The organism is Pseudoalteromonas sp. NFXS39 (genome assembly GCF_040148775.1).
GTDB classification, from domain to species: domain Bacteria; phylum Pseudomonadota; class Gammaproteobacteria; order Enterobacterales; family Alteromonadaceae; genus Pseudoalteromonas; species Pseudoalteromonas apostichopi.
Genome location: NZ_JAGDEC010000003.1, coordinates 1 through 56734 on the forward strand (window position 1 = coordinate 1; position 56734 = coordinate 56734).

The window sequence follows — 56734 nt, forward strand, 5'->3', positions numbered from 1 at the left end:
GGTGATAACATCAAGATGACTGTAGAACTAATCTGCCCAATCGCGATGGACGAAGGTTTACGCTTCGCTATCCGTGAAGGTGGCCGTACAGTTGGTGCTGGTGTTGTTGCAACTATCGTTGAGTAATATCAACAGATAGAGCTTCACAGCTTATAAAAAGGTCGCCTAGGCGGCCTTTTTTAATATCTGTAGAAAAGCTATCAGCTGTAAGTTTTAAGCAGTTTAGAGTGAAAGACTAATCTGCCGCCTTCAAACTCCCAATGGACGAAGGTTTACGCTTCGCTATCCGTGAAGGTGGCCGTACAGTTGGTGCTGGTGTTGTTGCAACTATCGTTGAGTAATCAACTATAGTAATGCATCAAGCGTTAAGAAAAACCCGAGCTTAGTCTCGGTTTTTTTTATGGGTGAAGAAAAGCTATCAGCTTTAAGTTTTAAGCAGTTTAGAGTGAAAGACTAATCTGCCGCCTTCAAACTCCCAATGGACGAAGGTTTACGCTTCGCTATACGTGAAGGCTGAAAGCGGGGAATTCGGGAGTGAAACTCCCGCAGCTTGAAGGCAAAGAGCTCTGCGATGAGCCGGAGGCCGTACAGTTGGTGCTGGTGTTGTTGCAACTATCGTTGAATAATCAACTATAGTAATGCATCAAGCATTAAGAAAAACCCGAGCTTAATCTCGGGTTTTTTTATGGGTGAAAAAGCTATCAGCTGTATGCTTTAAGCCGCTTTTTCATTTCCCTAACGCTTTGTCTAGCTCTTCTCTTAAGCGTGGGCTTTTTAGATTTTCAGCCATAATTTCGGCAACTTTTGCATTACTGCTATTTTCAAGAGTAGTTATTCGTTCTGCTAAATCGGTGGCGAAACTATTATTTCCGTCTCGCATTGCACGGAAAAATTGTCCAATCAGTGCAGTGGCAGAAATATTGCGAACATAATTATTATCGTCCGTTTGTAGTAACTTCTGAAAATACTCAGCGAGTTTTGGCGAAACGTTTGTTTGCCGAGATAAACTCTCTAGGGCACTAACTCGGATCTTGGCATCATTAGTGTATTCACTGATGCTTATCATGGCATCGATTACTGCATTTGCTTGGCTTTCATCTAGGTCGCGCCTGAGCATGCTTAAGGTCATTTTTAGTTGGCCGTATGCTGCTAAACGCTCATTTTCTGATTTGCTTAAATTAAGCAATGTTGCGAGTGCTTCATTTATCGAAGAGTCAGCATATTGTGGGTCTGCTTTAATGCGTTCGCGGTAGTCGTCAGGTAAATTACTTAGCCAACCAAGAGCTGGGTTTCTCTTTTCAATCTCGGCGCGTCGCTCACTTTCTTGTTGTTCGATTGCTTGCTTTACCAATGAGGCAAGTAGCTCAGGAGCAATGGTTGGAGTTTGATGCTCAAGCTCGTGAATGCGTGTTTCTAGGTCTAAAATATAGCCATGTAAAGCAATGAGATTTTCTCGGTCTTGCTCAGGAATAGCTAACTCTTTTAAGCTAGATTTTGCTGGTTGAATTAGAAAAGGTTTGTCAGTAGAAGTTGATTTTGTTTGGCTATAAATTGATAAGCCCAGTGCAATGCTTGCAAAAACCAACGCAATATTCCCTTGCCAAGTCGACATATCACATCACCCAAATTGCTTTGTAATACTAGCAGATTAAAACAGGCTATTTGTATTATCAATTACTTATATTGATAAAAAAGCGCAGCTAGTTAGCTGCGCTTTTAAATAGAGTTAAAGCTGATTAATGGGCTTTTGCGTATGCTTCGGCTTGTTGCCATACGCGTAGCATATTGCCACTTAAAATCTTTTTGATGTCTTTATCGCTATAGCCACGGTCCATTAGACCTTGCACTAGGTTCGGATAGCTAGACACATCTTTTAAGCCAGTAGGTAGAGAGTCGCCTACACCATCGTAATCTGAGCCAATACCCACATAATCGATGCCAATTAGTTCAACTACATGGTCAATGTGATCAAGTACTTGCTCTAAGCTTGCAAATGGGAATGGGTTTTTAGCACGATAAGCTGCGTCAAAATCTTTGCTTAGTTTAGTACCGTCTTTTTTCTTATCGGCTTTTGCAGATTTTAGTTGATCGTACCAAGAGCCAGCTTTTGCTGTAACAAAGCTTGAGCCGAAGTTAATTTGAATAACCCCACCATTCTTTTTCAGCGCCAATAGCATGTCATCATTCATATTACGCTCAAAACCAGGCGTATACTTACGAAGTGACGAGTGTGAAGCAATCACTGGTACTTTTGAAATTTCCATTACTTGGTAAAACGCATCATCAGAAATATGCGAAACATCAACTAGCATACCAATGTTGTTCATTTCTTTTACTAGTTCTTTACCAAATGGGCTCAGGCCTTTCCACTTACGACGAATATCATAAGATGAATCAGAAATATGGTTGCTTTGTGAGTGAGCTAGAGTGATGTAACGTACGCCACGCTCATAAAAATGCTTAAGGTTTTTAATGTCGCCTTCGATAGGCGAGCCGTTTTCCATACCCATAGCAATCGACATTTTGCCTTGTTTAAATTGCTCTTTAATATCGGCAGTAGAGTCTGCAATAGCGAACTTATTTGGCGCGCGTTGCACAATGGCTTCCATAGAATCGATCAGCTGATTTGCTAATTGATAGCTCTTACCTTTGCCTTCAAACTCTAGGTTTGCAGGAATGTAAATTGACATGAAAGGGGCATTCAAACCACCTTGCACTGCACGTGGATAATCAAAGTCTCCGTCGCTTGTGGCTTTTGTTACATCTGCCCATTTGTTATGAATACGGTAAGGCACATCGATATGGGTATCGATTAAAATAGTGTCTTTTGCCAGCTTAATGGCTTTATCTGATGCAGTAACCTGATCTGCGTTTGCTTGACCAATCAGGGCCAAAGAAACCGCAGCAACCAGTGAGCTTAGTTTTTTCATTTTTAATGGCTCTTTAAGTTAAAAAGTCATTGTGAAGGGTTACTGTATAACTTACAAGTTTAGTCGTTAAACGACGCTTGGTACTCTGGATCGGCTTGCAAAGCGATGAATTCAGCTTTAGAGATAATCGTAACTGACTCATGTAACTCAGAAAAAAACACCATAGCTTCACCACTTTTAAGTTGTTGGTGAACCTGCGCGACCTTGCTTTCAATACTAAACTCTTGTTCGCCGTAATCAGTACCTTCACGTAAAACATAGCTTTCGATTAAATTATGTAGGGTTTCTTTATCAAGGCGGTCGTGAGGAATGATCATAGCTGCTCTTTCTTAATTAATTGTTGAAAATACTCTGGAACAATACTTTCAAGCCAATACTTGGGTTTAAAAGGGTTTTTGCCGCTAATAAAGCCAACATGACCACCTTGTTCAGAGATGCGCAGCGTAACATGTTCACTCACATCTAAGCTATCTGGCACAGCTTTTATTGATAACATAGGGTCATCTTTGGCGTGCACAATAAGCGTAGGCGTTGCAATGCTTTTCAAAAATGGTTTTGCGCTAGCTTGTTGATAATAATCTTCAGCGCCAGCAAAGCCATGTAGTGGTGCTGTGAGCATGTTATCGAATTGCCATAAGTCATCAATCGCCATTAGTTTTTCAGGTGTTAAGTTAATTTGCTGTTCGATTTGTGGCAGCTTTCTTTGCATTGATTTTTTCATACGGTCGAGCAAATACTTTTGATATATTTTGCCCAAGCTTTTGCGAATAACTTCACAAGACGATGACAAGTCAAATGGCGCAGACACAACTGCTGCGCCTGTTAAGTTCGATTTAGCACCTTGCTCACCTAAATATTTTGCAAGCACATTACCACCTAATGAAAAGCCCACAGCAAAAAGCGGGCGTTTTGGAAATTTGCTCTTAAGGTGGCTGATGAAAAAGCGTAGGTCCTCTGTTTCTCCACTGTGATAAGCGCGTGCTAAACGGTTAACTTCGCGTGAGCAGTTTCGAAAATGCATTAACACCACTGCAAAGCCTTGCTGCTTTAGTTTTTTCATCATGCCTTTAGCATAAAAACTATTTATGTTGCCTTCTAAACCATGCAATACAATGGCGAGTGGGGCTTGTTCGTTATGAGGGATTGCCCAAGCTAGTTCTAAAAAGTCACCATCAGGGGTATCGATTGTCGATAAGTCGTAGCGGGTATTATGAAAAGGGCGAAAAAAGCGCGGCATTATGGTTTGTAAATGGCGATTGCGCATCCACCACGCAGGCTTAAACTCAGGTAACATAGCTGACACTTTCGAAACAAAATAAGCGCCTATTGTAGCAAGTTTTTGCTTTTTGAGAACCGCTGCGAGATTTTAGCTATATACAAATAAAAAGCCCCTAAACAATAAATTGAATAGGGGCTTTGTGCGTCGTGCTTAATTCTTACTTAGGAACTTCTGCGTCGTGAACTTTTTTAATAAAGTAACCAACATAGAAAAGGCATAAAACGATAACAACTGCCAAAATGCCGAATGACATAAATAAAACTGGGTCGCTAAAAAAATCTCTGAAGAATACGTTCATGGTTGTGCCTCCTAATGTCTATGAGTTAATCATAGGCTGGCTTGAGAACGGCTGATATGATCCAGATCAAGCAATTTTCCTGATGCTAACTAAGGCGATTTAATAGTTGATTTGGATCAAGTTTAATGGGGGCGTTGAGAGTTAAGCAGAGCGATTGGATGGTCTTTTAATGTTGTTAGCTTGATTTTTAATTAAATGGTAGGAGAAATTTTATCGCTTATCGCTTATCGCTTATCGCTTATATATAGCATTATATTGTTAGTATTAGGACACCGAGAGAGTGCCATGCTATTTAATGTGTTTATAAGTAATTGTTGTTGCTGTTTTTCGAGCTTGAGTTCTGCGCTGAGTAACTCTTTGCGAATAGTGGGGTAGTCTGGAAGCTCGGTTTGTATAGTTTTAAGGTAGGCGCGTGTTGCACGTAAGGGTTGTAAAGCGTGCTGGTCAAACTCGGCTATGCATGACTCAAGCTCACTTAGTTGAGGTGGGGTTACAGCAAGCTCTAATGAGTCCAGATAATAAAGCAGTAGGCAAAGGTTCACATTTTTGCCTTGCTGGTTTTGATAGTCTAGTAGCTTTGTTTGCATGCCATCTTTGCTGTAAAGCTGACATGCAAACTGCCAAAATTCCTCGCTGTTAAGCGTTTTCATCGGCAAAGGCCTGCTCTTTTTCTTCAAGCTCTTCAAGTGCCATGAGTAGCTCTTCTTCAACGTCATTTAGCTTCGGGGTTAAGTTTGCTTGTTTACTAAGCAGCTCTGTCAGTTTGGCTTTATTTTCATCATTGTATAAGTCATTGTCAGCAAGTGCATTTTCGATTTCTCCAAGCTCTGTAGAATACTTATCAAGTAGCTTTTCAAGCTTTTCGATTTGCTTTTTCAACGGCTGTACTGACTTTCTAAATTCTGCCTCTAAGCGCTTTTGCTCTTTACGGTTAACGCTTGAATGTGCTTTAGAGGCATTGTCTTCAGTGCTTTTAGCAGCTTCTTTGTTAGCATTGAGTAGCCATTGGTAATAGGCATCAAGGTCATAACCAAATTGTGTTACTTCGCCGTTATCAACGAGGTAATACTCATCAGCGGTATTTTTTAGCATATGACGGTCGTGCGATACGGTAACCATAGCGCCTTCAAAGCCTTGCAGCGCCATAACTAAAGCATGGCGCATTTCTAAATCTAGGTGGTTAGTTGGCTCATCCAGTAACAGAAGGTTTGGCTTTTGATATACCAGCATGGCTAATACTAAACGGGCTTTTTCACCGCCAGAAAATGGCGCAACTGGCTCAAGTGCTTTATCACCAAAAAAAGCAAAGCCACCTAAAAAGTCACGCAGTGATTGCTCTGGAGCTTGCGGGTTTAAACGTTGTAAATGGGTCACAGCACTGGCTTTTAAATCAAGTGACTCAAGCTGATGCTGAGCAAAGTAACCAATATTTAAGCCTTGATGCTGAAATACTTCACCAGCTTGAGGCTGTAAATCGCCAGCTAATAATTTAATGAGTGTTGACTTACCCGCGCCATTACGGCCAAGCAGGGCGATGCGACTACCGGGAACAAGATTTAGCTTGATGCTATGTAAAATGGTGATGTCGCCATAACCTGCTTTGGCTTGGTCGAGTGTCATTAATGGATTTGGCAGGGCCGTTGGCTCAGCAAACTCAAAATCAAAGGGTGAGTCAACATGGGCTGGGGCCAATTTTTCCATACGCTCTAGCGCTTTTACGCGGCTTTGTGCTTGCTTAGCTTTACTGGCTTTTGCTTTAAAGCGAGTAATAAACTTTTCAAGGTGAGCAATCTGTTCTTGTTGTTTTTCGAACATCGCTTGTTGTTGTAATAAGCGCTCTGCTTTTTGACGTTCGAATTGCGAGTAGTTGCCTTTATAAACGTTTATTTTTTGTGAGTCTATGTGCCAAATTTGGTCAACCACGGCATCGAGGAACTCTCTGTCATGGGAAATGAGCACCAGAGTGCCTGTGTAGGCCCGTAAAAAACGTTCTAACCAATACACGGCATCTAGGTCTAAGTGGTTGGTTGGCTCATCCAGCAGCAATAAATCGGCATCACGTATAAGCGCTTGCGCCAAGTTTAAGCGCATACGCCAACCACCCGAAAAGGCGCTCACCGGGTTGTCTATTTGCTCATTACTAAAACCTAAACCGTGTAACAGTTCGCCGGCTTTTGCTTCAATGCTGTAGCCTTGAATATGTTCTAGGCCAATATGTGCTTTAGCTTGCGCATCGCCATCATTATTTTGCTCAGCTTCGCGTAGTGCAATTCTTAGCGCATAATATTCAGGATGGCCTTGTAATACATAATCGAGGGCACTGATTTCGAGCGCGGGTGTTTCTTGCTTTACAGAGGCTATTGACCAGTCTTTAGGAATTTGGCATTCACCGGCATCGAGTTGCAATTCAGACTTTAATAGCGCGAACAGCGTTGATTTACCACAGCCATTAGCGCCAACAAGGCCGACTTTATGCTCTGGGAATAAGGTTGCAGAGGCACCTTTTAATAAGGCGTTACCACCACGTAGAAGTTCGATGTCTGAAATTTGGATCATGAAAGTTTACTTGCACAGCACTAATTAAATTGCCGCTATCATAACACGGATCACATTAGGCTTCGCAATCGTATCAAACAGAGAGTTATTAGGCTAAAATAGCCACCTACATGCCACGGGAGATCATCTATGAGACAAAAGAAACGCTTTATTGCTGGCGCATCATGCCCTGAGTGTAAGGCTATGGACACCATGATGCTTTATAAAGAACATGATGTGGAAAAAGTGGAGTGCGTACAGTGTGGCCACAAAATGACGCAACCAGAACAGGCTGTGCAAGCCTCAACACGCCAATTTGAGCAAGTGATTGGTGTATTTAAGCCGGGCGATTAATTCCCGGCTCTATCCTACCTAATTAATAGTGCGGCGGTGGCGGCTCTTGCATTTGCGACATCAAAGAAGGCTGTTGTGATTCTTTGATCTTCTCTGCAAGTAACTCAGTCTGGCGTTTCATTTTTGCCAACTGCTGTTGGTGCGCTTTAAGCTCATCATTCAATATTTCAATTGTTTCATCTTGAAAAGCGACTTTCGCTTCAAGTTCCATTAGACGATTTTCAATTGTATTCATTTGATTCTCTTAGATTAAAACTTTCAGCGAATCCGCTGGAGCTTTCGGTTAATAACGCTTGGTTGTTATCAGTAAACGCAACATCTAACACCACGGCTGATTTCGGGCGGCTTCCTTCACGAGGAATAACTTGCCACGTTTGTAATTTTTTACCAGACTCAAGCTGCCATAAATCGACTAATCGATTGGGTGAACCGGTGGCAATTAAAGTGCCTTCATCGTTAAAACGGACGGCGGTAAAAATTTTCTGACGCGCAATATACGCCAGTTTGCTAACAAGATCACCTGTAGTCAGCCGCCATACATTTGCTTGCTTCATACTGTCTGCGGTAAATGCGTAACGACCTTGTGGATCAAGGGCGACTTGAGTAACGCGACTTGGATGATTAAAGCGATGGATCACCTGCCCTGTACGAGTATCCCAAAAGTAAGCAACGTAGTCATTTGAACCACTGATGGCGTAGTGGCCGTTAGGTGATAGGTCAACAACATTAACTTTTTCTTGATGACCAAGGAACTCTATGCGCCTTCCACTTTCTAAGTCGAGGTAAACGACTACACCGTCGGCGCGGCCGTATAATACGCTGCGCCCTTGGTTACTTATCGCGATATCTCTAATGGTTGAGGCGTGAATTTTGTAATAACCTGTGTTGTCTCCCGTAGCAATGTCCCACACTGCGAATGTGGACTTCTCGGCGGTAACAGCATGGCTATTGTCGTAAGAAAGAGCTACGGTGTGAACGAGGCTATCTTGAGCTTGTTGTTGGAACCATTGGTATTTTAACACTTGCTGTTGATTATCCCACAGTGCAACCCCATGGTGTATTGATGAGATTAGGCTGTATTTGCCATCGTGCGAAAGCGCGGAAGCAAATGCTCCTCTAGCCGCATGCTCATAGCGTGCAGTAGATTGCTCATGTTGCTCAGAGCAGCCTGCAACTAAGCAAAGGCTGAGCAGATACAAAAAAGTACGAAATATCGACATATTACGAGTATTTCCCCTTAACTCTTAGTGATTGAGAGGTTAGACTAGGTCTCGTTGAAGGCCTAGGTTGTTAGTCTAATCGCTGATCATGCAATTGCATGACGTTAGTTATTAGACAAGCAGCCTACCATGTAGGTCGTTAATCTTTAACTAGTAATAATACAATAATTGACAACTGCAAAGTGTGTCGGAGATATAAAATGAGAAAGACGATTAAATTGTCATTGATTGCAGCGTCAGTTTTAGCGCTAACAGCTTGTAATCAGGAAGCAAAAAAAGAACAGCAAGTTGAAGTTAAACTAGAGACTGAAGCTCAACAACAAGCATACGGTATTGGTGCGTCGGTTGGTAACTTCCTAAACCAAGATCTTGCAGATAAAAAAGCACTGGGTGTTGAACTAGACGAAGCACTTCTTAAGCGTGGTTTTGAAGACGCACTAGCAGGTAACGCTAAACTTGATGACGAAAAAATTCGTGAAGTATTAACGGCGCTTGATCAAAGCATTCGTACCAAGCAAGAAGAAAAAGCGAAAGTAGAAGCTGAAAAGAGCAAAGCTGAAGGCGAGAAATTCCTAGCTGAAAACGCGAAGAAAGAAGGCGTTACTGTAACTGAGTCTGGCTTACAGTACGAAGTAATCACTGAAGGTGAAGGCGAAAAGCCAGTAGCAACTGACGTTGTTAAAGTACATTACAAAGGTACTTTAATTGACGGTACTGAATTTGATAGCTCTTACTCACGCAACGAACCAACAACGTTCCCACTTAATCGTGTGATCCCTGGTTGGACTGAAGGTTTACAATTAATGCCAGTTGGCTCTAAGTACAAGTTCACGATTCCATCTGATCTTGCATACGGTGAGCGTGATCTTGGTAAGATCCCAGCAAATTCAACGCTTGTTTTCGAAGTAGAATTACTTGAAATCCAAAGCGATGATAAAGCTGTTCCAGCTGAGTAATATTTAACTCACTAGAAAAGGGCCTATAGGCCCTTTTTTTACGCGTGAAGTTTATTAACTAAATGCCGCTTCTTTCATTTTTAATGTGCCGTTATTTGCATCAAGCTCAACCAAAGTGCCAACAGGTAAAATAAATTGGCGTTTAATATGGCCAATCATGGCTCCACGATAAGCAGGAATTCCCAGCGGTTTTATATGATCTGCAAAAATATCGTCAAGGGTTAATGAGCCATAACCTCGGCCAGGCCTACAGTCATTACAATCACCAAATACAAAGCCTGCAATCTTATCAAGTGCGCCCATGAGTTTTAGTGTACTCATCATTCTGTCAATTCGATACGGCGCTTCATCGATATCTTCTAAAAATAAAATTGCGCCATTAAAGTCAGGTAAATAGTCCGAACCTGCAAGGGCAGTCAGCACCGTTAAGTTGCCACCTATTAATTGTCCAGTAGCTTTACCTGGAGTAATCGTTTGGGTCAAATATTGTGTGTTAACTAACTCATCTTCGGCTTTTGGTAAGTTTTGGAAATACATCAGCTTACGCGCTTCGAACATGTTCTTAAATTGCGCTACATGAAAAGGGTTCCAGTCACTTGATGCATTTGGGCCATGAAAGCTGATTAATCCAGCTTGAGAGAGTAACGCGTTGTGCAGAGCAGTAATATCCGAATACCCCATCAGTGGTTTTGGATTGTTACGGATCATCGCGTAGTCAAGCAAAGGTAAAATACGGGCGGCCCCTGAACCTCCACGTAAGCACAAAATGGCATCAACTTCTTTATCACTGAATAAGCTATTCAAATCGCCAGCTCGCATTGCATCTGTGCCAGCTAAGTGCCCTCGTCTTGCCAGAATGTTTGGTGCAAGCTTAGCCTTGTAGCCTAATGCTTCTATAACGCCCTTTGCTAGTACGATATCAGCCTGCTGCGCGGTGGCTGCTGATGGACTGCACACACCTATAGTGCCTCCCTTTGCCAGTATTTTTGGTTTTATTAATGTTTGGGTACTGCTATTTTGTGCAGCCATTAAGGGAGTTGATGTTAGACTTGCGCCTGCTGCAAGGATTGAGAGTGACTTTAAAAATGACCGTTTATTCATAGCGAGCCTCATGTTTTTATAGTATGAGTATCGCATTGAAAAAAATATTTCAAATATTTGTTACGAAATGGAATAGATGATTCTTTCGGAGATGGCAAAAAGAAACTTTCAGCAGAGAGTATTTCTCTGCTGTGTAACTGATGTTAGCTGGTGTGATTTGAATATAAGTTGTCGATTAACTCATCTTCTAATTCAAAGCGTAATTCAAGGGCTTCACCTAACGTTGATAAGTCTTTATCAAACTCATCAAGCAGGTCGTCTTGCTCTACTTCTGCGTATTTGTCGTTAAAATCGAGTGCTACATCTGTGGTTTCAGAAATGCGAGGATATAAGGTATTAGCCAACTTTTGGCTATCAGGGCCTTTTTCTTCACACGCTTTGGCAATGTCGTCGTAAATTTCGAAATGGCCAGCAGAAAGGTAATCCATCAGAATTTGGCAAAAGTTTTGAATTTGCAGTTGATCAGGAAGGGCGTGATCTTTCTTTTCATACGGTGAAAAGCCTGCAATACGGCAGAACAACACAAGCAGCTCTTGACGTTCTGTAAGCCATTTGTCGATTACAGAGTGACTACCGCCCCACTTTTGTTGAGCTTTTTCCAAACGCGTCAGCATATTTCATCTCCTCGCTGAGTAGGTTTTCCTTTGTATATATAAAAAGGAAATATGACACAAAGATCAACTAAATTCTTAGTGTCTAATTGCAACAGATTGTAAAAGTCATCCTAAAGGCATATTTTTTAGCATTGAATAGGCTAAGAAGCACCCTTGTTTTTTAGAGTGGACTTTTTTTTCTCTAATTGCAGTGTATGGGAATTGATTCAAAACTACTAGTATTAATTTTGCAATTTTTATCTAAGGAATGGGTGTGTAAATTACTGATTTAGAAAAGAAAAAACCACCAAAATTGGTGGTTTAATTCTTTTTCTAAGACTTGTTAAACAAGCGTTCTTATTATTATGGGAAGATTGTTGTTCTTATTGTTATAAGATTTTTATTATTGTTTTTGTTAACGCGGGGTAAGTTATACCAAGCTTTTTTGGATGTTGCAAATTTATTAATGAAAAGTTTTAAATTTATTTTGTTTTTGTGCAAAAAACGCACGGTAGGCTTAGACTGGCTTAAAAAACATGATCTATATCTAGCCTTGATTATCTATCCATAGTGAGACGCGCAATATGGTGATACAATCTGCTCAATTTCATTCAGTTCTAGGATTCTATACGCATGAGCGAATTAAAAAACGATCGTTATTTACGTGCACTACAAAAGCAACCTGTTGATGTCACACCGGTATGGATGATGCGCCAAGCTGGCCGCTATTTACCTGAATACCGTGCTACACGTGCCCAAGCAGGCGACTTTATGAGTTTATGTAAAAACGCTGAACTTGCTTGTGAAGTAACGTTACAGCCATTACGTCGTTATCCGCTTGATGCTGCAATTCTATTCAGTGATATTTTAACTATTCCTGATGCTATGGGCTTAGGTCTTTACTTCGAAACAGGTGAAGGTCCGAAATTTGAACGTCCGATTTCTTCATTAGCAGATGTTAAAAAAATCCCAAATATCGATCCAACTGATGAGCTTGGTTATGTGATGAATGCGGTAAGTACGATTCGCCGCGAATTAAAAGGTGAAGTACCGCTAATTGGTTTCTCTGGTTCACCTTGGACACTTGCTACTTACATGGTTGAAGGTGGTAGCAGCAAAACATTCGGTAAAATCAAGAAAATGGCCTTTGCAGAGCCGCAAACCCTGCACCTATTACTTGATAAATTAGCTGACTCAGTGATTGACTACTTAAACGCGCAAGTTAAAGCGGGTGCGCAATCGTTAATGGTATTTGACTCATGGGGCGGTGTATTAAGCCCACGTGACTACAACGAGTTTTCATTACAATACATGCACAAGATTGTTGATGGCTTAATTCGTGAATACGATGGCCGTAAAGTGCCAGTGACGTTATTTACTAAAAATGGCGGTCAGTGGATTGAAGCAATTGCAGCAACTGGCTGTGATGCAGTAGGCCTAGACTGGACAATTAACATCGGTGATGCAAAACGTCGTGTTGGCGATAAAGTAGCGCTACAAGGTAACATGGACCCAGCCATGCTGCATGGCACGCCTGAGCGAATTCGCCAAGAAGTTGCGACTATCCTAGAAGACTTTGGTACAGGCTCTGGCCATGTATTTAACCTAGGTCATGGCATTACACCAGATGTAGACCCAGAAAACGCAGGTGTATTTATCAACGCCGTTCATGAATTCAGTGGTAAATACCACAAATAAGCAAAAGCTAGTCATAAAAAAGCCCGCATTAAGCGGGCTTTTTCGTTACTTAAACAAACGATTTAAACCATTTAATGCGGCTACACGATAGGCTTCTGCCATGGTCGGGTAGTTGAACGTGGTATTTACAAAGTAATCAATGTTATTACCGCCGTTCTTTTGTTCCATAATTGCTTGGCCGATGTGAACGATTTCAGAGGCACGCTCACCGAAGCAGTGCACGCCAAGTACTTCTTTGGTATCAACATGGAATAAAATCTTTAAGCTACCTACCTCAGTGCCCGCAATTTGCGCACGCGCTAAATGCTTGAATTGAGCACGACCTACCTCGTAAGGGACTTTTGCTGCTGTTAACTCTTGCTCTGTTTTACCGACTGAGCTCATTTCAGGAATTGTATAAATACCTGCTGGAATATCAATGATCAGCTTCTCATCACAGTTACCACATGCAATCGCATCGGCTGCAATACGGCCTTGGTCAAATGCCGCACTGGCAAGACTTGGGTAACCAATTACATCACCGACAGCATAAATGTTGTCGACTTCTGTTTGGTATGTTTCATTCACTCTAAGCTGGCCACGACCATCCGCTTTTAGGCCAACAGCTTCAAGATTGAGTGTGTCTGTGTTACCAGTACGACCATTGGCAAATAAAATACAGTCAGCTTTTACGCGCTTACCTGATTTTAAGTGCATTACCACACAATCATCGCGAGTTTCTACGCGATCAAACTCTTCATTATGACGAATAACAATACCGCTATTCCAAAAGTGATAGCTTAGAGCATCTGAAATTTCTGCATCCATAAAGGCCAGTAGGCGGTCGCGGGTATTCACCAGGTCAACCTTGGCACCTAAGCCTTTAAAAATAGAGGCGTATTCACAACCAATCACACCGGCACCATAAATCAGCACACGATGAGGGTCATCTTCAAGGCCTAAAATCGTATCGCTGTCGTATATACGTGGGTGTTTAAAGTCTACACCCGGTGGACGGTAAGGGCGCGAGCCAGTAGCAATAACAATCGTTTGTGCAGTAAGAGTTTCAAACGAACCGTCTAGGTGCGTCACTTTGATAGTGTGTTTATCAATAAACTCAGCATCACCTTGATACATATGAATGCGGTTTCGCTCATAAAAGCTGCTACGTAAATTAGATTGCTTTGAAATGACGTTACTTGCGTGGCGCAAAATATCTGGGAAAGTTAAGCGGTTAGGGCGCTCACTAATATTAAAAAGCGGGTTTGCTTTATATTCAATATAACGGCTCACAGAATGACGTAATGCTTTTGACGGGATAGTACCCCAGTGAACACAACCGCCGCCTACTGCTTCTTGACGCTCAATAACAGCGACTTTTTTGTTGCTTTTAGATAGGTTCATGGCGGTACCTTCACCGCCAGGACCTGTACCTATGATGATCGCATCATATTGATAAGATGGAGTATCTTTTTGCTTTACTTGTTGTTTGGCCACAGCCGCTCCTATGTTAACTAAAAGAGGCTTTTAACAACCTCGCATTTAGTGCAAGCCAAGCCTGCTTTTGGTTTTCCCAAGCGGCTTCAAGCTCATGATATTGTGTCATTAATGCTGATTTTTCGCACTGCTTCATCATTTTATTTCGTTTGATTTCTAACACGCGTTTTTGCAGGGCACAGAAGTGTTGCAGTCTTTTCAGCAGTAAATCGTACTCAGATTGTAATAATGTAAGCTTATCTTGCGCTAAAGGCAATTTTGCGAGGCGACCTTGGGTCTTATTCATCAAGGTTTCTGCTTTGGCTTTTTCAATTCGCTCAATAGGTGTGCGCTTTAATTTTGAAGCAAGGCCAATTGCAGCTAAAGAGCGGATCATCCACTTCGTTGGATCATAGTGATACCACTTAATGCCGTTACGGTAGTCGCTTGCAAAAATGTGGTGGAAGTTATGATAGCCTTCACCGTAAGTGAATAGCGCTAAAAAACCATTATCACGCGCCGTGTTCTTTTCTGTATAAGGACGTGAGCCCCAGATGTGTGCAAGTGAGTTGATAAAAAACGTAAAATGCTGGCTTAATACTAAGCGCAGTAAACCAACCAGTAATAACATCCCCCATACATCACCAAGCATTAAACCTAGCAATAAAGGAATACCAAAATTAGTCGCGACGACTAATTTCATATAATGGCGGTGTTGCCACATAACAACTTTATTTTTTTGTAAGTCGCGACAGTTACTATAGTTCCCGTATTGCTCGCCTTGATAATCACGTAACATCCAACCTATGTGGCTATACCAAAAACCATTTGTGGCGGCATATGGGTCTTTAATTGGATCATCGACTTGACCATGATGAATACGGTGATCGCTACTCCAGTGCAACGCACTATTTTGCAGAGCAAAAGCACCGCCTAAAGCAAAAAATACTTCAATAACAGGGTGCACATCATAGGCTTTGTGTGCCCATAAACGGTGATAACCAGCAGTAATAGAAAGTCCGGCGTAGAACATACAGCCAACGAAGGCTATCCACTGTGTACTGGTGTATCCGTAGCTAAAGCCATACCAAGGAACAAGGGTGATCGCGGCCAAAAATGTAAGGCTAAAAAATAGCACATTGGTCCAAATAATCGGTGGTTTTTTCATCTGAATAAATCTCGGCGTACAGTTGTACGCTAAAATAGTGTTTCATTCTCTCCGCGTCAAGTATTAGACTGTCTCATTAACCGAAAAAATTATTAAAAGTTCACTCTGGGAGTTTCCATGTCGGGTGTTAGAGCGCAACAGAAACAAAAAACACGACAAGCACTGATCGAAGCAGCATTCAATCAATTGAGTGCTGATCATAGTTTTTCTAATTTAAGCTTGCGTGAAGTTGCCCGTGAAGCAGGGATTGCACCAACTTCTTTTTACCGTCACTTTAAAGACATGAATGAGCTCGGATTGACCATGGTTGATGAAGCTGGTTTAACACTTCGCCAACTTATGCGCCAAGCTCGCCGTCGTATTGAGAGTGGCGGCAGTGTGATCACCACATCAATCGTTACCTTTATGGAATTTATAGATAACTCGAGCAACCAATTTAGATTGTTATTGCGAGAGCGCTCAGGGACTTCAAAAGCATTTCGTGCCGCGGTTGCTCGTGAGATTAAACATTTCATTTTAGAACTAGCACATTATCTTGAAAGCGAAACACCATGCGATCCAACTCATGCATATATCCAAGCTGAAGCTATGGTGACTTTGGTATTTAACGCCGGTGCCGAGGCCCTCGATATTGAAGGGGCGCAGCGCGAAGAGCTGGTTGAACGCCTGATCTGGCAATTACGTTACATTGCGCGCGGTGCCACTTTATATGTACGTGATAGTAATCAATCTCAAAAGTTAATCTAAGCAATAGAAGCTTTACCGTCCGAAATTTTAAACGTTCAATACATTTAAGTTGGGTTAATTAACCTGTTAATTGCTTTATTGTGGATTTTTATTTCTAAAATTGGGATTTGAAAATCGATTTTGTGGAAGAATTATGCTTGCAAGCTGGTTTTTTGAATGTTAAAAATACAGCCACTGAACACACATTTAGTAAATTAAGATGCAAATTACACATTCAATTACATTAAAACTAAACCTCTTACTGATTAAATCAGTGAGCGGGGCTTAGTGTATTTGCATTTGTAGAACATTAAAAAACCCCGCAACCGCGGGGTTTTTTTTATCTCGCTAATGGGTCATTGGGAACGAGGACAGTTTATGAAAGATAAGGTTTGGATTTTTGACACAACGTTACGTGATGGTGAGCAAGCATTAAAAGCAAGCCTAACCGAAGACGACAAAATTCAACTTGCGCATACCATTAGCCGCTTAAATGTGGATGTAATGGAAGTAGGTTTTCCGGTATCTAGCCCGGCAGATTTTCGCTCTGTACAGCGAATTGCGACTGAAGTGAAAGGGCCAATTATCTGTGGCTTAGCACGTGCTGTAGCAAAAGATATTGAAGCATGTGGTGAAGCACTTCGCCCGGCAGAGCAGGGCCGTATTCATACTTTTATCGCAACCAGCCCATTACATCTTGAGCACAAATTACGTATGAGTTTAGACGATGCAACGGCAATGGCTGTTAAGTCGATTAAACTTGCTCGTAACTACACGGATGACGTTGAATTTTCATGTGAAGATGCTGGCCGCACGTCACACTGGGATTTATGCCGCATCGTTGAGAGTGCCATTGATGCGGGTGCATCAACCATCAACTTACCTGATACCGTAGGCTATGTAACACCTGACGAATATGCAGCGATGATTCATCACTTAATGAACAATGTACCAAACATCGACAAGGCGCGTTTAAGTGTGCATTGCCATAATGATTTAGGTTTAGCGGTTGCTAACTCAATTGCTGCGGTACAAGCCGGTGCGCGTCAAATCGAATGTACTATTAATGGTATTGGTGAACGTGCAGGTAACTGTTCGCTTGAAGAAGTGGCGATGATCATGAAGATGCGTGAAGACCACTTAAAAGTGCATACCGATATTCGCAGTGAAGAAATTTATCGTGCTTCGCGCCAAGTCGCGAAGATTTGTAATATGCCTGTGCAACCAAACAAAGCAATTGTTGGCGAAAATGCCTTTGCACACAGTTCAGGAATTCACCAAGACGGCGTATTAAAAGCGCAAAACACGTACGAAATTATGTCGCCAGAAAGTGTCGGTGTACCTAATAACCAATTAAACATGACTTCGCGTTCAGGTCGTCATGTTATTGAGCATCGTTTAGAAGAGTTAGGCTATCAAAAATCTGATTACGATATGGATAGCTTATACACTAGCTTCTTAGCATTAGCAGACCAAAAAGGCACTGTGTATGACTACGACTTAGAAGCGATGATTTACTTCAATCAAATCAAAGATAAAGACGAGAAGTATCAACTTGAATTTGTTAACTCTACGTCTAACTCACAATCAGTAGCGAGCTCAACAATCGGTATGACAATTGATGGCGAGTCTAAGCAAGAGGCGGCAACAGGTAATGGCCCTGTTGAAGCATCATTCTTAGCAATTGAGCGCTTAACGGGTATGTCGGTCGAAATGATTGAATACAACCTAGAAGCAACAGGCCAAGGCGCCAGCTCGCTTGGGCAAGTGAACATTATTGCTAAATACGATGGTCGCCCTTATCACGGTGCGGGCATTGCAGCGGATGTGGTTGAAGCGTCAGTACGCGCCATGATCCGTGTTTATAACTTAATTTATCGTGCACAAAAAGTGTCTGATTTAAAACAACAGAGGAAAGCAGGATGAGTCAATCGAATTACAGTATCGCAGTATTAGCAGGCGACGGGATTGGTCCAGAAGTTATGGCTGCAGCAGAAACCGTCTTGGATGCTGTAAGCGAAAAATTTGGTTTTACTTTGACTCGTCATCACCACGCGATTGGTGGTGCTGCCATCGATGAGTTTGGTCAGGCACTGCCGCAAAGCACATTGAGCGCATGCGAAAATGCTGATGCGATTTTATTTGGTTCGGTAGGCGGCCCTAAGTGGGAAAACTTACCACCGAACGAGCAACCAGAGCGCGCGTCACTGCTGCCACTGCGTAAGCATTTTGGTTTGTTCTGTAATTTACGCCCAGCACAATTATTACCAGCACTAAGTGCTGCGTCACCGCTCCGTGCAGATATCAGTGCACAAGGCTTTGATATCTTATGTGTGCGTGAGTTAACCGGCGGTATTTATTTCGGTGAAAAAGGCCGTAGTGGCGAAGGTGATCAAGAAGCAGCTTTCGATACCCAGACCTATTCACGTAAAGAAATTGAGCGCATCGCACGCTTTGCATTTGAAGCTGCAAAGCTGCGTAGTAATCACGTTACTTCAGTTGATAAAGCGAATGTATTAGCGACCAGCGTACTTTGGCGTGAAGTGGTCTCTGAAGTGAGCAAAGACTACCCAGAAGTAAGCCTAGACTACATTTATGTTGATAACGCGGCAATGCAGTTAGTGAAACAGCCAAGCCAGTTTGATGTACTTCTTTGCGATAACCTATTTGGTGACATTTTGTCTGATGAGTGCGCGATGATCACAGGCTCTATGGGCTTATTACCATCAGCGAGTTTAAATCAGTCTGGCTTTGGTTTGTATGAACCTGCTGGTGGCTCAGCACCAGATATCGCGGGTAAAGGGGTGGCAAACCCAATCGCACAAATTTTAAGTGCTGCGCTTATGCTGCGCTACTCACTAGGTCAAGATGAAGCGGCTCGCACGATTGAAAAAGCGGTAGCAGAAGCGGTTGAGGCCGGTGTTGGTACGCCAGATATCTACCCAAATGCAGGATACACCACCAGTGATGTTGCTGCGGCAATTGTGGCACGTATTTAATTAAAAATTGTTTGCGCTGAGCTCGTCACTCAGCGTAACTAAAATGAGGGAATAGCAAGTGGCCCAAACCTTATACGATAAAATTTGGCAAGCTCATGTAGTCGCCAGTATTAATGATCAAACCGATTTACTTTATATCGACCGTCACCTAGTTCATGAAGTTACTTCGCCGCAAGCCTTTGCTGGTTTACGTGAGAAAAACCGCAAAGTACGTTGCCCAGAAAAGACCTTTGCAACCATGGACCATAACGTTTCAACAAAAAGCCGCTCATTAGATGCAGCCAGTGAAGTGTCGAAAAACCAATTAATGGCACTGGATGCAAACTGTAAAGAGTTTGGTATTCAACTTTATGATTTAAATTCTATTAACCAAGGTATTGTGCATGTAATGGGGCCTGAGCAAGGCATAACTTTACCTGGCACAACCATTGTTTGTGGTGACAGCCATACCTCTACCCATGGTGCATTTGGTGCACTAGCGCACGGTATTGGTACTTCAGAAGTTGAACATGTACTAGCCACTCAAACGCTACAGCAGAAAAAAGCCAAGTCGTTAAAAATTCAAATTAATGGTCGCCTTCGTCCAACCGTTACTGCAAAAGATTTAATCATGGCAGTGATCGGTAAATTAGGAACTGCGGGTGGTACTGGCTATGTTGCCGAATTTTGTGGTGAAGGAATCGAAGCGCTGTCTATGGAAGCCCGTATGACGCTTTGTAATATGAGTATTGAAATGGGCGCAAAAGCGGGTTTAATCGCACCAGATCAAACAACTTATGATTATTTAAAAGGTCGCCCATTTGCACCAAAAGGTGCTGACTTTGATAGTGCTGTTGCCTACTGGCAAACGCTAAAAACAGATGAAGGCGCACAATTTGACCATGTTGTTGAATTGGAAGCTGCTGATATTCAACCGCAAATTACTTGGGGTACCAGCCCTGAGCAAGTGATTGGCGTAGATGAATTCATTCCTGATCCTGATAAAGAGCCAGATCTAATCAAAGCTGATGCGATTCGTAGCGCACTAAAATATATGGGTTTAAAGGCTGGCGATAAATTGTCTTCAGCAACTGTTGATACCGTGTTTATTGGCTCATGCACAAATAGCCGAATTGAAGATTTACGTGCTGCCGCGCAAATTGTTGAAGGTAAGCAGGTTGCAGCGGGTGTTGAAGCACTGATTGTTCCAGGTTCTGGCCTTGTTAAAAAACAAGCCGAAGACGAAGGCCTTGCAGATATCTTCAAAGCAGCTGGCTTTGAATGGCGTGAGCCAGGTTGTTCAATGTGCTTAGCAATGAATGACGATAGATTAGAAGCCGGTAAACGCTGTGCGTCGACCTCAAATCGCAACTTTGAAGGTCGCCAAGGTCGCGGTGGTCGCACTCACTTAGTGAGCCCAGCAATGGCAGCGGCAGCGGCAATTCATGGTCGTTTTGTTGATATCAGAGGAGAAGCCTAATGAGCGTATTTTTTAGTGGCTTAATGGCCCCGTTAGATAAAAACAATGTTGATACTGACCAAATTATTCCAAAGCAGTTTTTAACGTCGACAAGCCGTGATGGTTTTGATGCGGCGCTTTTTTACGATTGGCGTTATTTAGATAACGGCGAGCCAAACCCTGAGTTTATTTTGAACCGCCCTTGTTACCAAGGTGCGCAAATTCTTTTAACTCGCGATAATTTTGGTTGTGGTTCATCGCGTGAGCATGCGCCATGGGCATTAAAGCAATATGGTTTTGAAGTTATCTTAGCGGAAAGTTTTGCCGATATTTTCTTCAATAACTGCGGTAATAACCAAATGCTTGCTATCGCATTACCGGCAGAAACGCTTGAGCAATTATTTGTGCTGAGTGAACAGCATGATGATATTCATATCGAAGTTGATTTAGAAAACCAACAACTTCGTAGCGATAAGTTTGACACCATTCACTTTGATATTCGCCATGACATTAAAGAGCGTTTATTAAGCGGCTTAGACTTTATCGGTGTGACTGAAACACTTAACAGCCAAATTGATGCTTTTGAGAAGCAACTAGCAGCAGAGCGCCCTTGGCAATAATCTGTTTTTCCATGTGAACCTAAACGCGGCCAAGGCCGCGTTTTTTGTTATTTATCGTAATTGTTTTCTTTCTAAGCTTTAAACCATTAGCCTAAGCAAAATTTTATTTAGGGAACACACCATGAAATACTTAGTGGCATCGATGCTCGTGGCAGCATCATCAGTAGCGGCTGCACGACCTGCGCCGTTAGTGTCAATTCCAAGCCATGATGGCTTTTTTGACAACATTGCAGCCCATTGCGGTAAAGCTTACGAAGGTAAAGTGAGCGTTGATAACGCGGCTGGTCCAAGCTCGTTTGCGGGCAAAAAGTTAGTAATGCATGTACGTCGTTGTAACGAGCGTGAGTTACAAGTGCCATTTCATGTGGGTGATGATGCATCTCGTACTTGGATCATCACAAAAACTGGCAGTGGTTTGAGTTTAAAGCATGACCATCGCCATAAAGATGGCAGCGATGATAAATCAACCATGTATGGTGGTCATACCCTTGATGCTGGCTTTGCTAACGCGCAGTCGTTCCCGGCTGATCAATATTCAAAAGAGTTGTTTGTTAGCCAAGGTATTCCCCAATCAATGGGTAACACGTGGCAAATGTATATTTATCCTAAGCAATTTACTTATCGCTTAGTACGTGAAGGACGTGAGTTTCGCGTTGATTTTGACTTAACTAAACCTATCACGCCGCCAAGCGCGCCTTGGGGATATGAAGACTAGTATTATTTAGCTTCGTCTTCACACTGTAAAACAACCGTTAAAGGTGGCTGATAGGCGCGTGGTTTAGTTGGAAAACGTTCATACTCCTGCACCCCATCAGTCACTCTTAGCATAAATGGTTTGTCTCTACATAAGCGGTTTGCATGGCGCAGTAAGAATACGCTTTGATTGCGAAAGTGCTTATAGTCGTCAGACTGAATTTCGAGGTGGTAGCGGCCGTCGGCTAATGCAGTTTGGTTATAATGGACTTTCTCGTCAAAATCATAGAGTTTTTCTGTTTCGCCTTTTGCAGCTTGCGCATAACTGCATCCAGCTAATATCAAAAAGGCGCTGATTAATAGTGCTTGTGTACTTCTCACTTCACTCATAAACACTTAACTCCATGTGATTAATACCTTGTTTCATCGTGATGTTGAACCTGAATTAGCATCCATAGTCAAACTAAGGTAACGTTATGTCTTACATGTAGTTTAACACCCAAAAAGGGAAAATGTGATGCTCAATAAAATAAAACAGCTGTTTTCAGCTTTGAACGATACCCAATCTAATATTTCTGAGCATGACCTAAAAACCGCCGTTGCTGCGTTATTAATTGAGGTTATGCGAGCAGATGATGAGTTACAAGATGATGAGCAACAGACCCTGAATGAGACCTTAAAGAAGTACTTTTCTCTTACCGATGAAGAGGTTCAAGAGTTAGTTGCAAGTGCGTCTCAGCACCTTGATGATGCGATAGATTATTTTCAGTTTTCAAAACAAATCAATGCCCAATGCAGTGCCGAGCAGCGTATTGATATCATCGAGCTGTTGTGGCGTTTAGCCTACGCAGATGGCAATTTAGATAAGCATGAAGAAATGGTTATTCGCCGCGTTGCAAGCTTACTGTATGTAACCCACGAAGATTTTATCGCTGCTAAGCTAGCAGCGACAAAACTAAGTTAGCAATTATTTATTTAATTTGCTCGCTACGCTCACAAGTTGCTGGGCAAGGCTCGCAACTTGCTCGGCTGTATTAGCATCGCTGATGCGGCCTTGTTCATCTAGTTTTGTGTGGATAGCAGAAACTGCTAATTGATCAGCAAGTATGATACTGCCAATTCCTGATAAAATATCACGTACGTGATTTAAACCTCGTAAGCCGCCTAAACCACCTGGCGAAGCTGCATAAAGCGCCGTGATTTTATTACGAAATGCTGGAACCGCGCCTTGCTCTGTACGGGATGCCCAATCGATTGCGTTTTTAAGTGGTGCTGTAATTGAACCATTATACTCTGGACTAGCTAATAAAATGCCGTCAGCAGCGCGAAGCTTATCTTTTAACAATTGTGCGCCGGCTGGCGTGCCTTGCGCTTCAATATCTTCATCAAATAAAGGCAAGTTTAAATCGCTTAGTTTTATCACTTCTACTTCTGCACCACTTTCGAGGGCGAAGCGTGCAGCTTCATTAATCAGTTTTTGATTAAAGCTGTCTTTACGTAGACTGCCTGCTAGGGCAATAATTTTTGGTGCTGTCATGATGGCTTCCTTTTTTAAGCTTCACTGTTGTTGATACACTCACTGCTGATACGTTCACTGTAGCAAAAAACAGCTTGCAGAAAAGCCCAATAAACGCAAAACTTATGTGCGTATATGCACACAAGGAGCCGCTATGGCGATTCAATTTGATGATTGGCAAGATGTAAAAGTTGCTTACGAGGTGGCAAGGCTCGGTACATTAACCGCTGCTGCCGAATCACTGGGGGTTCATCACAGCACGGTTCTAAGACGAATTAATAATTTAGAAGACAACCTTGATGCGCGGCTATTCCACCGCCATGCCCGTGGTTATACAGTGACAGAAATTGGCGCTAAGTTATTTGCTACAGCTAAATCGATTAACGTTGAGCTTGATAAACTTCACAATGATATAATTGCTGCTGACAGTCAGTTGCGAGGGAGTTTATTATTAACCACTGTCAGTGGTTTTATTGATGTGCTGAGTGATGTGTGTGAGCAGTTTCAAAATCTGCATCCACAAGTGCAGCTCGAAGTTATTCTTGATCAAAACCGTTTACGCCTTGATCATGGTCAGGCGCACATCGCTGTGCGAGCAGGCCCTCGCCCTGATGAAGGCGACTATATTGCTCAGCATTTAGCTGAGCTTTCGTCGGGGTTTTATGCCTCAAAAAGTTATATTGAAAAGTACGGCATGCCAAAGAATATTCAGCAGTTACAGCAGCATAGTTTTGTTTCTGGAGTGGCTGGCTATAACGGTAAAGTGCCTTATTTTGCATGGGTTGATCAGCATATTGAATCAGCGCAAATTAAGTTACGTGTATCTGAAACCTCGGAAGCCACGCGGGCTATTGTTAGAGGCTTGGGGATCGGTGGTTTACAGCATGAAGTGGCGAGCCAATACCCTGATTTGCTGCCTGTACTTCCTAAAGAGCTGAGCTGGCCAACAGACCTTTGGCTGGTGACACACCATTTGGTACATCGCACAGCCAAAGTACAAGCATTTAGCCAACTTTTAAAAGCCTATTTTAAAGCGTTAAAAGCTTAAACAGATTTTTTAATGCTAATGCCTAGCCGTTTGGCTAGGCGCACAAGGTTGGCTCTATCAACGCTTAAACTGCGCGCTGTGGCAGCCCAGTTTAGGTTGTGTAGTTCAAGTTGCTGCATGATAAGCTGATAGCTAAAAGCATCGGTTGCCTCTTTGAGCGATAAGCCAGTGATTTTTTGTTCGTTAACAGCATCTGGGCTTGGTGTAGCAATCGCAGTTTTATCAATATCACAATGCTGAGGCTCGATTGTGACAATGCTTTGTTGCCATTGCTGTTGCTTTGCTTTGAGTGCAGCACGACTAATGACATGTTCAAGCTCTCTCACATTTCCAGGCCAATCATATTGGCGTAGTAGTAATTGTGTATCAATACTGAGTTTAAGTTGTTTAATGCCAAGCTTTTTAGACGTTTGCTCAATAAAAAAACCCGCGAGTAAAATAACATCGTTATCGCGCTCTTTTAATGGTGCAACATGCAATGGGTAGACGCTTAATCGGTGATAAAGGTCTGCACGAAAGCGTCCTGCAGCTACTTCTTGCTTTAAATCTCGGTTGGTTGCCGCAATCACTCTGACATCGACATAGCGGCTTTGGTCTTCCCCCACCGTTTGTACTTCACCGCTTTGTAAAACGCGTAATAGCTTACTTTGCATAGCGAGCGGAAGTTCGCCAATTTCATCTAAAAATAAGGTACCGCCATCGGCGAGTTGAAACTTACCCTGACGAGCAGTATGTGCGCCAGTAAATGCCCCTTTACTGTGACCAAAAAACTCACTCTCTGCCAAATTTTCAGGTAATGATGCGCAGTTTAGGTGGATCAACGGCATATCACGGCGCTTAGAGTTTAAATGGATATTACGCGCAACCAATTCTTTACCAACCCCAGTGTCTCCTTGAATTAATACGCTAAATTCTGAGGCAGCAACCAGCTGGATATCATTTTTAAGGGTTAGCATTGCTTGGCTACTGCCAATAATTTCTACGCCTTCTCGCGTGAGTGCCTCGATATTAAGCTGCTGTGCAACTTGGTGGCTATGCTGTGCGTGTTGCCTAAAGTGCTGCAAGGTCAGGGCATGCTCAACATAGCCTGCTGCAAGTTGTTTCAATTGGTTGAGCTCGTTAATAGTTAAAGCTTCAAAGGCATGTTCATCTAAGCTATCAAAGGTTAAAACGCCAAGCAGTTCGCTGCTAGCTTTTGTGCTAAATAGCGGCACGCCCATGCAGGCATGAACTGGAAAGTCGCCATGCTGGCTTTCTAATAAGCCGTCATAGGGATCAGGGAGACCACAATCTTTGGCGAATTTAAGGGGCTCAGTACCACGGCATATTTCAAATAAGCGAGGATGCTCCATAATTTTAAAACGCCTTCCTAACGTATCGTCCGAGAGTCCTTGCTGGGCTACGGGCTTTAATACATCGCCTTGTTTTAATAATAAGGCGACTGCATCACATTCAACCCAATCATTAATGCAACTCAATAAATAGCTGAAATTGTGATCAACACTGCTTGCTTTCGTAAGGGCAAGTGCAACATCAAGAATTGATTTTTTGAGTGGCATGTCAATTTGACCTGAATATGTTTTTTTGATGCTTTTGATAGTGTGTCATTTTGACATTTTTATCAAGTATTTAATTTTAATGTGTTGATATTTATTGGTTTTTATTTTTGGCTCGAACTGTGCAATAGCTAAGGAAATTAAACGCTGAGAGCCCTAATGAAAGTCATTAACTTAACTGAACCTATGCCAAGTAGTATTAAATTTTATCAAATCAATCAGTGGCCGTTATGGGCATTAGCATTTAGGCCTTTTTTCTTGGCTGCTAGTGTTCTAGCTGTGTTTGCAATGAGTTACTGGTTATTAATTTTGGCGGGAGTTGCGCATTGGTATTTAGCATTGCCGGCAACCCTTTGGCATGCTCATGAAATGTTGTTTGGCTTTGCTGGCATAGTTGCTATGGGATTTTTGCTAACCGCTGCGCAAACATGGACAGGCGTCCCTAGTGTCAGTGGCATTAAGCTTTGTTTGCTCAGTGTTATCTGGCTTGCTGCAAGGCTTAGTTTTTTTATTGATATTGCTGGGGTCGAACAGCTAAACCTTTATATTGTAAGTATATTGCAGCTAGCATGGTGGCTGGCTGGGATTATTATTCTAGCTGACATGCTGATACAAGCGAAAAGTAACCACAACTATTTATTTATCGTTATCACATCTTTGCTTTGTGCGCTAAATATGATTTTTTTGAGCTTAGTTGTGCTTAATAAAATGTCGCTTGCGCTTAGTGTTGTTGATACTGGCGTGCTGATCATGACTCTTCTAGTTGGCGTTCTAGCTGGTCGAGTCGTGCCGTTTTTTACCGCGCGAGGTCTTAACTTGAGTGAGCAAGTTAGAACGCCAAAGCTTGATAAATTAGTTGTGTTTAGCTCATTTTTTGCCATTACATGGTTCTTTATGAGTCAGCTGTTTTTTAGTGCGATGAGCACTGGTTGGATTTTTGCTTGGCTTGCTAGTTTACATGCCACAAGGTGTGTTTTGTGGTGGCAAAGAGGGGTGTTAAAAGTACCTCTGCTTTGGTCATTGCACTTAGCTTATTGGGCTTTATCTGTGGGTTTAGGACTCATTGCATTAAGCTTTTATAGTGCCAGTATTTTATTCAAAGACGCACTTCACCTGATCACTGTCGGCACCATTGGCTTGATGATAATTGCCATGATGGTGCGTGTATCTCATGGCCATACTGGCAGGGCACTGCAAGTCCCTACGTTTATTAGTATGGCATTCGTATTAATTGCTTTCGCTGCCATTGTACGCTCGGTACTTCCTCCTTTTTTAGGTCACCATCTTACATGGCAGTTAAGTGCTTTGTTGTGGGTTGTTGGCTTTAGCTTATTTTTATTTCATTGTGCGCCCATCTTAGTGAATCGTCGTGTTGATGGTCGCCGCGGTTAAACTCTCTAATAGGAAAAACTATGTTATCTGAAAAAACGATCCAGATTGTTAAAAGTACTTTGCCGTTGCTTGCAGAAGCAGGACCTCAAGTTACTGAGTATTTTTATGATCGTATGTTTAGCTACAATCCAGAGCTTAAAAATATTTTTAATATGACTCACCAGCAATCAGGTACTCAACAATTTGCGTTGTTTAATGCCTTGGCTGCCTATGCTGCAAATATTGATAATTTGGCAGTATTGAAAGGTACGCTTGCGCGTATTAACCATAAACACACCAGTTACCATATTTTGCCAGAACATTACCCCATTGTTGGTGGGCATTTGATTGCAACTTTAAAAGAGTTACTGCCTGAGCAATTTACGCCTGAGGTCGAGTATGCTTGGCGTGAAGCCTATTCCCTATTGGCTGATGTATGTATCAACGAGGAGATGGCGTTATATCAAAAAAACAAAAAGGCAACGGGCGGCTGGTTTGGTACCCGCACTTTCACCATTACAGAAAAACGTATGGAATCTGCGCAAATTTGTAGTTTTACATTAACGCCTACTGATGCAAAGCCTGTTGTAGCGTATTTACCGGGTCAATATTTAGGGATTAAAGTAACGCCAGCGAAGAGTGATTTAACTCAAGTTAGGCAATACTCTTTATCGCAGCAAAGTAATGGCCGCAATTATCGCATTAGCGTGAAAAAAGAAGGTTTAGTGTCTAATTATTTACACAGTTTAAGTGAGGGTGATGAAGTAGAAATTTATCCACCCGCAGGCGATTTTGTGCTTCGTGAAATTGATTCCCCTATTGTGCTAATTTCGGCGGGTGTTGGTCAAACTCCATTGATGGCGATGCTTGAAACATTATTGAACAATCAACATAGCAAGCCAATCCATTACTTGCATGCTTGTGATAGTCAAACGCAGTTTGCCTTTGATGAGTATTTACTAAAGCAACAGCAAGCACATGCGTTATTTAATTGTGTTTCTTGGTTTAAGGATGGCAAGGGAGGGGACTTTGCGGGCTTAATGGATGTAAATCACATTGCTGATAACTTACCAATTAGCGAGGCAGACTTTTACCTATGTGGTCCAATCGCATTTATGGCAATGATAAAAGAGCAGCTGCTAAGTTTAGGGGTTGCAAGTGAACGAATTCATTATGAGGTGTTTGGACCTCACCAAACGCTATAATGAAAAAAGGCGCAGCTTTTGCTGCGCCTTTTGTTAGTTTACTTCGCACTCTACATTAGGTAGTGGAATACGTAGCTCTTTTTTAGGGTAGTAAAGTAGGCATTGCTCACCTGATTTTTGTAAAACAAATTTCTCAGAAGGAATTGCATGAGCGCCCATAATAGGGAGGCCATCCGGCCCTTTGTTGGTGCCGTGATCAATCAATAGCTCTGAACTTTTAGTAAATACATTGTCGGCTAGTGTGACGATAGCACCACCTTTGGCGGATTGAATAGCCTGCTGTAACTCCGTAATCACACCTGGATTTACGCGAACAAGCGTAGCATCTTGCGGTTGCTCCGCTTGGGTACTTTTACAGCCCGCTAAGCTTGCCAGTAAAGTGCAGGTTAATAACAGTGTTTTATTCATTATTACCTTCCTTCGCTGGTAGCGGACGGGTTAAATCCATATTATTTTTGTAAAGCGGCTGCTTAATTGTAAGTGGTAGCCCTGTTTCTTGAATTGCTTGTGATGTAAAGCTTGGTTGCTTAGCACTTGAGGACTCCACCACAATTGGGCAGGTATTATTTTCAATGTGATAAAGCGCGGTTGCTAATAAGCTCTCTTCGCTATCACCTAGTTTGTGATCAAAGTCATCTGTAACCTCGCAGCCTTTTATGTCCGCATCAAACTGAGGTGAAGGAGTTGGTTTAAAACCGTCAGCATATTCCCCAAAGCCTTTATCATTAGCTCCAGAGAATTGGATAGTGTAGTAAGTGGTGGCGCAATTATGAGTGGGTGTAAAGCCATAAGGCTTGCCGCAGGTCGTATCACCAATAAGTATGACTTCTGCATCTATACCTTTTAAACCATTTATAAACGCTTCTGACGCAGAACAAGTTCCGGCTGTACTTAGTACATATACTTTAGATAAGTTGAGATCAGGAAGTCGGCTATTGGTTGTTTGAAATGTAGAGTAATCTATTTCACGGTCAATAAATGGGTAAGGAGCCTCTTGCGGCTGTTTGTCGTTTTGAATCGTTTGATAGTAATAGAAATCATCGGTATTAGCAGGACCCGCAACCATATATGCAAGCTGCGATGAAAGCGCTAATAAACCGCCGCCGTTATATCTAAAATCGATAACCAACTCATCAATATTATCAGCTTTGAACTTATTCACAGCACTTATCAGTTCAGGTTGAGCAATGCTGATAAAGCTATTAAATTGCATATACCCAACTTTTGTACCGTTCTCAGTTGTTAAGGTATCAACATTCTGAACGGGCGTTTGAGCAATATTACCGGCTACTAGAGTAAACGACTTTTCAGTACCATCATTACTGCGTACAACAAAGTTATGGGCGTCACCAGCCGTAGGTCTAAATAGCGCTTCATTTAAAATATCTACGCCTTGTTGGGTATTAGTGTCAATACTAACGTCGTCAACCATTAAAATAGTATCACCGCGTTGTAACCCTGCATTTGCAGCAGGTGAGTCATCCTCTAAATAGGCAACACGTAGCTCTCGTGGCGGAACATTACTGATAAATACCCAATTAATTCCATAACCAGAAACAACCCCAGATTGAGCTTCTTTAAAATACTCTTCAGTAGGTCTGCTAAAATGAAAGTTATCTTTAAAAGAACCCGAGTCCGTCGTTTCGAATGTTTTTAACTGGTCAAAATAAGCGGCGACAGAGCTGAAATTATCAGGATTATTGTCTTCTATTTCGTCGTACCAAAGGTAGGTTTCGTCACTCCATGAACGTAACCACATCTTCTCGGTAAACTCAGAGCCAGCATTATCTGGGTAAGGCTGATTATTGTTATAAGGATCATTGCCTGTTCGTGGAACGGCGCATTGATCTTTAAATTCACTTGATGGCTCAAAAACACCAGCGGTCCAAGTGGGTTCTGAACTTGTTGGTGGCGGGTTTGTTGTGTTGTTATTGCTCGAAGAGCCACCGCCGCCACCGCAGCCAGATAGAGACGCGCCTGAGACTGCTAAAAATATTGCTAAGGCGAGTTTATTATTGTTAAACATATTTGCTTCCTTTCCGATAGTATTTCTTAAAAATTAGCAATTACTGTATCTGAAAGCAATAAATTGTAGCGCCTCAAATGTAAATGAATGTGCTTTTAGTTATAAAGACTTACGGTTACTAATTTCAGCTACTTTGAGCTTCTGCCATGACTCAAATAGCTTACGTTGTTTGTTAGATATTTTTAAGCCATAGGTTTTTTGCATATAAAAGTAGGTATCGGCTATTTGCTTTCTTGCATAAATCGGTGGCTCAAATACACGTTGCTTAAAATCGATTTTTACTGGGCAAGCTCCATAACTGGCACTAGATGTTGCGACTATTCCGTAGCGAAAATTAGAACGGTCTGCATTGATCTCGCCAATAGCTGGAGCGAGGTTATTTATGTCGGCTTCCATTTGACGAAATTTTTCACTGACCTTAATGCAGTTTTTACGTCCGCCATCCTGCCAGCATTGTAATTGATGACCAAACTCCCACGCAGGTACTATATGCTCCCATTCTATTCTTTTTGCTCGAGCGTTTTCGTTTCCTGAGCGGGTAATGGCGTTTCTTGGAATATAACCACAAGCTTCAGGGTCTGGTACAAGCTTTTTACCTTGGCGCTTTATATCGCAGCCACAATATAAGCTTTTACTATTGCTTGGTAGATTCTTAATTAAGTGCTTTTTTGCACTGTAAAAGCTCGAAAATTGTTTAGCGGATACAGGGGAAGTAAAAATTAAACAAAGGGTTAAATATAGAAATAAACGCATATCCATCACATCAGTGAACTACAGGAGCAGCCATTTTAGAGCTACTATTCTAAAAAGGAAAAGTTTTTCAACTCAGCTATAGTTGTTAGGCCGTTTATTAGAGGAATTACAACTATGTTATTAGGTGCTTTTTCTGTGAGTTTAAATGTGAAAGATATCCATGCTTCAAAGCAGTTTTATGAAAAACTTGGCTTTAAAGAATTTGCCGGCGAAATCGAGCAGCATTGGTTAATTATGAAAAACGGCGAACATTTAATAGGTTTGTTTCAAGGCATGTTTGATAAAACCATGCTGACCTTTAACCCAGGCTGGGATCAAAATGCTGAGGCACTGGTAGAGTTTGCCACTTTTGAGCAATTAGCCGCGCATTTTCAGCAACAAGGGTTAGAAATACAAAAAGCCGGTGACGCGAGTTTTATTATCACCGACCCAGATGGCAACCCTATTTTGATTGACCAGCACGTTTAGCAGGCTTTTTACGTTTTAAACGAATGTTCTGTAGCAATAAAATAATCCCCGTAATACAAAACAGTACGCTGGTGGCCGAAAAGCTAATTAGAAGTGGGTTATTAAAGTTTTCGCGCTCATCATAATCCATGATGTGTAGCATCCAGAAAAAGTCGAAAATGCGCCATAGGGAGCTGCGCACTGTAATGACTTTACCGGTTTGGCTATCTAAATATAAGGTTGTTTTCAGCCAATCATCAAAACTCACTTGCCAAACATTGGCCTTGTGAGCCACTTCTCTTGGTCCTTTGGTTAACAGCTGTGCTTGCGTGATATTTGCGTTAATAAGTAAGTGAGTTCTCGCGTTTTCAATTATTTGTGCTTTATTCGGCGCAGGCATCTTATCACCTGTTCTGCCATCAAAATTAAAGGAGCCGCTCGGTGCCGTGACTTCTATGATTGGCGACTCTAAAAAGTGGCTGTACTTGATACTTTCAATTTGTTCAAATTGTGCCGTTATTTTATCGATAGAAGCAGAGTAGTCTGACACTAAGAAAGGGTTACTTAGACTGCGATTTGCTAGATGTTTTCCATGCACTTTTTCAAGCGGCAATGAACTCATTACAAGCCCACCTAAAAGCCAAAAAAAGATCTGCAAAGCAAGTAAATAGCCTAGCCATTTATGCCCTTTACGAGCATATTTGAACATGCGTTTATTCATTACCACCCCGTTATTATTGTTGTATGGGCGCTATTTTAGGTTGTTTAGCTGTATTGCCAATGCGGCAAAATGTCGCATTAACTGTATTCTAGATTTGGTATATATACAAAACTGAGTTAAAGTTTCAGTCGATATCAATAGAGGATAAAAACGAGAGTATGTCGGAAATTCAATTTTTAAATGTAGATCTGGAGCTTGAATCAAAGCACGATATTAGTGCGCTTGTTGCTGATTTGAAGAAAAACGCTATGGTTTTACATTATGACCAAGATGAATACCGTCAACTTGCACGCATTGAAGCAACTGCAGATATCAGCTCTCCAGACAAAGCGATTAACCAGCTTTGCGAATTAATTGAATCTTGCTCGCGCAATGCATTAAAGCAGTGGTTATCTTGTTCAAAACGTACATTTGATTTAGGGTTTGAATCGGGTAACTCGCCAAAGTGCTTTAACCAACCCCTGCATGCAGATACCTTGTTACGTATCTCAGCAATTGGCGCAGGGATTGAAATTACTATTTATCCAGTCGAAAAGTAAACTGAATTTAGCGCTCTACGACTGCTGCGGTCATTCTTGATACGCAGCACAGCTCCCCAGCAGCATTGGTAATTTTGATATCCCAAACAGAGGTGCGCTTACCTAAATGAAGTGGTCTGGCCGTTGCCGTTAATGTCCCTTTTCGAGACGCTTTTATGTGGTTGGCATTAATCTCTTGACCAACAGCATAGAATTTATTGAAATCAATAACAAAGTTGGCTGCATAGCTTGCCACTGTTTCTGCTAACACAACGTTTGCTCCGCCATGAACCATGCCCATAGGGTTATGGTGTTCAGGAATTGCAGGCATGGTGGCCACTAAATAATCATCGCCAATTTCAGTCACCTCAATACCCATCGTTTTCATTAAAGTGCCTTGCCCGGTTACTCCTTGTTCCAAGTCTTTACATTGCTCCAGCGTGATTGGATGGTGCCAAATACTCATTGTGTTTCCTTAACATGCGAATTAAAGCTAATACCTTATGGCATCTTTCATTGCGGTTCAATGTTAGTTTTGTAGCAATATGATGGAGTTAATTTAAATTTGCGATTTTCAAATAACTGTATATACTCACAGTTAAATGTACTGTATGGAAAACCAGTTGTATGCGCCCATTAACTAAACGCCAATCGCAAATCTTAGAACTAATTAAAGTCTTTATTAAAGATACAGGCATGCCGCCAACACGCGCTGAAATAGCTCAAACATTGGGTTTTAAAAGTGCCAACGCCGCTGAAGAACATCTAAAAGCACTGGCAAAAAAAGGCATGATCAAAATGAAGCCTGGAGCGAGTCGTGGTATTCAGTTGATTGAAGAAGATGAACCTGAGCAGTTAGGTTTACCTTTGATTGGCCGTGTTGCAGCTGGTGAGCCAATTTTGGCTCAGGAGCATGTCGAAAGTCATTGCCAAGTTGACCCTACGTTATTTAAACCAGCCGCTGACTTTTTACTACGTGTAAATGGCATGAGTATGAAAGATATTGGTATTATGGACGGTGACTTGCTTGCAGTACATAGAACGCAAGTTGCTGAAAATGGGCAAGTTGTTGTAGCTCGAGTTGATGAAGATGTAACTGTTAAGCGGCTAGAAAAAGCAGGTCGGAAAGTACTTTTACACGCTGAAAACGAAGAGTTCTCACCTATTGAGGTTGACCTTGAGCATGAATCTTTCAATATTGAAGGGTTAGCTGTAGGAGTCATTCGTAACGCTGACTGGATGTAGTTGTCCCTTATTTGGTGCGCTAAATTGACTCAATTTGGTGCGCCATTGTGATTTTGCCACTTAATTAGGATTTGTGAATACTTACTCTTTATTTAAAGCCTTATATGGCGCAGTTTTCCTCTCTTTTTGTATATTCTTCGTAAACCATAACATTAAATAACGCGCTGATTATAGTTGTTATTTCTGCACCAAAATAAACATTTATTATCACTAAAACTTGCTTATTGGTCATTTTTTAACTAATTGGTTAAAGCAATGTATTAACACCTGATTAATAAAAAGACACAAAAATGTGCGAGGTGTTAGACAGGGGGCCAGTATCATAAGTGAGTTAAAATGATACGTAGTCGCTCTGAACAATAAAAAAAACGAATGGGCACCTTGCTGTATCGCCTTTTCGCTTTGCGTCTTGCAATAGCATCTAAAGGAGCCGTCACATGGGTAAACTGCGTTACGCCTTGTGGCTTATATTGGTTGCACTCCCAGAAATTGTATTGGCAAATAGTCAATACAATATGCGAAAAGGGGTGACTGATATAAGTAATAATGTTTATGAGTTACACATGACGATATTTATTATCTGTTGTGTAATCGGCATCATCGTATTTGCGGTGATGTTTTGGGCTTTAATACACCACCGTAAATCTAAAGGGGCCAAGCCTGCCCAATTTCATGAAAGTACAAAAGTTGAAATACTTTGGACTGCCATTCCATTTGTCATCTTAATAGCCATGGCTGTGCCTGCCACAAAAACTCTCATTGCTATGGAAGATGCCTCTAAAGCTGATATCACAATTAAAGTGACAGGCTCGCAATGGAAGTGGCATTACGAATATATGGGTGAAGATATAGCCTATTACTCAATCCTATCTACACCAAAAGATCAAATAGACAATCAGGCAGAAAAAACGGAGCATTATTTGCTTGAGGTAGATAAACCGCTAGTGCTTCCTATCAATAAAAAAGTCCGCTTTTTAATGACCTCAGACGATGTTATCCATTCGTGGTGGGTTCCTGATTTTGCAGTTAAAAAGGACGCAAACCCTGGATTTATCAATGAAGCGTGGACACGTATTAACGAACCAGGTGTTTACCGTGGTCAATGTGCAGAACTATGCGGTAAAGATCATGGTTTTATGCCTGTTGTGGTGAAAGCCTTACCTGAAGATGAATTTGCTAATTGGCTTGCAGATGCTAAGGAAGAAAAGGCTAATGCAGCAGCCGCTGATGCTGCTTTGCTTGATCAAACATTACCTAAAGAAGAGCTTATGGTCTTAGGTGAGCAAGTGTATATGGCAAGTTGTGCTGCATGTCACCAGCCTACTGGTATGGGCTTACCAGGCGTGTTTCCTGCACTTAAAGGCAGTCCCATTGTATTAGGTGATGTAAAAGATCACATAGATATCGTGTTACATGGCCGCCCTGGTACGGCGATGCAAGCGTTTGATAAGCAGCTTTCAATTAAGCAACTTGCTGCGGTTATTACCTATAAGCGAAATGCATGGGGTAATGATACCGGCGATGTGATCCAACCGAGTCAAATTCAAGCCGCGATTGATGCAGCAGCGGAGGCGAAATAATGAGTAACGTTATTAATGAGCAAGCAACTGGGCATGCGCATCACGACCATCATCATCCTGCTAAAGGTTTTAAGCGTTGGCTTTACACCACCAATCATAAAGACATCGGGAGTTTATACCTGATTTTTTCTCTTACCATGTTCTTGATTGGTGGAGCGATGGCTATGGTGATCCGCGCTGAACTATTTCAGCCAGGATTACAGTTAGTTGATCCGCACTTTTTTAACCAAATGACCACGGTACATGGTTTGATCATGGTGTTTGGCGCCGTTATGCCCGCATTTACTGGGCTTGCTAACTGGATGGTGCCTATGATGATTGGTGCACCTGATATGGCACTGCCACGCATGAACAACTGGAGCTTTTGGATATTACCTTTCGCATTTTTAATCCTGTTGGCTTCGTTACTGATGCCAGGTGGTGGTCCTGCGTTTGGCTGGACATTCTACGCACCACTCTCCACCACTTATAGTAACGATAACACTGCACTGTTTGTATTTGCCATACATATCATGGGTATTAGCTCAATTATGGGGGCGATTAACGTTATCGTGACTATCGTCAATCTAAGAGCGCCGGGTATGACTTGGATGAAGCTTCCGCTATTTGTTTGGACTTGGTTAATCACAGCATTCTTATTGATCGCAGTTATGCCTGTTTTAGCTGGGGCTGTGACTATGGTGCTGACAGATAAATACTTTGCAACAAGCTTTTTTGATGCGGCAGGTGGTGGTGATCCTGTGATGTTCCAGCACATTTTCTGGTTCTTCGGTCACCCCGAAGTGTACATCATGATTTTGCCAGCCTTTGGGATTATTTCGACTATTGTGCCGACCTTCTCACGTAAAAAGTTATTTGGCTATGCTTCTATGGTGTATGCAACCTCATCCATTGCGCTGCTGAGCTTCATCGTTTGGGCACATCATATGTTTACCACAGGCATGCCTGTAGCCGGCGAGTTGTTTTTCATGTACGCCACAATGCTCATTTCGGTGCCAACGGGCGTTAAAGTGTTTAACTGGGTAGCCACCATGTGGCGCGGTTCAATTAGCTTTGAAATTCCGATGATGTTTGCCATCGCCTTTATTGTGTTATTCACCTTAGGTGGTTTCTCTGGCTTGATGCTTGCCATTACACCGGCAGATTTCCAGTATCACGATACCTATTTTGTGGTGGCACACTTCCATTATGTGCTCGTGACAGGAGCCGTGTTCTCAATTATGGCGGGAGCCTATTATTGGTTACCGAAATGGACTGGCAACATGTACAACGAAACGCTGGCGAAATGGCATTTCTGGCTATCGCTAATCAGTGTCAACGTGCTGTTCTTCCCTATGCATTTTGTTGGCCTTGCCGGTATGCCGCGTCGTATTCCTGACTATGCTCTGCAATTCGCTGACTTTAACGCCATTATCAGTATTGGTGGTTTTGCATTTGGCTTATCACAACTGTTGTTTGTGTTGGTGGTATTTAAATGTGCTAGAGGTGGCGAAAAAGCGCCTGCCAAAGTATGGGATGGAGCTGAAGGTTTAGAGTGGGAAGTAGATTCTCCAGCGCCTTATCACACTTTTGAAACACCGCCGGAGATTAAGTAATGAACCATGCACCTTTGCTAAAAAAACTGCTGATTACATGCTTGCTCATGTTCGCATTTGCTTTTGCAATGGTGCCGCTTTACGACGTGTTTTGCGACGTTACAGGGTTGAATGGTAAGCCATCATTAGAAAAAGCGAGCGCGAGTGAATCAATAAATACACAGCGTCAAGTTGATGTCAGCTTTACCACTCACGCTCAAAGCGGCGCGCCATTTAAGGTGCAGTCTGAGCAATACAGCGTGGCGGTACAACCTGGTGCCATGCGTGAAGTTAAATTCTCAGCAAAAAACACCAGTAATGAAGACAAAGTCATGCAAGCAATTCCATCGGTATCACCGGGAAAAGCGGCAAAGTATTTACATAAAATCGCCTGTTTTTGCTTTGATCAGCAGCCAATGAAAGCCGGTGAAGAAATGGAATTTACCTTGTTGTTTTATGTTGATACTGAGTTACCCGACGATGTTGAGGAACTGACATTGTCGTATACCGTGTTTGATATTAGCGGGCATGTTGTGGCTAAAAACGATTAAAAGCCGCCAAGCTAATTGCTAATTGGGAGCAAACAAAATGAATCAAAACTACGAAAAATACTATGTTCCAGCACAAAGCCCTTGGCCAATAGTGGGCGCCATCGCGATGTTTTTAATTGCTGTCGGTGCTGGTTTAACTGTGATGCAAGTCAGTGGTGAAGGCAGTAATGGCCAGTATGTATTGTATCTTGGCATTGCCATATTAATTTATATGGTTTTTAGTTGGTTTAAAAACGTTATTGAAGAGTCTCATAAAGGGCTTTACTCAGCACAAATGGACCGCTCATTCCGACAAGGTATGAGCTGGTTTATATTCTCTGAGGTCATGTTTTTTATGGCATTTTTTGGCGCTCTTTTTTACGCTCGAATGATTTCAGTGCCTTGGCTTGGTGGCGCAGGCAATAATGCCATGACCAACGAAGTACTCTGGCCAACCTTTGAAGCTGTATGGCCGCTGTTAACCACGCCATCGGGCGAGACAACACAGGCTATGGGCTGGCAAGGTCTCCCCCTGATCAATACGCTTATTCTACTTACCTCTTCGGTCACAATTCACTTTGCTCATGTTGCTATGGAAAACAATAAGCGTGGCGCTCTTAAGGTGTTTTTATCTTTAACCGTGCTATTAGGTGTGATTTTCCTTGGCTTACAAGTTTACGAGTATATGCATGCTTATCGTGATTTAGGGTTAACCCTTGATGCGGGAGTGTACGGAAATACCTTTTTCTTGTTAACAGGCTTCCATGGTATGCACGTGACTTTAGGAACCATCATTTTATTCGTGGTTTTGCTAAGAATTTTTAAAGGTCACTTTACGAGTGAAAAGCATTTTGCCTTTCAAGCAGCCGCTTGGTATTGGCACTTTGTTGATGTGGTGTGGTTGTGCTTATTTGTATTTGTGTACGTGCTGTAGCTTTATGAAGCGGCGACGGGTTTGTATGTATAAATCCAAGCTTTAACGCGGCAATGATAAGGATCAGCACAATACCTGAAAACAGCACTCGACGACCTAGGTAATGCGACATAGGTTTCGAGTGCTCTTTTGCTGACATCATCACAAACAGCGCTCTAAATAGGTTGAACAGAATATAAAGTAATAACAAAACAATAATGATTTTAATCATATTAGGTAATCCAAATGCAGTTAATTTTATGGCGTAAACAAAAGCTTAGCTCAATTATCGCAATTTGCGTTGTGATACTAGCAGTGCTTATTTGTTTACGACTAAGCGTTTGGCAATACCAACGAGGCGAGCAAAAACAGCAGCAACTAAGCCAGTTGGCCGTTTCGAAAGAACAAGGAATTTTGAGCTGGCAAGCGCTGCAAAGTCTACCTACAGAGCTAAATAAAACGGGTTTGCAAGTTAAGGTCTCTGGCGAGGTAAATAAACAACAGTACTGGCTGCTTGATAATCAAATCTATCAGGGACAAGTGGGCTATGACTTACTTGTAGCTATGACTATTGCAGGTGAAACCGCACCTTTAATTGTTAACTTTGGTTGGCTAAAAGCCCCTACAAACCGGAGCCAATTGCCAACAGTCGTGTGGCCAGAATCAACACGTTTTACGGCCACAGTGCAATTGAAACAAGGCAACTTGCAAGGTTTTACGCTTGCCGATGAGATTGGTGCAGAACAAGGGTGGCCAAAGCGAATTCAAGGTATTGATTTAGCAATTTTGAGTACTCAATTAGCAATGCCCTTACAAGGCTTTATTGGTTATCGCAATGAAGCTGATGGTATCGCAACTCCGCATTATCAGAGTGTCGTGATGGGGCCAGATAAACATTACGCCTATGCCGTACAGTGGTTATTAATTGGCTTAGCTTGTGTGGTTATTGCTTATTTTGCGATGAGAAGGAGAGGTTATGAAAATAAACCCGCTTAGTTTATTCGTTTTATGCTGTTTTGTGCCGCTGGCACTTGCTTATGCAGCATTGAAGCTTGAGTGGTTACCAAGTGGTTCGAGTAATCATGGTGAGCTTTTAAGTGAAGAAGTTAAATTAGCTGATTGGCAACAAGGTGAGCCCAAACAATGGACTATTGCGCTTAATTATCCAAAGGAGTGCAATGAAGTATGTGAAAACCAATTAGCAAGCCTAGATAACCTATACGTCGCTTTAGGTAAAAATCAGCAAAAAGTGGATGTGGCGGTACTGACAAATCAACAGCAGATATCGGCAAACTGGCGTCAATTGGTGGTAAGTCCAGCGCTCAAAGCGGGAGATTTATATTTGGTTGATCACATGGGCTTAGTGGTTTTGCATTACCCCTACAAGGCTGAGCCTGAACAAAACAGACTTATTCAAAAAGGCTTACTTAAAGACTTAAAAAAACTACTTAACTACGCGCGTTCAAGTTAAACCTCATCAAGGGGATAAAGATGTATAAAAATTATAAATATTTAGTCTTAATTACGGTTTTCTTCTCTATCTTGGTTGTTGGGCTTGGTGCTTATACACGGCTGAGTGATGCTGGGCTTGGCTGTCCAGACTGGCCTGGTTGCTATGGGTTTTTAACTGTGCCAAAACATGAAACTGCTCTGTTACATGTTGAACAAAACTACCCTGATATGATGTTTGAGGCAGCAAAAGCTTGGAAAGAGATGATCCATCGCTATTTTGCTGGTGCCCTTGGCCTATTAATTTTAGCTTTGTTTGTTTTTGCATGGTTAAAACGCCAATATCCAAATACGCCGGTTAAATTGCCACTGGCACTATTACTACTGGTGATCTTCCAAGCCGCATTGGGCATGTGGACTGTGACTATGAACTTACAGCCTTTGGTTGTAATGGGACATTTACTTGGCGGTTTTAGTATTTTGTCGTTGGTGTTTTTATTGTATCTACGCTTAAAAACGAAACCCGTAGCGAGTAATGATAGCGGTGCAAAGCCATACTATCGTCTAGCGCTTGTGGGTTTGGTGGTACTAATACTGCAAATTGCGTTGGGTGGCTGGCTTGCTGCAAATTATGCCGCTCCGCATTGTAATGGCTTACCGCTTTGTAGCTACGGACAACCGTTTTCTTTGAAGAGCGTTTTTCAACTGCCGCTCGAGCACAGTACCTATGAATATGGTGTGTTATCGCAGCAAGCGCGTATGTCAATTCACTTACTGCATCGTATTTGGGCGTTGGTTACTTGTGTGGTGTTAGCACTGATCATGTGGCGCATATATTCAAGATGTTACTCTCGAAAAATTAAGCACTGCACAGTCACCGTATTAATCGCTTTGCTGTGCCAAATCTGTTTAGGCCTAGCTGTTGTGCATTGGCACTTCCCATTAAGTGTTGCGCTTGCGCACAATCTAATGGCCGCACTACTATTGCTTAGCATGGTAAGACTATGCTTCCATTTGAAAATAAGAACCTAGGAGGCTGTGATGGCAATATTACTAAGCACAGAAAAATCATTATTTAGCCAAAGCTCAGAGTTACTTAAAGATTACTTAGCTATCAGTAAATTTAAAGTAGTTGCCATGCTTGTACTAACTGCTTGGGTTGGTTTGGCATTGGCTCCCGATGTTGGGCGTGGAGTGTTTGTACAGCTTGCAAGTTTGCTTGGTATTGGTTTGTTATCGGCCGCTGCTGCTGTAATCAATCATGTTGTTGATAGTGAAATCGACAGTAAAATGGCACGTACACGTCATCGCCCTGTGGCAAAAGGGCGCCTTAGCAAACAGCATGCTTTGAGCTTTGCGGCGACCATCGGTGTGCTAGGTTTTGTTATGCTTATGGTGTGGGCAAATACATTAACGGCAATCCTTACTTTGTTTGCACTCGTTGGTTATGCCTTTATTTACACTTCGTTTTTAAAGCGCGCGACACCTCAAAATATTGTTATTGGGGGGTTAGCTGGTGCGATGCCGCCGCTTTTAGGGTGGGTTTCTGAAACGGGCCATATGGCTGCTGCGCCATGGTTATTAGTGATGATTATATTTACTTGGACTCCACCACACTTTTGGGCATTAGCAATTGCGCGTAAAAGTGACTATGAGCGTGCAAAAATTCCTATGCTGCCTGTTACTCACGGTATTGAATTTTGTAAAACCTGTGTTGTTGGTTATAGCATTTTGCTAGCTTTGGTATGTGTACTGCCTTATCTAATTGGTATGTCAGGGTTAATTTACTTGCTAGGGGCAAGCGCTCTAAATGCGGTCTTCATCTATAAGGCATTAAAACTAAAAATTGCCCCAAAAGATGATACCGCAATGGATTTATTTCGTTTTTCAATTGTGCATTTAATGCTACTCTTTATCGCCTTATTTATTGATAAATGGTTAGTTTTATGACACGAATCGTCGCTTTTTTATGTTTCAGTGCGGTATTATTTGTAACCGGTTGTGGCAAAAATAACACCGCTCCTAAAGTTGAAGCGCTCGTTTACGAGCCAGCAAAGCCGATTAGTCCGTTTTTATTAACCGATCAACATGGTAAACCTGCAGATAATAGCCAATTCATGGGGCATTGGAACTTGGTCTTTTTAGGCTACACTAGCTGTCCTGATATCTGCCCAATGACACTGGCGAAATTAACTGCAGTGCAAAAGCAATTAAGCCAAGGTTACAAAGTGCAAGTATGGTTTGTTGCTGTTGATCCAAAGCGTGATACAACCGAAAAACGCAAAGCTTACATTGATTACTTTAACCCTGAATTTCTTGCTGTATCAGGCCCACACAAACAACTTTTCCCCTTTGTTAGAGAGCTTGGCTTAATTTACGCAATTAACGACAGTGATCAGCAAGAGTATGCCGTTGATCATAGTGCTTCTGTGGTGATGGTTGATGGTGATGGTTCTGTGCGTGCCATTTTTAAGCCTGAATTTAAACAAGGAAGTGTGCCCTTGATTAATGCCACAACTTTGACTGATGAGTTCAAAAAAATAGCAGATTATTACGCAAAGTAAATTTTCTTTGCTTGGTGAGTCAATTTCAGCAAAAGAAAAGCTTCCTTTTTTGACATATATGTCTAAGCTACTAAAAAATTTTACTATTTTTTGATTCAAATTATGGCATTTTTATTTAGTCAGTCTAAGCTTTTGTTATGAATTGTTTAAAGCAGGGAAAGAAGAAGTAATGTTAAAGCTCCCTACAGAATTAGCTATTAGTCAGGTCGAAACGCTCCATCAAGATTTGCTACAAGAGTTGTCAGCAAATGATGATATTTGTCTGGATATCAGTGAAGTGACACGTGCTGACACAGCATCAATTCAGCTTTTATGTGCATTACAGAAGCACTTGCTTTCTGTGCAACACAAAATTATTTGGGTTGGCGAGAGCAAACCTTTGCTACAGGCAATTAATAGTTTGGGCTTAAGTCATTACCTTGTGCTTGAGAATGCCAATTAAGAGGTTTTTATGAAAAGAATTTTAGCAGTAGACGATTCTGCATCTATGCGCCAAATGGTTGGTTTTACGCTTAAAAAAGCTGGCTTTGATGTTACAGAGGCAAAAGATGGCAGTGAAGCATTAAACATCGCAAAGCAACAAGGCTTTGATGCAGTTATTTCTGATGTGAATATGCCGGTAATGGATGGTATTACCCTTATTCGTGAATTACGTAGCTTACCTAATTATAAGTTCACACCTTTACTGATGCTGACCACAGAGTCGGGGCTTGATAAAAAGTCTGAAGGAAAAGCTGCTGGAGCAACTGGTTGGATTGTTAAGCCATTTAATCCTGAGCAATTGTTAGCGGTATTGAAAAAAGTGATTCGCTAATAATAGGAGCGGGGCATGAGTATAGATCTAAGCCAATTTTTTGAAGTATTCTTCGAAGAAAGCTTTGAAGGACTCGATGCTATGGAGGCTGAGTTATTAAACTTAGTACCTGGCGAAGAAGACTTAGAGACAATAAATACAATCTTTCGCGCTGCGCATTCGATAAAAGGAGGCAGTGGAACCTTTGGTTTTAGTGCCGTTGCAGATTTTACTCATGTTCTCGAAACCCTGTTAGATCAAATCCGTGAAGGCTCACGTGATCTTACTGCTGAGCATGTAAATTTACTTTTAAAATCAGTTGATTGTTTACGAGCTTTACTCAGAACTTTGCAAGCTGAGCAGCAGCCAGACCTAACTGAAGCTGATGAACTTCGTATTAAGTTTGAAGAAATTCTCGGCATGCGTGCTGCAAGTAAAGAACCTGCTCAAGCGCAAGAAGCTGTCAGCGAAAACAGTTTTAATACCTATCAAATCGATTTCAAACCACACCATCATTTATTTAAAACCGGTAATGAACCACTGTACATGATCAGTGAATTAGCGGAGTTGGGTGAACTTGAAACACAAGCTTTTCAAGATGATGTGCCTGACATCACTAACCTTGCCCCTGAAGATTGTTTCTTATCGTGGCGCTTTTTCTTAACCACAGACAAAGAGCAAAGCTGTATAGAAGAAATTTTTGAATGGGTTGAGGATGACGCTGATATTACCATCACGCTATGCGGTGGTTTGTTTGGTGATGAAGATATTTCGGCAGCTGAAACTGCTACAGAAGATGCAGCACCAGTGAAAGAGGCTGAGCCTGCAGCAGTTAAACCAACTTCTGATACCAAAAAGCCTGCGCCAGTTAAAGCAACTACTGCCAATGCAGAATCAACCTCAATCAGGGTTGGTATTGATAAAGTTGACTCACTCATCAACATGGTGGGTGAATTAGTTATTACCCAAGCGATGTTAAGCCAATTGGGTGAGCAAGAAATCACTGAAGCGACGATTGCTTCTCTACAAGAGGGCTTAGCGCAACTGGCACATAATACTCGTGACTTACAAGAAAACGTCATGCGTATTCGTATGTTGCCAATAAGCTTTGTGTTTAGTCGCTTCCCTCGCTTAGTGCGAGATATCTCGCAAAAGCTTGATAAACAAGTTGAGCTAAAGTTACTTGGTGAGCAAACCGAACTAGATAAAACCGTGATGGAGAAGCTTTCTGATCCTATGGTTCACCTAGTGAGAAACTCCCTAGACCATGGCTTAGAAACTGTTGATAAGCGTGTTGCTGCGGGTAAAAACCCTGTTGGTACTGTCACGCTCAATGCGTTTCATCAAGGTGGCAATATTGTTATCGAAATTATGGATGATGGCCAAGGTCTTAACACCACTAAAATTCGTGAAAAGGCAATTAAAAACGGCCTAATTTCAGAAACTGATGAGTTGTCTGATAACGAAGTAAACGAGCTTATTTTCTTACCAGGGTTTTCTACAGCCGATCAAGTAAGCGACCTATCGGGTCGTGGCGTTGGTATGGATGTAGTAAGGCGCAATATCGAAGCGTTGAGCGGTTCTGTGGAAGTGGCTTCAGCACCGGGCGTAGGTTCGACATTTACAATTCGCCTACCGCTAACATTGGCTATCTTAGATGGGCAGTTAGTACGTATTGCTGAGCATACTTATATTATCCCGCTAATTTCGATTATCGAATCATTGCAAATCGATATCAGTAAGGTAAGTCGGGTTGGTAAAGACTTAGATGTGCTGCGCTTACGTGATGAATATATTCCAATCTTAAGGCTTTACAATATTTTTAACCACCAAGGGGCAATTGAAACGCTTGATAAAACCTTACTGGTTGTTGTTGAAAGCGACAATCAAAAAGTAGGTTTATTAGTTGACGACTTATTATCTCAACAACAAGTCGTAATCAAAAGTTTGGAGGCAAACTATCAAAAAGTTGATGGCGTTTCTGGGGCTACAATCTTAGGCGATGGTCGTGTTTCTTTGATTGTTGATATTAGTGGTTTGATTAAATTATCTGGGCTTAGAAAGCCAGGGAGCCAGGAATTGATTATAGAATCAAAAGCGAATTTGGAGGCGTCATGATTGCACAACACGACGACCTGCATAACAAGCTAACTCTTGAACAAGATCAAGATGTAAAACAATTCCTAACCTTCTTTATGGCCGAAGAAGAGTACGGTGTAGATATTTTAACGGTGCAAGAAATTCGCAGTTGGGAAGAAATTACGGTGATCCCTAACTCACCGGATTTCGTCAAAGGGGTTATTAATCTGCGCGGCACTATAGTGCCAATTATTGATTTAAGGCTTCGTTTTGGTATATCAGCCATAGAGTACGGGCCGTTAACCGTTGTAATCGTTCTAAAAGTACAGCTTGAAAATACATGTAAAATTATGGGCATCGCAGTTGATGCCGTCTCGGATGTCTATAGCATTGCAGAGCATGAAGCGAAGGCAGTGCCACATTTGTCTGACTCAGACAACGCGCAATTTGTTGCGGGTTTAGTCAATGTGGGTGAGAAGATGGTCGCATTACTTGACCTACAAAAAACGATGGACATTTAACTGGGTAGATTAACAAGAAGGTGAAGGGTATGGGATGGTTTAGCAGTCCTAAAAATGTTGAGTCGGAAAATGATTTAGTTATTGCGGCACTGAGAAAGTCGCAAGCGATGATTGAGTTTCAACCATCGGGGCAGATCATTACTGCCAATGCTAATTTCTTAAACACCATGGGGTACCAACTCGAAGAAATTCAAGGGCAACACCACTCTATGTTTGTTGCTGAAGAAGAGTCGCAAAGCCCTGAATATCAACAGTTTTGGCAACGATTACGCAGCGGTGAATTCTTTGTTGATGAATTTAAGCGTGTCGGTAAAAATGGCAAGCAAGTTTGGATTCAAGGCACCTATAACCCGATTATTGATAGCAATGGCAATGTCACTAAAGTCATCAAGCTTGCTACCGATATTACACCACAAAAAGAGCTTGAACGTCAGTCAAAACGTGATGCTGACTTATCAAATGCGCTGCGTGTATGCCAAGCAAATGTGATGATTGCCGATAACGATTTGAAAATTATTTTCGTTAATGAGCAAGTAAAGCAAATGCTGCAAGCTCGTGAGTCAACGTTACAAACTGTGCTACCTAGCTTTTCAGTTGCAAACCTAGTTGGAACCTGCGTTGATGATTTTCATAAACAACCGTCACACCAACGTGAGCTGCTAAAAACATTATCTGAACCATACAAAACGACATTGCGTTTAGCAGGGCTTATTTTTAGCTTGATTGCAACACCTTGGGTGAGCGCATCAGGTAAGCGTTTAGGTACTATTGTTGAGTGGCAAGATATTACTGATAGCGTAAATAAAGCCGAAGCTGAAAAGCGTGCAGCAGAAGAAAACCTGCGAGTACGTCGTGCACTTGACCGTGTGGCAACGAATACCATGATTGCTGATTCTGACAACAACATTATTTACATGAACGAAGCTGTTCTGAACATGATGAAGATTGCTGAAAGTGATTTAAGAAAAGATTTACCTAATTTCAACAGTAATAATTTGATTGGTCAAAATATTGATGTGTTCCATAAGAACCCAGCACATCAACGCAACATGCTTGCTAAGTTAAGTGATACTTATAGCACTGAAATTCAAGTGGGTGGGCGTACTTTTGGCTTGGTTGCAAACCCTATTTTCACCCCAGAAAACGAACGTATTGGTACGGTAGTGGAGTGGGAAGATAGAACCGCGGAAGTCGCTATTGAAAAAGAAATTGCAGGCCTCGTCGCTGCTGCGGGGAGTGGTGACTTAGAAGCGCGTGTTGAAGAAGCGGGTAAACAAGGTTTCTTCTTACGTCTAGCGCAGGGCTTAAATAGCCTTGTTAGCATTGTTGATGATGCAGTAAAAGACACTGGCAACATGCTGGATGCCATGGCGAACGGTGACTTATCAAAACGTATTGAGCAAGACTACCAAGGTTCGTTCGACAAGCTAAAACGTGATGCAAATGCCACGGCTGATAAGCTTACTGAAGTAATTAATCGCATTAATACCTCAGCAACGCTGGTTGCAAGTGGCGCAGAAGAAATTTCACAAGGTAATGCTGATTTAAGTCAACGTACTGAAGAGCAAGCTTCATCACTTGAAGAAACAGCATCAAGCATGGAAGAGATGACCAGTACGGTTCGTCAAAATGCTGATAATGCAAAAGAAGTAAATGAACTTGCTGAAGAAACACGCACTAAGGCACAAAAAGGTGGTGAAGTGGTAAATCGCGCTGTCACCAGTATGTCAGCAATTAATGAATCAAGTAAGAAGATTGCAGACATTATCAGTGTAATTGATGAAATTGCCTTCCAAACAAACCTACTAGCGTTGAATGCGGCTGTTGAAGCTGCGCGAGCAGGTGAACAAGGCCGTGGTTTCGCGGTTGTTGCTGGTGAGGTGCGTAACTTAGCGCAACGTTCAGCAGCTGCAGCAAAAGAAATCAAAGAATTGATCCGAGACAGTGTTGGAAAAGTTGAAGATGGTACATTACTAGTTAATGAATCAGGTTCAACATTACAAGAAATTGTTACAGCGGTGCAAAGAGTTACAGCGATGATTTCTGATATTGCCCAAGCATCTGAAGAGCAAAGCTCTGGTATTGAGCAGGTTAATAAAGCTATTGCCCAAATGGACGAAATGACTCAGCAAAATGCTGCTTTGGTTGAAGAAGCATCTGCCGCTGGAGAATCAATGGCAGAGCAAGCGAATGATATGCGCCGCTTATTAAACTTCTTCTCGTTATCAAATAATGAGATGGATATAACCAGCCGTGCAAGTTCAGCGCCTGCCGCTAAACAGCCAAGCTCACCAGTACGCTCGGCGCCAAAAGGCAATAACTTTGTTGACCCTAGTGATGAGTGGGAAGAGTTTTAAAACTCTTCCCAACAAAATTCTAACTAGTTAATTGCATCTAATGTTACAGCTGCAGGGTCAAACACATGAAAGAGTTTTTATTAACGGATAGTGATTTTAAAGCTATTTCGTCACAAGTGTACGATGCTTGCGGCATTGTCTTAGCGGAGCATAAACGCGAGATGGTTTACTCGCGTTTAGCAAGACGTATTCGCCAACATAAGCTTAAGAACTTTAAAGAATACTTAGATTTTCTCGAAGAGCACAAAGAGCAAGAGTTCAGTGAGTTTATTAATGCAATAACGACTAACCTGACTTCTTTCTTTCGTGAACCCCATCATTTTAGTTATCTAAAAAATACCATAGTACCAAAACTACTGGTAAGTAATGCTAAGCAAAAACGTGTAAGGGTGTGGTCTGCAGGCTGCTCAACCGGCGAAGAGCCTTACACTATTGCTATGACCTTAAGCAGTTTATTTCCATCTGACTGGGATGTGAAAATCCTAGCCACTGACTTAGATTCAAATGTGCTCGCTAAAGCGCAGGCTGGTACGTACACAGCAGCGAATGTGAATGGTTTAGACAAAAGCCAACTTAAACGCTGGTTTTTAAAAAGCCATGATGAACAGTTATATAAAGTAAAACCCGAACTACAAAAAAATATTTTTTTTAAACGTCTAAACTTATTACAGAGCTGGCCTATGAAAGGGCCGTTTGATGTTATTTTTTGTCGCAATGTTGTTATTTATTTTGATAAGCCGACCAAAGATACCCTATTTAAACGTTATTATGATTTGTTGACCGATTCCGGTCACTTATTCTTAGGGCATTCCGAAACACTGGGTAAGGACCACAAAGAGTTTAAGAATTTAGGCCAAACGATCTATCAAAAAGGTGGTCTATGAGTAGTCATTTTAAACCTGTATTGCCTGGTTTTGAACACGTTAAGCGGTTTTGGGATGGTAAGCGCCACAAAGTCGTTGCTAAGGTATTGCCTGGCGAGTTTTATGTTTCAAAATCAGATGAACTGATCACAACCGTGCTAGGTTCTTGTATTGCAGCCTGTATTTACGATGAAGGTTTAGGCATTGGTGGCATGAACCATTTCATGCTACCAGCAGAAAAAGGCGTTGATCCTAGCAACGCACACAGCCTTAACTGCCGCTATGGCAACTGGGCAATGGAATACTTGATCAATGAAATCCTAAAAAATGGTGCTTCTAGACGCAATCTCAAAGTTAAACTATTTGGTGGTGGAAAAATTATTCGTTCAATGACAGATATTGGTGTTGGCAATATTCGTTTTGCAAATGCCTATGTACTTGAAGAAGGTTTAGATTTAGTATCCCATGATGTTGGCGGGCCTTGGCCACGTAAGGTGATGTTTGATCCACAAACAGGCAAGGCACAGGTTAAAAAGATGCGTGAATTGCACTCTGATCAACTCGAGAAACGTGAAATTAAATACTTACACGATATTGAGCAACAAGATGCAGAAACGGATATTGAATTATTTTAGGAGAGCATATGATCAAAGTACTCATAGTTGATGATTCTGCTTTGATCCGTGGTTTACTCAAGGAAGTACTCGAGCAAGCGCAAGACATTCAAGTCGTTGGTGCGGCAGAAGACCCTTATCAAGCCCGAGATTTAATTAAGCGCCTTAATCCAGATGTCTTAACCCTTGATATCGAGATGCCAAAAATGGATGGATTAAGCTTTTTAAAAAACTTGATGCGTCTTCGTCCTATGCCGGTTGTTATGATTTCAACGCTTACTCAAAAAGGCTCCCCGATCACTTTGGAAGCCCTCGAAATTGGTGCAGTTGATTTTATTGCCAAGCCAACTATTAATGTCACTGAAAATTTGCAACGTTATGCGCATTTACTACATCAAAAAGTGCGTACAGCAGCTGGTGCTAGAGTGCGTGCCTTTAAAGAGTCAAAAGTTGAAGACGATAGCTCTTTAGCAACACTTGAGTTTAAAGCTAATAGCGTGCTTGCAATAGGTGCTTCAACAGGTGGCACAGAAGCGATTAAAGAAGTGCTAGTACGCATGCCAGAAAACTGCCCACCTATTGTTATAACACAGCATATTCCTCCTGTATTTAGTACTTCATTTGCGATGCGCATGGATAGAACCTGTAAAATCAACGTTAAAGAAGCTGAACATGGTGATAAGCTACAAACTGGCTGGGCATATATTGCACCGGGCGATCAGCATTTAAGTGTGGTGAAAAAAGCAGGCGGCTTGTTTTGTCAGCTTGACTCGAGTGAGTTGGTTAATCGACATCGTCCCTCTGTTGATGTGCTATTTAACTCTTTGGAGGTAGCCTGTCCGAAAGCGACAGTGGCTGCGTTACTAACCGGTATGGGCAGTGATGGCGCAAGAGGTTTATTGGCCCTAAATCAAGCAGGGGCTTACACAATAGCTCAGGATGAATTATCGTCTGTGGTATGGGGGATGCCAAAAGCCGCAGTGGAGCTCAATGCGGCTAATGAAGTGGTTCGTCTTGATAAGGTAACGGCACAAATGCTAAAACAAGCTGTTAAGGTAAAATAACCCAAGGTTGTGAGAACCAGTAGTAGTTTCCTTTTTTCGCGATAGATGGGGCCGTACAGTTAAAGCGAGAGCGGCCTTTTTTCAGTTTTTCAGGTGAGGTGATCTTCACCGTATCTTTACTAAGCCACGTTAAATCGGCTTGACCAATACCAGAGACATAACAAGCAAACTGACTTTTATGAAAGTCTTGCATATCAAATTGCATACTTAAACTTGGCGGGTTTTCATGCGTTACGCTATCTGAGTAGGTGAGCTGCTTGATAGTGAATGCTTGCGAGTCTAGTTTAGTGGCAAGCGTATCAAGTTTTGAATAAAAGCCCGACGCCGGAAAGCGTGGTAATCGGGTAAAGTCAGAATGGATACCTACAGCACCCGAATGTTGACCTATACCAACAAAGCCTAGAGATTTAACTAACTGTTGTAATGAATTGTTAAACTCGCCATAAGGGTAAGCAAGATATTTGTAATCATGACCAATTTCTTCTTTAATGCGTTGCTGAGCAGATAGAATATCTTTTTTAGTGCGAGCTAACCACGCCTCTTCACTCTCGCCTGGCTGTTTGCGATGTAAGTAATTATGGACTTGTGTGTGATTGCTGATTATGGCGCCTTTATTAGATAGCTCTTTTAACTGTTGCCATGTCATAACATAGCTTTTGCCTTCATCAATCAACTCGGGATTAACGAAAATAGTATATGGATAGCCAAATTTTTCTAAGATTGGTGCCGCTTCTTCATAGTTATTTTTATAGCCATCATCGAAGGTAATCGCGACGGTTTTATCTGTCAGAGGCTGGCCGGCTTGTAATGCGGTGATGAGTTCATCTAATGGAATAACTTTAAAGTTATTATCTTGCAAATATTGCATATGTTCTGTGAATGTATCGCTGCTGACACTGGTTACCGCAGGAAGGGTTTCACTGACGTGGTGATACTGTAGAATGACAGCGCCATGGGCACGCAAAGATAAACCTAACAGGACTGCAAATACTAAATGAAACATTTTCTTAAACGTCATAAGGCACACCATAAAAGTTTACTGTTATTAGCCGGTCCGATGATTTTATCAAATATTACCGTGCCAATGTTAGGTTTAGTTGATACCGCTGTAATCGGTCACTTAGGAAGCGCTCACTATTTGGCTGGTATAGCACTCGGTTCAGCAGTTATCTCGTTATTATTTTGGCTAGCAGGTTTTTTACGGATGAGCACCACAGGGTTGGTTGCACAGGCCTATGGTAAAAGCGATCACACCTTACTCGCTGAGCTATTAAAGCGCAGCTTGTTACTAGCAACAGCGGTTGCGCTGTTATTAATAGCGCTGAGTATACCTATTCAATCCTTAATGGCATATTTATCAAATGCCAATGACGCTGTTTTAGAACAAGCAAATAGCTATTTTTCAATTCGTATTTTTAGTGCGCCTGCTGCTTTGTGTAATTTGGTTTTACTTGGTTGGATGTTAGGGGTGCATTATGGCCGCGGGCCATTTTATTTATTACTTATCACCAATATTACTAATATCGTGCTTGATATTTATTTTGTGGTGTTTCTTGATTGGGGTGTGGCTGGAGCTGCGTGGGCATCTTTAATTGCTGATTATACTGCCCTTGTTTTTGCACTTATGTTAGTTGCACAACTTGCCAAAAAGCAGGGTGTTAACCTTGCCGTGAAAGCATGGTTAAGTGTTGCTAAGTTACTTGATTTAGTGAATTTAAATCGTGATATATTTATTCGTTCACTGGCGCTACAACTGTGTTTTAGCTTTATGACTTTTTATGGCGCACGTATCGGTGAAACAACTTTAGCGGCCAATGCTGTATTGCTGAACTTTTTAATGTTGGTGAGCTTTGCACTTGATGGTATTGCTTATGCAAGTGAAGCTAAGGTCGGAAAAGCTAAAGGAGAACAAAGCACTAAGCAGATTAAGCTATGGGTTAATTTGAGCCTGTTTTGGGGCGGGTTATTTGCCGTGTTTTATAGTCTTATATTTTTATTTTTTGGCAAGGCAATCATTCGTTTACTTACCGATGTGCCAGAGGTTATCAGCCTCGCAACTGTTTACCTTCCCTGGGTCATTATTTTACCTATTGCGGCGATGGGTTGCTTCTTATTTGATGGCGTATTTGTGGGTTTAACACGTGCCAAAGACATGCGAAATACAATGCTATTTAGTGCTTTGGTGGGCTTCTTTGGAGTGTTTTGGCTGGTAAGTAGCTGGCAGAACCATGGTTTGTGGTTTGCTATGACGAGCTTTATGTTGATGCGAGGGTTAACTCTGTGGATTCGCTACCGTAAAATTATCAATAATCAGCAATTATTAGATTAAATCACTTCCATAGATCCGGGTCGTGATCTTTCGGTGAAGATCGTTCTAAGACTTGTGCAAAGCGGTTGGCAAAAATACCTAAGTAGCCCCAGGCTGCAAAGAATATCGCCACAGCTAAAATGATCAGACCAATTAATTGAAATAGTGCGGGCCCATAATAACCTATAGCAATAAAAATCACGGCCAGCACAAATAGTGCTAGGCCGCGAAGAAAGCGTTTTAAGCTTAACTTGGGGTCGCTACCTAAGCGAAATACCCATTTTTTAAGCATGCTTTAAATACCAGTTAGTAGTAAGAGTGTTCACCAGATTGGTGATCAGTAATGTCTCTTACACCATTGATTTCGTCAAACTTGGCGATCATTTCTTTTTCGATGCCTTCTTTAAGTGTGACATCAATCATTGAACAGCCGTTACAGCCACCGCCAAATTGTAGTACTGCGATTCCGTCAGCAGTAATTTCTACTAGGCTAACTTGACCGCCGTGATTAGCGAGCTGTGGATTAACTTCAGTTTCAAGCATGTGTTGAACACGCTCTTGCAGTGACGCATCATCGCTAAGTTTACGTGCTTTTGCATTTGGCGCTTTAAGTGTTAACTGAGTTCCCATTTTGTCAGTTACAAAATCGATTTCAGCTTCTTCTAAGAAAGGGGCGCTTTCTGCATCAACAACGGCATCAAAGCCATTGAATGGTAGACGAATATCAGTCGCTTCAACGGCGTCTTCTGGGCAGTAAGAAACACCACACTCAGCCTGCGAAGTACCTGGGTTTACTACAAACACGCGAATGTTCGTTTGTTCAGCTTGGTCTGCTAAAAGTTTAGCAAAATGAGATTGTGCAGATTCAGAAATAGAGATCATAAAACGGACTATACTTGACTAAATTACTCGGATACTGAGTATCATACTCCGCTCATCGTATTGTCGCCAGTGTTGAGCGTAAAAAGTTGCATCTATTTTATCGAATGGTAGCGTTAAAACATCAAATAATTACGGGTGCTATCTATGCGTTTTATAATAACAATATTAACCATGCTAGTGAGCGTCAGCGCATTAGCAAAACCTCTTTCTTATTACTTTGAAGAAGATGTGAAATTTGACCCAACTATTCCTACCCCAGAGCAGGTGCTAGGCTACGAAGTGGGTGAGTGGCATGTACGTCACGATCAGCTTGTGCAATATATGCAAATTCTTGCTGAAAAAAGTAATCGAATGAACTTCAAAGTAATCGGTCGCACACATGAACAGCGTCCGCTTGTGATGCTAACCATCACAGCACCAGAAAAGCTGGGTCAGGTAGAGCAAATCCGCAAGGCTCACTTAGCTCGCTTAAATGGTGGAACGAGTGACTCAAGCAAACAACCTGCGGTTGTATGGATGGGTTACAGTGTTCATGGGAATGAGTCATCAGGTAGTAATGCATCGCTACTCGTTGCTTACTACCTTGCCGCTGCACAAGGCCCAGAAATAGATGCCTTACTAAACAACACGGTTATTTTACTAGACCCATCATTGAACCCAGATGGTTTAGCACGTTTTGCAAATTGGGCGAATAGTAACCGTGGTATGAAGTTATCATCAGATCCACAAACTCGCGAGCACATTGAAAGTTGGCCGAGTAGCCGTACTAACCACTATTTATTTGACTTAAATCGTGACTGGTTGTTACTACAGCACCCTGAATCACGTGCACGCATTGCGCAGTTTCATCAATGGAAGCCCAATATCCTAACAGACTTCCATGAGATGGGCCCAAACAGCACATACTTTTTCCAGCCTGGGATCCCAACTCGTAAGCACCCAATCACTCCTGAAGAAAATGTCACGCTAACTAAAGCAATTGCAAACTATCATGCAAAGACACTTGATGAGCATAATGCTCTTTACTTCACAGAAGAAAGCTTCGATGACTTTTACTATGGTAAAGGCTCAACTTACCCAGATGTAAATGGCGGTGTAGGTATTTTATTTGAACAAGCGAGCTCACGTGGTCACTTACAAGAAACCATCAACGGCCCATTAAGCTTCCCGTTTACGATTAAAAATCAGTTATTAACGAGCCTATCGACGTTCCAAGCCGCGCTTGATAACCGTACAGACTTACTTGATTATCAAGCCAAATTTTACAACAAAGCTGTTGACCTTGCTGGTGATGAAGACTTTAAAGGGTATGTGGTGAAAGGCGGCGCTGATCAAAGTCGCATGAAGTACTTCCTTGATTTATTAAAACAACATCAAATCAATGCGTACATGTTAGAAGAGCCGCTAAAAGTGAACGGTCAAAGCTTTTCTGAGCAGAGCTATTATGTGCCTTTAGCACAGCCGCAATTTCGTTTAATTAAAGCGATTTTTAGTGAGCAACAGCGTTTTGTCGATAATACATTTTATGATGTATCTGGCTGGACACTTGCTCATGCCTTTAATTTAGAATTTGCAAAGGTAAGCAGTAATTGGGGCTTAAAGGTTGCCAAAATGCCTTGGCAGCAAAGTGTTAAATCAAGCTTTGCCGCTTTACCACAAAGCTATGCTTATGCATTCAAATGGGATGATTACCTAGCGCCAAAAATGCTTAATAGTTTACTCGAACAAGGTGTGAAAGCACGGGTGGCATTAAGCCCACTTACAGCAAAAACGCCTTCAGGTGAAATAGCTTTTGAGCCAGGTAGTATTCTTGTTCCTGCAGGTCTGCAAACTGATAGCAACTGGGTTAGCTATTTAAACCAAGCGCAGAATGAGTTTGGCATTGAAATAACACCAATTAGCTCAGGCTTAACGGTTAAAGGTGCTGATTTAGGTTCTCGTGCAATGGCGGTTGTGAAAGCGCCTAAAGTATTACTAGTGGGAGGTCAGGGAACCAGCCAGTATGAACTTGGTGAAGTATGGTATTACTTAGATCGTTTCGTTGGCACAGCGCCAAGCATTATCGAAATGGAGCGCTTAAATCGCATCGACCTTGAAAACTACAGTCATATTATTCTAGCGCACGGAAATTTCAATCGTCTTGATGATGCGACTAAAGTGGCTATTAAATCGTG

61 protein-coding genes and 1 pseudogene (1 of these 62 cut by a window edge) are annotated in these 56734 nt (G+C 41.9%); 37 read left to right on the forward strand and 25 right to left on the reverse strand.

Annotation, left to right across the window (positions count from 1 at the left end):
* Together J3455_RS06135 and J3455_RS06140 are read left to right on the forward strand one after the other, a co-directional pair.
* Positions 1-126 (forward strand): EF-Tu C-terminal domain-related protein (locus J3455_RS06135; protein WP_475219493.1); only part of this gene is annotated, 126 nt, incomplete at its 5' end.
* Between the two features lie 128 nt (positions 127-254).
* A pseudogene (locus tag J3455_RS06140) lies at positions 255-341 on the forward strand (EF-Tu C-terminal domain-related protein); the annotation flags it as partial.
* Positions 342-727: 386 nt separating this feature from the next.
* On the opposite strand, the gene J3455_RS06145 reads toward J3455_RS06140, so the two are convergent.
* The 7 genes from J3455_RS06145 to J3455_RS06175 form a co-directional block, all read right to left on the reverse strand.
* The gene (locus tag J3455_RS06145) at positions 728-1612 is read right to left on the reverse strand and encodes a hypothetical protein (protein WP_349561361.1); all 885 of its coding nucleotides are present in this window, start codon (positions 1610-1612) and stop codon (positions 728-730) included.
* 124 nt (positions 1613-1736) lie between these two features.
* Positions 1737-2930, reverse strand: a complete 1194-nt coding sequence (locus J3455_RS06150) for a dipeptidase (RefSeq protein ID WP_349561362.1) — start codon at positions 2928-2930, stop codon at positions 1737-1739.
* A 59-nt stretch (positions 2931-2989) separates the two neighbouring features.
* A complete protein-coding gene (locus J3455_RS06155) occupies positions 2990-3247 on the reverse strand; it encodes a YheU family protein (protein ID WP_167658447.1) in 258 nt (85 codons plus the stop codon).
* Positions 3244-4224, reverse strand: coding sequence for a hydrolase (locus J3455_RS06160; protein ID WP_130050288.1), 981 nt, complete (start codon positions 4222-4224; stop codon positions 3244-3246). Before J3455_RS06160 ends, J3455_RS06155 begins: the two co-directional genes overlap by 4 nt.
* Positions 4225-4366: 142 nt before the next feature.
* Positions 4367-4507: a DUF3149 domain-containing protein gene (locus tag J3455_RS06165; protein ID WP_074989877.1), complete on the reverse strand. Its 141-nt coding sequence runs from the start codon at positions 4505-4507 to the stop codon at positions 4367-4369.
* A 224-nt stretch (positions 4508-4731) separates the two neighbouring features.
* Positions 4732-5157: a TIGR02444 family protein gene (locus J3455_RS06170; protein ID WP_167658446.1), complete on the reverse strand. Its 426-nt coding sequence runs from the start codon at positions 5155-5157 to the stop codon at positions 4732-4734.
* Positions 5144-7063: an ATP-binding cassette domain-containing protein gene (locus tag J3455_RS06175; RefSeq protein ID WP_239977954.1), complete on the reverse strand. Its 1920-nt coding sequence runs from the start codon at positions 7061-7063 to the stop codon at positions 5144-5146. The genes J3455_RS06170 and J3455_RS06175 overlap by 14 nt, the downstream gene beginning before the upstream one ends.
* A gap of 129 nt (positions 7064-7192) precedes the next feature.
* On the opposite strand from J3455_RS06175, the gene J3455_RS06180 reads away from it, so the two are divergent.
* Positions 7193-7396 carry a YheV family putative zinc ribbon protein gene (locus J3455_RS06180; RefSeq protein ID WP_054562906.1) on the forward strand — a complete coding sequence of 68 codons (204 nt, stop codon included), beginning with the start codon at positions 7193-7195 and terminating at the stop codon, positions 7394-7396.
* A gap of 22 nt (positions 7397-7418) precedes the next feature.
* Here J3455_RS06180 and J3455_RS06185 read toward each other — a convergent pair whose 3' ends face one another.
* Positions 7419-7631 (reverse strand): SlyX family protein, encoded by a 213-nt coding sequence (locus J3455_RS06185; RefSeq protein ID WP_130050291.1) that lies wholly within the window; start codon positions 7629-7631, stop codon positions 7419-7421.
* The gene (locus J3455_RS06190) at positions 7618-8616 is read right to left on the reverse strand and encodes a WD40 repeat domain-containing protein (protein WP_349561365.1); all 999 of its coding nucleotides are present in this window, start codon (positions 8614-8616) and stop codon (positions 7618-7620) included. Before J3455_RS06190 ends, J3455_RS06185 begins: the two co-directional genes overlap by 14 nt.
* Positions 8617-8816: 200 nt before the next feature.
* On the opposite strand from J3455_RS06190, the gene fkpA reads away from it, so the two are divergent.
* Positions 8817-9572 (forward strand): FKBP-type peptidyl-prolyl cis-trans isomerase, encoded by a 756-nt coding sequence (fkpA, locus tag J3455_RS06195; protein ID WP_130050293.1) that lies wholly within the window; start codon positions 8817-8819, stop codon positions 9570-9572.
* Between the two features lie 54 nt (positions 9573-9626).
* Here fkpA and J3455_RS06200 read toward each other — a convergent pair whose 3' ends face one another.
* The gene (locus J3455_RS06200) at positions 9627-10673 is read right to left on the reverse strand and encodes a S66 peptidase family protein (protein WP_348708952.1); all 1047 of its coding nucleotides are present in this window, start codon (positions 10671-10673) and stop codon (positions 9627-9629) included.
* Positions 10674-10816: 143 nt separating this feature from the next.
* Positions 10817-11287 (reverse strand): sigma D regulator, encoded by a 471-nt coding sequence (gene rsd, locus J3455_RS06205; RefSeq protein ID WP_130050294.1) that lies wholly within the window; start codon positions 11285-11287, stop codon positions 10817-10819.
* A gap of 612 nt (positions 11288-11899) precedes the next feature.
* On the opposite strand from rsd, the gene hemE reads away from it, so the two are divergent.
* Positions 11900-12964: a uroporphyrinogen decarboxylase gene (gene hemE / locus J3455_RS06210; protein ID WP_130050295.1), complete on the forward strand. Its 1065-nt coding sequence runs from the start codon at positions 11900-11902 to the stop codon at positions 12962-12964.
* Positions 12965-13009: 45 nt separating this feature from the next.
* On the opposite strand, the gene sthA is transcribed toward hemE, so the two are convergent.
* The gene (gene sthA, locus J3455_RS06215; RefSeq protein WP_062564769.1) at positions 13010-14440 is read right to left on the reverse strand and encodes a Si-specific NAD(P)(+) transhydrogenase; all 1431 of its coding nucleotides are present in this window, start codon (positions 14438-14440) and stop codon (positions 13010-13012) included.
* A gap of 13 nt (positions 14441-14453) precedes the next feature.
* Positions 14454-15587: an acyl-CoA desaturase gene (locus J3455_RS06220; RefSeq protein ID WP_130050296.1), complete on the reverse strand. Its 1134-nt coding sequence runs from the start codon at positions 15585-15587 to the stop codon at positions 14454-14456.
* Positions 15588-15704: 117 nt separating this feature from the next.
* On the opposite strand from J3455_RS06220, the gene fabR reads away from it, so the two are divergent.
* The 6 genes from fabR to J3455_RS06250 all read left to right on the forward strand — a co-directional run bounded on the left by fabR (position 15705) and on the right by J3455_RS06250 (position 22085).
* Entirely contained in the window at positions 15705-16334 is a 630-nt protein-coding gene (gene fabR, locus J3455_RS06225; protein ID WP_130050297.1) for an HTH-type transcriptional repressor FabR, read from the forward strand.
* Positions 16335-16691: 357 nt separating this feature from the next.
* A complete protein-coding gene (leuA, locus tag J3455_RS06230) occupies positions 16692-18239 on the forward strand; it encodes a 2-isopropylmalate synthase (protein WP_349561367.1) in 1548 nt (515 codons plus the stop codon).
* A complete protein-coding gene (gene leuB / locus J3455_RS06235) occupies positions 18236-19312 on the forward strand; it encodes a 3-isopropylmalate dehydrogenase (RefSeq protein ID WP_130050298.1) in 1077 nt (358 codons plus the stop codon). Before leuA ends, leuB begins: the two co-directional genes overlap by 4 nt.
* Positions 19313-19370: 58 nt before the next feature.
* On the forward strand, positions 19371-20771 hold the full coding sequence (leuC, locus tag J3455_RS06240; protein WP_167658444.1) for a 3-isopropylmalate dehydratase large subunit: 1401 nt from the start codon (positions 19371-19373) through the stop codon (positions 20769-20771).
* A complete protein-coding gene (gene leuD / locus J3455_RS06245) occupies positions 20771-21370 on the forward strand; it encodes a 3-isopropylmalate dehydratase small subunit (protein ID WP_297331382.1) in 600 nt (199 codons plus the stop codon). Before leuC ends, leuD begins: the two co-directional genes overlap by 1 nt.
* A gap of 121 nt (positions 21371-21491) precedes the next feature.
* Positions 21492-22085 (forward strand): hypothetical protein, encoded by a 594-nt coding sequence (locus J3455_RS06250; RefSeq protein WP_054562892.1) that lies wholly within the window; start codon positions 21492-21494, stop codon positions 22083-22085.
* Positions 22086-22087: 2 nt separating this feature from the next.
* Here the strand turns inward: J3455_RS06250 and J3455_RS06255 are convergent, their stop codons facing one another.
* The gene (locus J3455_RS06255; RefSeq protein ID WP_130050302.1) at positions 22088-22453 is read right to left on the reverse strand and encodes a hypothetical protein; all 366 of its coding nucleotides are present in this window, start codon (positions 22451-22453) and stop codon (positions 22088-22090) included.
* A gap of 127 nt (positions 22454-22580) precedes the next feature.
* On the opposite strand from J3455_RS06255, the gene J3455_RS06260 reads away from it, so the two are divergent.
* On the forward strand, positions 22581-23027 hold the full coding sequence (locus tag J3455_RS06260) for a tellurite resistance TerB family protein (protein WP_130050303.1): 447 nt from the start codon (positions 22581-22583) through the stop codon (positions 23025-23027).
* A 3-nt stretch (positions 23028-23030) separates the two neighbouring features.
* Here the strand turns inward: J3455_RS06260 and J3455_RS06265 are convergent, their stop codons facing one another.
* Entirely contained in the window at positions 23031-23600 is a 570-nt protein-coding gene (locus tag J3455_RS06265; RefSeq protein ID WP_349561370.1) for an NADPH-dependent FMN reductase, read from the reverse strand.
* A gap of 133 nt (positions 23601-23733) precedes the next feature.
* On the opposite strand from J3455_RS06265, the gene J3455_RS06270 reads away from it, so the two are divergent.
* Positions 23734-24627 (forward strand): LysR family transcriptional regulator, encoded by an 894-nt coding sequence (locus J3455_RS06270; protein WP_130050305.1) that lies wholly within the window; start codon positions 23734-23736, stop codon positions 24625-24627.
* On the opposite strand, the gene norR is transcribed toward J3455_RS06270, so the two are convergent.
* The gene (gene norR, locus J3455_RS06275; RefSeq protein WP_349561371.1) at positions 24624-26186 is read right to left on the reverse strand and encodes a nitric oxide reductase transcriptional regulator NorR; all 1563 of its coding nucleotides are present in this window, start codon (positions 26184-26186) and stop codon (positions 24624-24626) included. The genes J3455_RS06270 and norR overlap by 4 nt on opposite strands.
* A 156-nt stretch (positions 26187-26342) precedes the next feature.
* Here norR and J3455_RS06280 point away from each other — a divergent pair, with 156 nt between their 5' ends.
* The gene (locus J3455_RS06280; RefSeq protein WP_130050307.1) at positions 26343-27575 is read left to right on the forward strand and encodes an NnrS family protein; all 1233 of its coding nucleotides are present in this window, start codon (positions 26343-26345) and stop codon (positions 27573-27575) included.
* A gap of 20 nt (positions 27576-27595) precedes the next feature.
* The gene (hmpA, locus tag J3455_RS06285; protein ID WP_130050308.1) at positions 27596-28759 is read left to right on the forward strand and encodes an NO-inducible flavohemoprotein; all 1164 of its coding nucleotides are present in this window, start codon (positions 27596-27598) and stop codon (positions 28757-28759) included.
* 33 nt (positions 28760-28792) lie between these two features.
* On the opposite strand, the gene J3455_RS06290 is transcribed toward hmpA, so the two are convergent.
* From J3455_RS06290 to J3455_RS06300, 3 genes are all read right to left on the reverse strand, one after another.
* Entirely contained in the window at positions 28793-29167 is a 375-nt protein-coding gene (locus tag J3455_RS06290) for a hypothetical protein (RefSeq protein ID WP_130050309.1), read from the reverse strand.
* Positions 29160-30785 carry a S41 family peptidase gene (locus J3455_RS06295; RefSeq protein WP_239977546.1) on the reverse strand — a complete coding sequence of 542 codons (1626 nt, stop codon included), beginning with the start codon at positions 30783-30785 and terminating at the stop codon, positions 29160-29162. The genes J3455_RS06290 and J3455_RS06295 overlap by 8 nt, the downstream gene beginning before the upstream one ends.
* Positions 30786-30884: 99 nt before the next feature.
* Complete coding sequence (locus tag J3455_RS06300) at positions 30885-31538, reverse strand: endonuclease (protein ID WP_372799670.1); 654 nt, start codon at positions 31536-31538, stop codon at positions 30885-30887.
* 114 nt (positions 31539-31652) lie between these two features.
* Between J3455_RS06300 and J3455_RS06305 the strand changes: the two genes are divergently transcribed.
* A complete protein-coding gene (locus J3455_RS06305; RefSeq protein ID WP_130050311.1) occupies positions 31653-32006 on the forward strand; it encodes a VOC family protein in 354 nt (117 codons plus the stop codon).
* Here J3455_RS06305 and J3455_RS06310 read toward each other — a convergent pair.
* Positions 31981-32706 carry a PepSY-associated transmembrane domain-containing protein gene (locus J3455_RS06310; protein ID WP_349561373.1) on the reverse strand — a complete coding sequence of 242 codons (726 nt, stop codon included), beginning with the start codon at positions 32704-32706 and terminating at the stop codon, positions 31981-31983. The genes J3455_RS06305 and J3455_RS06310 overlap by 26 nt on opposite strands.
* A gap of 158 nt (positions 32707-32864) precedes the next feature.
* Here J3455_RS06310 and J3455_RS06315 point away from each other — a divergent pair, with 158 nt between their 5' ends.
* Positions 32865-33245, forward strand: a complete 381-nt coding sequence (locus J3455_RS06315; protein ID WP_130050313.1) for a hypothetical protein — start codon at positions 32865-32867, stop codon at positions 33243-33245.
* 7 nt (positions 33246-33252) lie between these two features.
* Here J3455_RS06315 and J3455_RS06320 read toward each other — a convergent pair whose 3' ends face one another.
* The gene (locus J3455_RS06320; RefSeq protein ID WP_130050314.1) at positions 33253-33690 is read right to left on the reverse strand and encodes a PaaI family thioesterase; all 438 of its coding nucleotides are present in this window, start codon (positions 33688-33690) and stop codon (positions 33253-33255) included.
* A gap of 161 nt (positions 33691-33851) precedes the next feature.
* On the opposite strand from J3455_RS06320, the gene lexA reads away from it, so the two are divergent.
* The 5 genes from lexA (at position 33852) to J3455_RS06345 (ending at position 39087) form a co-directional block, all read left to right on the forward strand.
* The gene (gene lexA / locus J3455_RS06325) at positions 33852-34469 is read left to right on the forward strand and encodes a transcriptional repressor LexA (protein ID WP_130050315.1); all 618 of its coding nucleotides are present in this window, start codon (positions 33852-33854) and stop codon (positions 34467-34469) included.
* Positions 34470-34906: 437 nt separating this feature from the next.
* A complete protein-coding gene (gene coxB / locus J3455_RS06330) occupies positions 34907-36049 on the forward strand; it encodes a cytochrome c oxidase subunit II (RefSeq protein ID WP_167658435.1) in 1143 nt (380 codons plus the stop codon).
* Entirely contained in the window at positions 36049-37644 is a 1596-nt protein-coding gene (gene ctaD / locus J3455_RS06335; RefSeq protein WP_130050317.1) for a cytochrome c oxidase subunit I, read from the forward strand. Before coxB ends, ctaD begins: the two co-directional genes overlap by 1 nt.
* Entirely contained in the window at positions 37644-38174 is a 531-nt protein-coding gene (locus J3455_RS06340) for a cytochrome c oxidase assembly protein (protein ID WP_054554454.1), read from the forward strand. The genes ctaD and J3455_RS06340 overlap by 1 nt, the downstream gene beginning before the upstream one ends.
* A gap of 37 nt (positions 38175-38211) precedes the next feature.
* Complete coding sequence (locus tag J3455_RS06345) at positions 38212-39087, forward strand: cytochrome c oxidase subunit 3 (protein ID WP_130050318.1); 876 nt, start codon at positions 38212-38214, stop codon at positions 39085-39087.
* Here the strand turns inward: J3455_RS06345 and J3455_RS06350 are convergent.
* A complete protein-coding gene (locus J3455_RS06350) occupies positions 38987-39298 on the reverse strand; it encodes a DUF2909 domain-containing protein (RefSeq protein WP_130050319.1) in 312 nt (103 codons plus the stop codon). The two genes, J3455_RS06345 and J3455_RS06350, sit on opposite strands and share 101 nt — an antisense overlap.
* 14 nt (positions 39299-39312) lie before the next feature.
* Between J3455_RS06350 and J3455_RS06355 the strand changes: the two genes are divergently transcribed.
* The 13 genes from J3455_RS06355 to J3455_RS06415 all read left to right on the forward strand — a co-directional run bounded on the left by J3455_RS06355 (position 39313) and on the right by J3455_RS06415 (position 51370).
* Positions 39313-40062, forward strand: a complete 750-nt coding sequence (locus J3455_RS06355) for an SURF1 family protein (protein WP_130050320.1) — start codon at positions 39313-39315, stop codon at positions 40060-40062.
* Complete coding sequence (locus J3455_RS06360; RefSeq protein WP_167658432.1) at positions 40043-40537, forward strand: redox-active disulfide-containing membrane protein; 495 nt, start codon at positions 40043-40045, stop codon at positions 40535-40537. Before J3455_RS06355 ends, J3455_RS06360 begins: the two co-directional genes overlap by 20 nt.
* A 20-nt stretch (positions 40538-40557) precedes the next feature.
* Positions 40558-41547 (forward strand): COX15/CtaA family protein, encoded by a 990-nt coding sequence (locus J3455_RS06365; RefSeq protein WP_130050322.1) that lies wholly within the window; start codon positions 40558-40560, stop codon positions 41545-41547.
* 9 nt (positions 41548-41556) lie between these two features.
* Positions 41557-42465, forward strand: a complete 909-nt coding sequence (gene cyoE, locus J3455_RS06370) for a heme o synthase (RefSeq protein ID WP_130050323.1) — start codon at positions 41557-41559, stop codon at positions 42463-42465.
* Positions 42462-43079, forward strand: coding sequence for an SCO family protein (locus J3455_RS06375; RefSeq protein WP_233786766.1), 618 nt, complete (start codon positions 42462-42464; stop codon positions 43077-43079). Before cyoE ends, J3455_RS06375 begins: the two co-directional genes overlap by 4 nt.
* Positions 43080-43221: 142 nt before the next feature.
* The gene (locus tag J3455_RS06380; protein ID WP_502508692.1) at positions 43222-43521 is read left to right on the forward strand and encodes an STAS domain-containing protein; all 300 of its coding nucleotides are present in this window, start codon (positions 43222-43224) and stop codon (positions 43519-43521) included.
* A 9-nt stretch (positions 43522-43530) separates the two neighbouring features.
* Positions 43531-43893 (forward strand): response regulator, encoded by a 363-nt coding sequence (locus J3455_RS06385; RefSeq protein WP_054562870.1) that lies wholly within the window; start codon positions 43531-43533, stop codon positions 43891-43893.
* A gap of 15 nt (positions 43894-43908) precedes the next feature.
* Complete coding sequence (locus tag J3455_RS06390) at positions 43909-45990, forward strand: chemotaxis protein CheA (RefSeq protein ID WP_239977647.1); 2082 nt, start codon at positions 43909-43911, stop codon at positions 45988-45990.
* A complete protein-coding gene (locus J3455_RS06395) occupies positions 45987-46472 on the forward strand; it encodes a chemotaxis protein CheW (protein ID WP_130050327.1) in 486 nt (161 codons plus the stop codon). Before J3455_RS06390 ends, J3455_RS06395 begins: the two co-directional genes overlap by 4 nt.
* 29 nt (positions 46473-46501) lie before the next feature.
* Positions 46502-48829 (forward strand): methyl-accepting chemotaxis protein, encoded by a 2328-nt coding sequence (locus J3455_RS06400; protein WP_167658429.1) that lies wholly within the window; start codon positions 46502-46504, stop codon positions 48827-48829.
* A gap of 65 nt (positions 48830-48894) precedes the next feature.
* Complete coding sequence (locus J3455_RS06405) at positions 48895-49713, forward strand: CheR family methyltransferase (protein WP_130050329.1); 819 nt, start codon at positions 48895-48897, stop codon at positions 49711-49713.
* Positions 49710-50327, forward strand: coding sequence for a chemoreceptor glutamine deamidase CheD (cheD, locus tag J3455_RS06410; RefSeq protein WP_130050330.1), 618 nt, complete (start codon positions 49710-49712; stop codon positions 50325-50327). Before J3455_RS06405 ends, cheD begins: the two co-directional genes overlap by 4 nt.
* A gap of 8 nt (positions 50328-50335) precedes the next feature.
* On the forward strand, positions 50336-51370 hold the full coding sequence (locus J3455_RS06415) for a protein-glutamate methylesterase/protein-glutamine glutaminase (protein ID WP_167658427.1): 1035 nt from the start codon (positions 50336-50338) through the stop codon (positions 51368-51370).
* Here the strand turns inward: J3455_RS06415 and J3455_RS06420 are convergent.
* A complete protein-coding gene (locus J3455_RS06420; RefSeq protein WP_233786765.1) occupies positions 51357-52388 on the reverse strand; it encodes a polysaccharide deacetylase family protein in 1032 nt (343 codons plus the stop codon). The genes J3455_RS06415 and J3455_RS06420 overlap by 14 nt on opposite strands.
* Between J3455_RS06420 and dinF the strand changes: the two genes are divergently transcribed.
* Positions 52365-53699 (forward strand): MATE family efflux transporter DinF, encoded by a 1335-nt coding sequence (gene dinF, locus J3455_RS06425; protein WP_256855120.1) that lies wholly within the window; start codon positions 52365-52367, stop codon positions 53697-53699. The genes J3455_RS06420 and dinF overlap by 24 nt on opposite strands.
* Position 53700: 1 nt before the next feature.
* Here dinF and J3455_RS06430 read toward each other — a convergent pair whose 3' ends face one another.
* On the reverse strand, positions 53701-53970 hold the full coding sequence (locus J3455_RS06430; RefSeq protein WP_167658426.1) for a hypothetical protein: 270 nt from the start codon (positions 53968-53970) through the stop codon (positions 53701-53703).
* 14 nt (positions 53971-53984) lie between these two features.
* Positions 53985-54560: a Fe-S biogenesis protein NfuA gene (gene nfuA / locus J3455_RS06435; protein ID WP_054554437.1), complete on the reverse strand. Its 576-nt coding sequence runs from the start codon at positions 54558-54560 to the stop codon at positions 53985-53987.
* A gap of 144 nt (positions 54561-54704) precedes the next feature.
* On the opposite strand from nfuA, the gene J3455_RS06440 reads away from it, so the two are divergent.
* Positions 54705-56734 carry the 5' portion of a M14 metallopeptidase family protein gene (locus J3455_RS06440; protein ID WP_130050334.1) on the forward strand. It continues 523 nt past the right edge of the window, so 2030 of the gene's 2553 nt are visible here — the first part of the coding sequence; its start codon is at positions 54705-54707; its stop codon lies beyond the right edge, outside the window.

Coding starts and splice junctions, on each gene's coding strand:
- J3455_RS06145 (WP_349561361.1), bottom strand. CDS start 1,612: ATGTCGACTTGGCAAGGGAATATTGCGTTGGTTTTTGCAAGCATTGCA.
- J3455_RS06150 (WP_349561362.1), bottom strand. CDS start 2,930: ATGAAAAAACTAAGCTCACTGGTTGCTGCGGTTTCTTTGGCCCTGATT.
- J3455_RS06155 (WP_167658447.1), bottom strand. CDS start 3,247: ATGATCATTCCTCACGACCGCCTTGATAAAGAAACCCTACATAATTTA.
- J3455_RS06160 (WP_130050288.1), bottom strand. CDS start 4,224: ATGTTACCTGAGTTTAAGCCTGCGTGGTGGATGCGCAATCGCCATTTA.
- J3455_RS06165 (WP_074989877.1), bottom strand. CDS start 4,507: ATGAACGTATTCTTCAGAGATTTTTTTAGCGACCCAGTTTTATTTATG.
- J3455_RS06170 (WP_167658446.1), bottom strand. CDS start 5,157: ATGAAAACGCTTAACAGCGAGGAATTTTGGCAGTTTGCATGTCAGCTT.
- J3455_RS06175 (WP_239977954.1), bottom strand. CDS start 7,063: ATGATCCAAATTTCAGACATCGAACTTCTACGTGGTGGTAACGCCTTA.
- J3455_RS06180 (WP_054562906.1), top strand. CDS start 7,193: ATGAGACAAAAGAAACGCTTTATTGCTGGCGCATCATGCCCTGAGTGT.
- J3455_RS06185 (WP_130050291.1), bottom strand. CDS start 7,631: ATGAATACAATTGAAAATCGTCTAATGGAACTTGAAGCGAAAGTCGCT.
- J3455_RS06190 (WP_349561365.1), bottom strand. CDS start 8,616: ATGTCGATATTTCGTACTTTTTTGTATCTGCTCAGCCTTTGCTTAGTT.
- fkpA (WP_130050293.1), top strand. CDS start 8,817: ATGAGAAAGACGATTAAATTGTCATTGATTGCAGCGTCAGTTTTAGCG.
- J3455_RS06200 (WP_348708952.1), bottom strand. CDS start 10,673: ATGAATAAACGGTCATTTTTAAAGTCACTCTCAATCCTTGCAGCAGGC.
- rsd (WP_130050294.1), bottom strand. CDS start 11,287: ATGCTGACGCGTTTGGAAAAAGCTCAACAAAAGTGGGGCGGTAGTCAC.
- hemE (WP_130050295.1), top strand. CDS start 11,900: ATGAGCGAATTAAAAAACGATCGTTATTTACGTGCACTACAAAAGCAA.
- J3455_RS06220 (WP_130050296.1), bottom strand. CDS start 15,587: ATGAAAAAACCACCGATTATTTGGACCAATGTGCTATTTTTTAGCCTT.
- fabR (WP_130050297.1), top strand. CDS start 15,705: ATGTCGGGTGTTAGAGCGCAACAGAAACAAAAAACACGACAAGCACTG.
- leuA (WP_349561367.1), top strand. CDS start 16,692: ATGAAAGATAAGGTTTGGATTTTTGACACAACGTTACGTGATGGTGAG.
- leuB (WP_130050298.1), top strand. CDS start 18,236: ATGAGTCAATCGAATTACAGTATCGCAGTATTAGCAGGCGACGGGATT.
- leuD (WP_297331382.1), top strand. CDS start 20,771: ATGAGCGTATTTTTTAGTGGCTTAATGGCCCCGTTAGATAAAAACAAT.
- J3455_RS06250 (WP_054562892.1), top strand. CDS start 21,492: ATGAAATACTTAGTGGCATCGATGCTCGTGGCAGCATCATCAGTAGCG.
- J3455_RS06255 (WP_130050302.1), bottom strand. CDS start 22,453: ATGAGTGAAGTGAGAAGTACACAAGCACTATTAATCAGCGCCTTTTTG.
- J3455_RS06260 (WP_130050303.1), top strand. CDS start 22,581: ATGCTCAATAAAATAAAACAGCTGTTTTCAGCTTTGAACGATACCCAA.
- J3455_RS06265 (WP_349561370.1), bottom strand. CDS start 23,600: ATGACAGCACCAAAAATTATTGCCCTAGCAGGCAGTCTACGTAAAGAC.
- J3455_RS06270 (WP_130050305.1), top strand. CDS start 23,734: ATGGCGATTCAATTTGATGATTGGCAAGATGTAAAAGTTGCTTACGAG.
- norR (WP_349561371.1), bottom strand. CDS start 26,186: ATGCCACTCAAAAAATCAATTCTTGATGTTGCACTTGCCCTTACGAAA.
- J3455_RS06280 (WP_130050307.1), top strand. CDS start 26,343: ATGAAAGTCATTAACTTAACTGAACCTATGCCAAGTAGTATTAAATTT.
- hmpA (WP_130050308.1), top strand. CDS start 27,596: ATGTTATCTGAAAAAACGATCCAGATTGTTAAAAGTACTTTGCCGTTG.
- J3455_RS06290 (WP_130050309.1), bottom strand. CDS start 29,167: ATGAATAAAACACTGTTATTAACCTGCACTTTACTGGCAAGCTTAGCG.
- J3455_RS06295 (WP_239977546.1), bottom strand. CDS start 30,785: ATGTTTAACAATAATAAACTCGCCTTAGCAATATTTTTAGCAGTCTCA.
- J3455_RS06300 (WP_372799670.1), bottom strand. CDS start 31,538: ATGCGTTTATTTCTATATTTAACCCTTTGTTTAATTTTTACTTCCCCT.
- J3455_RS06305 (WP_130050311.1), top strand. CDS start 31,653: ATGTTATTAGGTGCTTTTTCTGTGAGTTTAAATGTGAAAGATATCCAT.
- J3455_RS06310 (WP_349561373.1), bottom strand. CDS start 32,706: ATGAATAAACGCATGTTCAAATATGCTCGTAAAGGGCATAAATGGCTA.
- J3455_RS06315 (WP_130050313.1), top strand. CDS start 32,865: ATGTCGGAAATTCAATTTTTAAATGTAGATCTGGAGCTTGAATCAAAG.
- J3455_RS06320 (WP_130050314.1), bottom strand. CDS start 33,690: ATGAGTATTTGGCACCATCCAATCACGCTGGAGCAATGTAAAGACTTG.
- lexA (WP_130050315.1), top strand. CDS start 33,852: ATGCGCCCATTAACTAAACGCCAATCGCAAATCTTAGAACTAATTAAA.
- coxB (WP_167658435.1), top strand. CDS start 34,907: ATGGGTAAACTGCGTTACGCCTTGTGGCTTATATTGGTTGCACTCCCA.
- ctaD (WP_130050317.1), top strand. CDS start 36,049: ATGAGTAACGTTATTAATGAGCAAGCAACTGGGCATGCGCATCACGAC.
- J3455_RS06340 (WP_054554454.1), top strand. CDS start 37,644: ATGAACCATGCACCTTTGCTAAAAAAACTGCTGATTACATGCTTGCTC.
- J3455_RS06345 (WP_130050318.1), top strand. CDS start 38,212: ATGAATCAAAACTACGAAAAATACTATGTTCCAGCACAAAGCCCTTGG.
- J3455_RS06350 (WP_130050319.1), bottom strand. CDS start 39,298: ATGATTAAAATCATTATTGTTTTGTTATTACTTTATATTCTGTTCAAC.
- J3455_RS06355 (WP_130050320.1), top strand. CDS start 39,313: ATGCAGTTAATTTTATGGCGTAAACAAAAGCTTAGCTCAATTATCGCA.
- J3455_RS06360 (WP_167658432.1), top strand. CDS start 40,043: ATGAAAATAAACCCGCTTAGTTTATTCGTTTTATGCTGTTTTGTGCCG.
- J3455_RS06365 (WP_130050322.1), top strand. CDS start 40,558: ATGTATAAAAATTATAAATATTTAGTCTTAATTACGGTTTTCTTCTCT.
- cyoE (WP_130050323.1), top strand. CDS start 41,557: ATGGCAATATTACTAAGCACAGAAAAATCATTATTTAGCCAAAGCTCA.
- J3455_RS06375 (WP_233786766.1), top strand. CDS start 42,462: ATGACACGAATCGTCGCTTTTTTATGTTTCAGTGCGGTATTATTTGTA.
- J3455_RS06385 (WP_054562870.1), top strand. CDS start 43,531: ATGAAAAGAATTTTAGCAGTAGACGATTCTGCATCTATGCGCCAAATG.
- J3455_RS06390 (WP_239977647.1), top strand. CDS start 43,909: ATGAGTATAGATCTAAGCCAATTTTTTGAAGTATTCTTCGAAGAAAGC.
- J3455_RS06395 (WP_130050327.1), top strand. CDS start 45,987: ATGATTGCACAACACGACGACCTGCATAACAAGCTAACTCTTGAACAA.
- J3455_RS06400 (WP_167658429.1), top strand. CDS start 46,502: ATGGGATGGTTTAGCAGTCCTAAAAATGTTGAGTCGGAAAATGATTTA.
- J3455_RS06405 (WP_130050329.1), top strand. CDS start 48,895: ATGAAAGAGTTTTTATTAACGGATAGTGATTTTAAAGCTATTTCGTCA.
- cheD (WP_130050330.1), top strand. CDS start 49,710: ATGAGTAGTCATTTTAAACCTGTATTGCCTGGTTTTGAACACGTTAAG.
- J3455_RS06415 (WP_167658427.1), top strand. CDS start 50,336: ATGATCAAAGTACTCATAGTTGATGATTCTGCTTTGATCCGTGGTTTA.
- dinF (WP_256855120.1), top strand. CDS start 52,365: ATGAAACATTTTCTTAAACGTCATAAGGCACACCATAAAAGTTTACTG.
- J3455_RS06420 (WP_233786765.1), bottom strand. CDS start 52,388: ATGACGTTTAAGAAAATGTTTCATTTAGTATTTGCAGTCCTGTTAGGT.
- J3455_RS06430 (WP_167658426.1), bottom strand. CDS start 53,970: ATGCTTAAAAAATGGGTATTTCGCTTAGGTAGCGACCCCAAGTTAAGC.
- nfuA (WP_054554437.1), bottom strand. CDS start 54,560: ATGATCTCTATTTCTGAATCTGCACAATCTCATTTTGCTAAACTTTTA.